The 57,671-nt window shown below is 39.3% G+C and carries 50 protein-coding genes (1 of these 50 running past the window's edge); 39 read left to right on the top strand and 11 right to left on the bottom strand.

The features are described 5' to 3' along the window. The 3 genes from IEV74_RS13180 to IEV74_RS13170 all read left to right on the top strand — a co-directional run. A protein-coding gene (locus tag IEV74_RS13180) for a glycoside hydrolase family 2 protein (RefSeq protein ID WP_229683183.1) crosses the window boundary here: on the top strand, nt 1-257 show its 3' end. It extends 1,519 nt beyond the left edge of the window; 257 of the gene's 1,776 nt are visible here — the last part of the coding sequence; its start codon lies beyond the left edge, outside the window; it ends in the stop codon at nt 255-257. An 80-nt stretch (nt 258-337) separates the two neighbouring features. Further along, nucleotides 338-2,836 (top strand): family 43 glycosylhydrolase, encoded by a 2,499-nt coding sequence (locus tag IEV74_RS13175; RefSeq protein WP_188455837.1) that lies wholly within the window; start codon nt 338-340, stop codon nt 2,834-2,836. Between the two features lie 265 nt (nt 2,837-3,101). Then, nucleotides 3,102-4,685: an arylsulfatase gene (locus IEV74_RS13170; protein WP_188455836.1), complete on the top strand. Its 1,584-nt coding sequence runs from the start codon at nt 3,102-3,104 to the stop codon at nt 4,683-4,685. A 110-nt stretch (nt 4,686-4,795) separates the two neighbouring features. On the opposite strand, the gene IEV74_RS13165 is transcribed toward IEV74_RS13170, so the two are convergent. The 7 genes from IEV74_RS13165 to IEV74_RS13135 all read right to left on the bottom strand — a co-directional run bounded on the left by IEV74_RS13165 (nt 4,796) and on the right by IEV74_RS13135 (nt 12,476). After that, nucleotides 4,796-5,710 (bottom strand): aminopeptidase, encoded by a 915-nt coding sequence (locus IEV74_RS13165; RefSeq protein WP_188455835.1) that lies wholly within the window; start codon nt 5,708-5,710, stop codon nt 4,796-4,798. 153 nt (nt 5,711-5,863) lie between these two features. Next, the gene (locus IEV74_RS13160) at nt 5,864-6,529 is read right to left on the bottom strand and encodes an AroM family protein (protein WP_188455834.1); all 666 of its coding nucleotides are present in this window, start codon (nt 6,527-6,529) and stop codon (nt 5,864-5,866) included. A 2-nt stretch (nt 6,530-6,531) separates the two neighbouring features. Continuing rightward, entirely contained in the window at nt 6,532-7,467 is a 936-nt protein-coding gene (locus IEV74_RS13155; RefSeq protein WP_188455833.1) for a DUF1177 domain-containing protein, read from the bottom strand. A gap of 13 nt (nt 7,468-7,480) precedes the next feature. Continuing rightward, nucleotides 7,481-8,530 carry an S-methyl thiohydantoin desulfurase domain-containing protein gene (locus IEV74_RS13150; protein ID WP_188455832.1) on the bottom strand — a complete coding sequence of 350 codons (1,050 nt, stop codon included), beginning with the start codon at nt 8,528-8,530 and terminating at the stop codon, nt 7,481-7,483. A gap of 15 nt (nt 8,531-8,545) precedes the next feature. Further along, nucleotides 8,546-10,111, bottom strand: coding sequence for an OPT/YSL family transporter (locus IEV74_RS13145; protein ID WP_188455831.1), 1,566 nt, complete (start codon nt 10,109-10,111; stop codon nt 8,546-8,548). After that, on the bottom strand, nt 10,101-10,754 hold the full coding sequence (locus IEV74_RS13140) for an aspartate/glutamate racemase family protein (protein WP_188455830.1): 654 nt from the start codon (nt 10,752-10,754) through the stop codon (nt 10,101-10,103). Before IEV74_RS13140 ends, IEV74_RS13145 begins: the two co-directional genes overlap by 11 nt. 129 nt (nt 10,755-10,883) lie before the next feature. Beyond that, nucleotides 10,884-12,476, bottom strand: coding sequence for a PucR family transcriptional regulator (locus IEV74_RS13135; RefSeq protein WP_188455829.1), 1,593 nt, complete (start codon nt 12,474-12,476; stop codon nt 10,884-10,886). Nucleotides 12,477-13,009: 533 nt separating this feature from the next. Here IEV74_RS13135 and IEV74_RS13130 point away from each other — a divergent pair. The 21 genes from IEV74_RS13130 to IEV74_RS13030 all read left to right on the top strand — a co-directional run bounded on the left by IEV74_RS13130 (nt 13,010) and on the right by IEV74_RS13030 (nt 35,507). After that, nucleotides 13,010-13,495: a PTS sugar transporter subunit IIA gene (locus IEV74_RS13130; protein WP_188455828.1), complete on the top strand. Its 486-nt coding sequence runs from the start codon at nt 13,010-13,012 to the stop codon at nt 13,493-13,495. Between the two features lie 69 nt (nt 13,496-13,564). After that, a complete protein-coding gene (locus IEV74_RS13125) occupies nt 13,565-14,386 on the top strand; it encodes a PRD domain-containing protein (protein ID WP_188455827.1) in 822 nt (273 codons plus the stop codon). Between the two features lie 141 nt (nt 14,387-14,527). Next, the gene (gene nagE / locus IEV74_RS13120; protein ID WP_188455826.1) at nt 14,528-15,973 is read left to right on the top strand and encodes an N-acetylglucosamine-specific PTS transporter subunit IIBC; all 1,446 of its coding nucleotides are present in this window, start codon (nt 14,528-14,530) and stop codon (nt 15,971-15,973) included. A 294-nt stretch (nt 15,974-16,267) separates the two neighbouring features. Further along, nucleotides 16,268-17,878 carry an ATP-binding protein gene (locus IEV74_RS13115; RefSeq protein ID WP_308418997.1) on the top strand — a complete coding sequence of 537 codons (1,611 nt, stop codon included), beginning with the start codon at nt 16,268-16,270 and terminating at the stop codon, nt 17,876-17,878. A gap of 20 nt (nt 17,879-17,898) precedes the next feature. Beyond that, on the top strand, nt 17,899-18,585 hold the full coding sequence (locus IEV74_RS13110; RefSeq protein ID WP_188455824.1) for a response regulator: 687 nt from the start codon (nt 17,899-17,901) through the stop codon (nt 18,583-18,585). A gap of 269 nt (nt 18,586-18,854) precedes the next feature. Further along, nucleotides 18,855-19,874 (top strand): tripartite tricarboxylate transporter substrate binding protein, encoded by a 1,020-nt coding sequence (locus tag IEV74_RS13105; RefSeq protein ID WP_188455823.1) that lies wholly within the window; start codon nt 18,855-18,857, stop codon nt 19,872-19,874. Between the two features lie 57 nt (nt 19,875-19,931). Then, the gene (locus tag IEV74_RS13100) at nt 19,932-20,384 is read left to right on the top strand and encodes a tripartite tricarboxylate transporter TctB family protein (protein ID WP_188455822.1); all 453 of its coding nucleotides are present in this window, start codon (nt 19,932-19,934) and stop codon (nt 20,382-20,384) included. A 15-nt stretch (nt 20,385-20,399) separates the two neighbouring features. Further along, a complete protein-coding gene (locus IEV74_RS13095) occupies nt 20,400-21,905 on the top strand; it encodes a tripartite tricarboxylate transporter permease (RefSeq protein WP_188455821.1) in 1,506 nt (501 codons plus the stop codon). Nucleotides 21,906-21,923: 18 nt separating this feature from the next. Continuing rightward, nucleotides 21,924-23,303, top strand: coding sequence for an SLC13 family permease (locus tag IEV74_RS13090; protein WP_188455820.1), 1,380 nt, complete (start codon nt 21,924-21,926; stop codon nt 23,301-23,303). A 15-nt stretch (nt 23,304-23,318) separates the two neighbouring features. Beyond that, the gene (locus tag IEV74_RS13085) at nt 23,319-24,761 is read left to right on the top strand and encodes a bifunctional 2-methylcitrate dehydratase/aconitate hydratase (RefSeq protein ID WP_188455819.1); all 1,443 of its coding nucleotides are present in this window, start codon (nt 23,319-23,321) and stop codon (nt 24,759-24,761) included. 126 nt (nt 24,762-24,887) lie between these two features. After that, on the top strand, nt 24,888-25,787 hold the full coding sequence (gene prpB, locus IEV74_RS13080; protein WP_188455818.1) for a methylisocitrate lyase: 900 nt from the start codon (nt 24,888-24,890) through the stop codon (nt 25,785-25,787). After that, complete coding sequence (locus IEV74_RS13075; protein ID WP_188455817.1) at nt 25,784-25,984, top strand: hypothetical protein; 201 nt, start codon at nt 25,784-25,786, stop codon at nt 25,982-25,984. The genes prpB and IEV74_RS13075 overlap by 4 nt, the downstream gene beginning before the upstream one ends. 388 nt (nt 25,985-26,372) lie before the next feature. Further along, a complete protein-coding gene (locus IEV74_RS13070; protein WP_188455816.1) occupies nt 26,373-27,275 on the top strand; it encodes a DMT family transporter in 903 nt (300 codons plus the stop codon). 403 nt (nt 27,276-27,678) lie between these two features. Continuing rightward, nucleotides 27,679-29,316, top strand: coding sequence for a sodium:solute symporter family protein (locus IEV74_RS13065; RefSeq protein WP_229683182.1), 1,638 nt, complete (start codon nt 27,679-27,681; stop codon nt 29,314-29,316). Between the two features lie 6 nt (nt 29,317-29,322). Further along, nucleotides 29,323-30,183 carry an alpha/beta fold hydrolase gene (locus IEV74_RS13060; protein WP_188455814.1) on the top strand — a complete coding sequence of 287 codons (861 nt, stop codon included), beginning with the start codon at nt 29,323-29,325 and terminating at the stop codon, nt 30,181-30,183. A gap of 156 nt (nt 30,184-30,339) precedes the next feature. After that, the gene (locus IEV74_RS13055) at nt 30,340-31,008 is read left to right on the top strand and encodes a GntR family transcriptional regulator (protein ID WP_188455813.1); all 669 of its coding nucleotides are present in this window, start codon (nt 30,340-30,342) and stop codon (nt 31,006-31,008) included. A 49-nt stretch (nt 31,009-31,057) separates the two neighbouring features. Beyond that, nucleotides 31,058-31,750 carry a DUF2848 family protein gene (locus IEV74_RS13050; protein WP_229683181.1) on the top strand — a complete coding sequence of 231 codons (693 nt, stop codon included), beginning with the start codon at nt 31,058-31,060 and terminating at the stop codon, nt 31,748-31,750. A gap of 11 nt (nt 31,751-31,761) precedes the next feature. Continuing rightward, entirely contained in the window at nt 31,762-32,559 is a 798-nt protein-coding gene (locus IEV74_RS13045) for a carbon-nitrogen family hydrolase (protein ID WP_188455812.1), read from the top strand. A gap of 15 nt (nt 32,560-32,574) precedes the next feature. Further along, entirely contained in the window at nt 32,575-33,573 is a 999-nt protein-coding gene (locus IEV74_RS13040) for a TRAP transporter substrate-binding protein (RefSeq protein ID WP_188455811.1), read from the top strand. 204 nt (nt 33,574-33,777) lie between these two features. Then, on the top strand, nt 33,778-34,236 hold the full coding sequence (locus IEV74_RS13035; protein ID WP_188455810.1) for a TRAP transporter small permease: 459 nt from the start codon (nt 33,778-33,780) through the stop codon (nt 34,234-34,236). Continuing rightward, complete coding sequence (locus IEV74_RS13030; RefSeq protein WP_188455809.1) at nt 34,233-35,507, top strand: TRAP transporter large permease; 1,275 nt, start codon at nt 34,233-34,235, stop codon at nt 35,505-35,507. The genes IEV74_RS13035 and IEV74_RS13030 overlap by 4 nt, the downstream gene beginning before the upstream one ends. A 117-nt stretch (nt 35,508-35,624) precedes the next feature. Here IEV74_RS13030 and IEV74_RS20030 read toward each other — a convergent pair whose 3' ends face one another. After that, the gene (locus tag IEV74_RS20030) at nt 35,625-35,717 is read right to left on the bottom strand and encodes an IS3 family transposase (RefSeq protein WP_188455904.1); all 93 of its coding nucleotides are present in this window, start codon (nt 35,715-35,717) and stop codon (nt 35,625-35,627) included. A gap of 379 nt (nt 35,718-36,096) precedes the next feature. Between IEV74_RS20030 and IEV74_RS13020 the strand changes: the two genes are divergently transcribed. From IEV74_RS13020 to IEV74_RS12975, 10 genes are all read left to right on the top strand, one after another. Further along, on the top strand, nt 36,097-37,107 hold the full coding sequence (locus IEV74_RS13020; protein ID WP_373284352.1) for an asparaginase: 1,011 nt from the start codon (nt 36,097-36,099) through the stop codon (nt 37,105-37,107). A gap of 30 nt (nt 37,108-37,137) precedes the next feature. Beyond that, nucleotides 37,138-38,733: a glutathione ABC transporter substrate-binding protein gene (locus IEV74_RS13015; protein ID WP_188455807.1), complete on the top strand. Its 1,596-nt coding sequence runs from the start codon at nt 37,138-37,140 to the stop codon at nt 38,731-38,733. A 71-nt stretch (nt 38,734-38,804) separates the two neighbouring features. Continuing rightward, nucleotides 38,805-39,725, top strand: coding sequence for a glutathione ABC transporter permease GsiC (gsiC, locus tag IEV74_RS13010; protein WP_188455806.1), 921 nt, complete (start codon nt 38,805-38,807; stop codon nt 39,723-39,725). 20 nt (nt 39,726-39,745) lie between these two features. After that, nucleotides 39,746-40,651 carry an ABC transporter permease subunit gene (locus tag IEV74_RS13005; protein ID WP_188455805.1) on the top strand — a complete coding sequence of 302 codons (906 nt, stop codon included), beginning with the start codon at nt 39,746-39,748 and terminating at the stop codon, nt 40,649-40,651. Between the two features lie 24 nt (nt 40,652-40,675). After that, nucleotides 40,676-41,668: an ABC transporter ATP-binding protein gene (locus tag IEV74_RS13000; RefSeq protein WP_308418996.1), complete on the top strand. Its 993-nt coding sequence runs from the start codon at nt 40,676-40,678 to the stop codon at nt 41,666-41,668. Nucleotides 41,669-41,670: 2 nt separating this feature from the next. Then, nucleotides 41,671-42,633, top strand: a complete 963-nt coding sequence (locus IEV74_RS12995; protein WP_188455804.1) for an ABC transporter ATP-binding protein — start codon at nt 41,671-41,673, stop codon at nt 42,631-42,633. A gap of 41 nt (nt 42,634-42,674) precedes the next feature. Beyond that, a complete protein-coding gene (locus IEV74_RS12990) occupies nt 42,675-44,393 on the top strand; it encodes a sigma 54-interacting transcriptional regulator (protein WP_188455803.1) in 1,719 nt (572 codons plus the stop codon). 30 nt (nt 44,394-44,423) lie between these two features. Further along, entirely contained in the window at nt 44,424-45,242 is an 819-nt protein-coding gene (locus IEV74_RS12985) for a M55 family metallopeptidase (RefSeq protein WP_188455902.1), read from the top strand. Between the two features lie 486 nt (nt 45,243-45,728). Continuing rightward, entirely contained in the window at nt 45,729-47,036 is a 1,308-nt protein-coding gene (locus tag IEV74_RS12980) for a WD40/YVTN/BNR-like repeat-containing protein (protein WP_188455802.1), read from the top strand. Between the two features lie 201 nt (nt 47,037-47,237). Continuing rightward, nucleotides 47,238-48,164: an LCP family glycopolymer transferase gene (locus tag IEV74_RS12975; RefSeq protein ID WP_188455801.1), complete on the top strand. Its 927-nt coding sequence runs from the start codon at nt 47,238-47,240 to the stop codon at nt 48,162-48,164. Between the two features lie 77 nt (nt 48,165-48,241). On the opposite strand, the gene IEV74_RS12970 is transcribed toward IEV74_RS12975, so the two are convergent. Beyond that, nucleotides 48,242-49,375: a M20 peptidase aminoacylase family protein gene (locus IEV74_RS12970; protein ID WP_188455800.1), complete on the bottom strand. Its 1,134-nt coding sequence runs from the start codon at nt 49,373-49,375 to the stop codon at nt 48,242-48,244. Next, a complete protein-coding gene (locus IEV74_RS12965; protein ID WP_188455799.1) occupies nt 49,375-50,202 on the bottom strand; it encodes a MurR/RpiR family transcriptional regulator in 828 nt (275 codons plus the stop codon). The genes IEV74_RS12970 and IEV74_RS12965 overlap by 1 nt, the downstream gene beginning before the upstream one ends. A 116-nt stretch (nt 50,203-50,318) precedes the next feature. Between IEV74_RS12965 and IEV74_RS12960 the strand changes: the two genes are divergently transcribed. After that, entirely contained in the window at nt 50,319-51,734 is a 1,416-nt protein-coding gene (locus IEV74_RS12960) for a YfcC family protein (RefSeq protein ID WP_188455798.1), read from the top strand. A gap of 18 nt (nt 51,735-51,752) precedes the next feature. After that, on the top strand, nt 51,753-52,859 hold the full coding sequence (menC, locus tag IEV74_RS12955) for an o-succinylbenzoate synthase (RefSeq protein WP_188455797.1): 1,107 nt from the start codon (nt 51,753-51,755) through the stop codon (nt 52,857-52,859). A 71-nt stretch (nt 52,860-52,930) separates the two neighbouring features. On the opposite strand, the gene IEV74_RS12950 is transcribed toward menC, so the two are convergent. Continuing rightward, nucleotides 52,931-53,320 (bottom strand): ribonuclease HI family protein, encoded by a 390-nt coding sequence (locus IEV74_RS12950; protein WP_188455796.1) that lies wholly within the window; start codon nt 53,318-53,320, stop codon nt 52,931-52,933. Between the two features lie 301 nt (nt 53,321-53,621). On the opposite strand from IEV74_RS12950, the gene IEV74_RS12945 reads away from it, so the two are divergent. From IEV74_RS12945 to ulaA, 3 genes are read left to right on the top strand one after another with little or no spacing between them, the layout of a single operon-like run. After that, a complete protein-coding gene (locus IEV74_RS12945) occupies nt 53,622-55,724 on the top strand; it encodes a BglG family transcription antiterminator (RefSeq protein WP_188455795.1) in 2,103 nt (700 codons plus the stop codon). A 23-nt stretch (nt 55,725-55,747) separates the two neighbouring features. After that, nucleotides 55,748-56,014 (top strand): PTS sugar transporter subunit IIB, encoded by a 267-nt coding sequence (locus IEV74_RS12940; RefSeq protein ID WP_188455794.1) that lies wholly within the window; start codon nt 55,748-55,750, stop codon nt 56,012-56,014. Nucleotides 56,015-56,041: 27 nt separating this feature from the next. Next, complete coding sequence (ulaA, locus tag IEV74_RS12935) at nt 56,042-57,409, top strand: PTS ascorbate transporter subunit IIC (protein ID WP_188455793.1); 1,368 nt, start codon at nt 56,042-56,044, stop codon at nt 57,407-57,409. Nucleotides 57,410-57,671 lie beyond the last annotated feature (262 nt).

Below are 57,671 nucleotides of genomic sequence, written 5' to 3'. Positions count from 1 at the left end.
AGCCGGTCATCATTACGGAGTACGGCGGCATTGCCTTTAAGGATGAAAGCGGATGGGGCTATGGCAATCAGGTAAATAAGGAAGAGGAGTTCTTGCATCGCTATCGCAGTATAACGGATGCAATCAAAGCAATACCGTATATTACTGGCTATGTCTATACACAAATTACCGATGTTCAGCAGGAAGTAAATGGCCTGCTTAAGGAAGATCGGACACCAAAAATTGCGCTGGAAAAGATTAAGGAAATTAACCGTTAGAATCGTTTCGTAGTAGAGGACTGCCAGTTTTCATTGTGCAATCCTCTATTATTATGATGCAGTTCATGGAGGGGAGATATATGCGTATATTAGTTGCATTTGTCACTGCTTTCATCGTGATATTTCTTTTAGGCTCGTGCAATAAAATGGATGAAACGGAAGCAAAGAAATCAGGTTATAAAAATCCGATGACACTACAAGATGAGTGGGGTGAGTATGGATTAGGCGACCCTTATGTATTTAAATTTAATGGAATGTATTATTTGTATGTTAGTACGAGGGACACAGATGCTGGCGTGAAGGTGTGGAGTTCTGCAAATTTAACAGATTGGAAATATGAAGGGCTTTGCACGGAGGATCCCGTGACAAAGGCAGCCTACGCACCAGAAGTAATTTACTGGAATGGTTATTTTTATATGTACACCTCACCAGCCGGCAATGGTCATTACGTTTTAAAAAGCGAAAGTCCAACCGGGCCATTCGAGGTGGTAACGGACAATTTCGGCAAATCCATTGATGGAAACGTGTTTATTGATGATGATGGTTCGATGTATTTCTCTCATGCAGGAGCATCCGGGATTGAGGTGGCACCAATGGATGATCCCGTAACAATTGGAGACAGTGTAAATACCGATGCCTATATGAAAGGCTGGACAGAGGGATCTACCATTTTTAAACGCAATGGGAAATATTATATGACCTATACGGGTAATCATGTATTTAGTACTGGTTATCGGATTAATTATGCTGTCAGCGATGATCCGATTAAGGGCTATGTTCCCTCGAAGCAAAATCCAGTTATCCTTAACACAGAAGGGCCGATTGTAGGCTTAGGACACAACAGTATTGTAAAAGGTCCCAATCTGGATACCGATTATATGTTTTATCATAATTTGGAAGGTCCTGGTGTAGTAGGCCCATTGCGTCATATGAACATGGACAGGATTGCTTGGAACGGTGAGGAAATGTCAGTATTGGGACCGACTTTTACAGAACAGCAAGCTCCTGAACCACCGGAATTTCAAGATTATTTTAATAGCAAAAAAAATATAAGAGCTGATTGGGATAAAAGCATGGGTGGAGAGTGGAACATTTCAAAAGGCTTTTTAAGGCAAGGTAAGGCAGAGTCAGCTGATTGGTATAAACAGCTTGCCAAGAAAGAAACAGCTGCTGATTATACAGCGGAATTTCATGCAAAAATGAAAGATGCGAATGCGGGAAGCGATGATGCCTTATTCGGGGCAGTTTTTTCCTATCAGGATGAGGAAAATTACGCTGTGGCATTTTTGAATCCAACTGAAAATGTGGTCATGACAAGGTTTATTGTCAATGGTACTGAATCGGAATGGAACAAATCGGATTTGCCGCCGGAATTTGACTATACGAAACTGCATCAAATCCGTGTGGAAAAATCAGCTGAACATTTTAAAGTCTATGTGGATGGAATGCATAAACAAACCATTCAATCCGAGCTGAATGGCGGGAAAATTGGTTATATAACGGCTGATGCGAAGGCTGATTTCGGCTATATTGCCTTTAGCAATCATGTTAATGGCAGTGCTATATGGGATATCGCAAAACCTGTGCCAGGCACCATTCAAGCGGTTCATTATCGGAGCGGTGGTGAAGGTGTTGGATATGGTGGCATAGCTGTTGGGAATGAAAATCAAGCATATCGGCCAGACACGGTGGATATAGGCGGAAATAGTAAATTCGGCTATCACGTCAACCTGAATCAATCAGGAGAATGGCTTTCGTATAAGGTGAATGTTGCAAAAGATGGAACGTATAATGTGGATTTACGAATTGCAACGGAGGATGACAGTGCAAAGTTAAAACTAAAGCAGGGAAACAAGGATGTCTCTGGAGAAATCAGTCTGCCAAATACAGAAGGAGCACAGAACTGGAGAACCGTAACGATTAAAGGACTTGACCTATCAAAAGGAAAAGGAGAATTGAAAGTAGAAGTAATACAGGGAGAGGCTAGCCTATCCAAGCTGACCTTATATAAGGATGAAGAGGTCAAAGAACATGTAGATACCTTCACTGATGGAACAGAATTGGAATGGACCATGTATGAGAGCTACTGGACTGTAAATGAAGGTGTATTTGCCCCAAGTGACAGTATTTTTTCGAAAGCAATGGTAGGAAAAGACGGGTGGACAAATTATACGGTCGAGGCAGATATTCAATTGAATAAGGCAGAAGGAGATGCCGGTATCTTGGTAAATGGCGTGAATCCAGCCAATGGAATGGAACGAAATCAAAATAACGGAGACTTCCTTCAGGGATATTATGCCTTTATCAAACCGGATGGCGTTTATTTAGGGAAACAGAATTACAACTGGGAACTGCTGACAAGTGAACCTATGGAGCTGTCTATGGATGATGTTCATCATATGAAGGTTGAGGTTAATGGGGCTAACGTGAAAGTTTTTGTTGGGAATATGGAAACGCCGATTATTGACTATAAGGACACATCACAGCAGCCATTTACACACGGAAAAGCTGGAGTGCGGGTTCACAATAATGCCGGCAGTTTTGATAATTTTGAGGTGAGTGGTATTAGTGTTAAATAGGGATTCGGTTGAAAGTATGTGGTATTCCAAAATACAGTGGAAGAAATACATGGAGACTCCTGCGGGAAACAGAAGACGATGAGACCCTGCAGGAAGTGGGTTTCTTCTGTGGAGGGATATCGCTGGCCCGCGGAAAGCAGAAATGTATTTCCGAAACGGTAGCCCAAGCCCAAATTAACATCGCATTTAATGTTTTTTGGTAAAAATTTAAAGCAATTTTTTCAAAAGATGTAAAGAAAAACGAATATATGCTGGAGGGATAGGAATGGATAAAAAGCCTAATATACTATTGATACTTGCCGATGATCTTGGGTTTTCTGATTTGGGCTGCTTTGGCAGTGAAATCAATACCCCAAACATAGATCAGCTTGCAAATGGGGGCTTGAGGTTTACACAATTTTATAACTCCGCCCGCTGCTGCCCAAGCAGAGCCTCGTTGCTCAGTGGATTATATCCGCATCAGGCTGGTGTAGGGGAAATGACAGAGGATCTGGAAACCCCGGGATATCGAGGATATTTAAAGGATCAATGTGTCACACTTGCAGAAGTTTTAAAAGGCGGCGGCTACCATACGTATTTATCCGGGAAATGGCATGTTGGGGAGATAGGACCGATCGAAAGAGGCTTTGATGACTTTTACGGAATGTTAGGAGGATTTACAAGTTTTTGGGATAAAAGTGAATATACCAGGCTGCCAAAGGGTCGGGCTGAACGCAGTTATCAAGACGGAGAATTTTATGCAACCGATGCTATTACGGATCATGCCTTGGATTTCATTAAAGATTCACGCGAAGATAGCAATCCTTATTTCCTATACCTTGCCTATAATGCACCGCACTTCCCGTTACAAGCACCTAAGGAAGAAATTGCAAAATATGAAAAGGTATATGAAAAAGGATGGGATAAGATTCGTGAAGAGCGCCTGGAAAGAATGAAAAAACTGCAAATTGTTGATGAGGACACCCAACTGACACCTCGTTCGGAATATTGGGATCGGGACAGGAACATTCAGGGAACCAATCCTGCATGGGACTCCATTGACCCAGATCGGCAAAAAGACCTGATAAAAAGAATGGCGATTTATGCTGCGATGGTAGATCGTATGGATCAAAATATTGGAAGAGTAATCGAAAATTTACGTGAAAATGGGGAATTGGAGAACACACTTGTTTTATTCTGCTCGGACAATGGTGCCTGCGCTGAATGGGATCCGTGGGGATTTGATGACTGGATTACAACCTCAAATTTTCTGCATCGAAAAGGTGATCTGGAAAAGATGGGAGGTCCAGAATCCTACCATAGCTATGGCTCAGGCTGGGCAAATGCATGCAGTACACCACTTCGGCTATACAAGCACTATGGCCATGAGGGAGGGATTAGTACACCGTTAATAGCTCATTGGCCTGAAAGTATTGAGCGTGAGGGAGAAATCGATCATCGTCCTGGCCATTTCATCGACTTTATGGCTACGTTTGTAGATATTACAGGGGCGCCATATCCCGAAAATTACCGGGGCAGCAAAATCCTCCCAATGGAAGGTGAGAGTCTTATGCCAGCTTTTACAGGGGAAGAATCCGAGCCGCGAACCATTTGTTATGAACATGAACAGCATTGCGGGATCCGTCAAGGGAAATGGAAATTATCAAAGGTTAGAGAAATGGATTGGGAGCTTTACAATATCGATAATGATCGGACAGAATTGCATAACTTAAAGGATGACTATCCGGAACTTATTGAAAAAATGAAGAAAGACTGGGAGGAATGGGCTTGGCGGACGGATGTGTATCCGCGCAAGGTCAAAAGTAAAGTGGAAAAGAGCGCTTCTATTATTTTCACTATCAGTTACTGAAATTATCCATTTGACAAAATTACTAGTCTTATAAGAAAAATAGCGTAAAGTAGACACATCCGATGCTAGGTGTGGTCTATTTTACGCTTAACAAGTAATGTTAATAATTCTTAAAACTCCCATTCCATTTCAGGCTCTTTTGTCACACAGTCAATATGTACATTGGTTTTAATTGTACCTCCGAATGTATGATTAGAGCCAAATGCTACATGAATGGTATTATAAGCCTTTTCATCTTCTAAAATGTTTCCAGTTAATCTTGCTGCATGGTTCGTTCCAATGCCTAATTCACAAAGCATTCTTCCATCGTCCATTCCAAGCAATGATAAAAGCTGGTCACCTGATTCTCCGGATGCGCTGACTAACCTTCCTTTTTCAATTGATAAAACTACAGGAGAATCTAGTAAACCAATTCCAGCAATAGAACCATTAATTTCAATTTTTCCTTCAGCAATGCCTTCTATGGGTGCAATATATGCTTCTCCAGAGGGTAGGTTTCCAGAAGCAGCTTTTTCTTTAAAAACACCTGTACTTGGAACCCCCTTTCTTCCTTCAACAGGAATGGTTAATTTTAGTTCGTTTCCCGTAGAAATAATTACCTTCTTTGCATTAGTCAATTTAGTTGTCATTTCAAGTGTTTCTTTTTTAACCAGTGAATAGTCTGCACTCATCGCCCCTTCTAAAAACATGTCTTCTGTAATCCCTGGCATTGTAATTACACCTATCCCATTAGAATTTGCATTTTTTCTTGCCACGGTATGTGTTAATGAATGTTTTGTAAGGCAGAATACGAGCCCATAATTAAGCATTTTTTCGGCTGCTTCTTTCGGTGGTTCTTCACCTGATTTCGTTCGATCTTCCATTATAACTATATCTGCAAGGTATTCTTCTTTTACTAAGGCAGCTCTAAATTTTTGTCCCAATTTTACTGTACTTTTATCAGTGAGGACAAGAATTGCAGTAGATTTATCTAGGGAAAAATTATTGATCATTATCTTTGCGATAGTTTCCTGGAATTTATTCATTTTATGTTCACCCTTTCGTTGTGTTTTTGTTAAAACAAATAATCGTTCCTGCACTGTGAAATAGAAGGCAGTCCTCAAGGTGAGTCAAAACCAAGCAAGAACAGGCACGCTACTTCCCTTTCGTTCAAAACAGACGCGGAATCACCGAATCCATTATGATACATACTCTGCAGCAATACGGGCTACTAATGTTCTCGGAAGGATAACTGGTAATCCGCTTCCTTCTGCTGCATCCTGTTTATGAAGCATATTGTATCCCATGCAGTCCAATACAATTATTTCTGCACCTCTCATTTTTAATGCTTTTGCTGCTCCCTTTACGTCACTTTCTTCATAGGGCGATGCTACCTCAGTAATAATATGCAGATTATGCTGATTCCACTTCTTAACGAGAGAATTTCGCTGTTCCTCCAGTGGAATAATCAACCCTAAGGAACCAGAAGAAATTGCTTTAATGGTATGATTTAACACTTTATCGGGAAAGATTATTGGTTTACTGGTTTCCAGTGCAGGAAAATCTCCTGTGCATAGCATAATGATAATATCCGTCTTCTCTTCCAGCCGCCAAAGTTCTTTTTGCAGTAAAGGAAGCAATTTGTCTTTTCCGATTTTCACGGAACTCCCATTCCTGAGTCTTGATATATACGTAATTTCCGTCTCTCTGGGCGCAATTGAATGAATCGTTTCATCAGTAAGGCTATTTAACCCGCCACTCTCGGTAATTTGTATTTCTGATCCTAAAATGGACTGAATGGCGGGGGTTACATCCATTCGCGGAGATTGCCCAATTGTCAATACGCCTACGTGACCTTTTGGCATTGTTATACACTCCCTAATGTTTGCAGGTGTTTCATAGATCCATATAGTTTCTCAAGTCTATTAAATTCATCCGTATCATAGAATTCAAACTTACTTTGTGTATATTCCTTAGCGACCTCTATTGAAAATCGAACTGCTTGAGCTACATCAACCTCATGACTGGCTCCTGTACCACTGCCAGGAACCGCCGTTTTAGAAGTGATTGCTATGCCTATAACAGGTGCATCTGTTGCTACCGCTGGCTGAAGGATGCTATTAATGTGGTATACATCATTCCCATATGGTGTAATATCCTGCGTAGTTACCGAAAATGTGACAGGTAATTCTCCAGTTGTTGTTTCCATAATTCGAATTAAATCGGAATTAAATTTTAATATATAGCCGGATTTTACTGTCGGGGAGATGGCAATTCCACGATGATTAAATACTTTATTCCCCTTTGTTGTATCAATAGATAAAACTGCGTCCATTTGAGGGAATACTTCATATTTGTTCATTGTTAAAATATCAACGGGTGACCCCATGAAATCAACAGGTTCATGTGGCTGGGTTGGAGCTGTTGGACAAACATGTGTTGTCACATAAATATCACCTGGAAGCCTATCTCCCTTCTGAGACATTCGTGCTAATTTAAGTGCAATTGTTATTGCTGCCGCTGCACCATCACCATCGGAAACAAACCCAATACGATTTGGCCGCGCTCCTAATCCGCCAAGTCTGCCAACTATTCCAAGGGAGGGTGCCTGTCCACCACTAAGCTTACCATTTGTACCTTTAATGACAATCTGTACAAAATCAGTGGATCCCTGCTCACCTTTAACAGATTCATAGGATGCTTCACAATTTTCATTCCCTTTAAATAGGTCTGTGATACGTTTGCCATTTACATTTGCATCATCAAGCAGTTCCATAACTTCCATTGTATATTTTAAAGACATTTGTATTCATCTCCTATATTATTTTTTTCTGTATAATAGGTTCAATCGTTTTTAATAGTTTTTCATTGAACATCGTACTGCTTAACCTTAAATTTTCCTTGGGTACAGATATAACTGCTACCTTTAGACCTTTCCTGATTTCTGCACTAACAAGAGGCATTCCTGTTTCGGCATTAAATGTCATAATTAGATCAGGGAACGTTCCCTTTCTCTGCCCATACATTTCAACTGTCATATATTCATTCCAAAATGTTAATTCTAAGTCATCAATCTGTACGAAACCAACGTCAAATCCCCCTGTTTCATTTAATTCAAAATGACTAACTGCTCCGGAATGTATAACGCGGCCCTTTAAATAAGAGGCTACAGCTTCAATTCGTTCTGGACCTTTAGGAACAGAAAGGAATAATTCTCCCAATTCGATTGCCTGGGTGATTCCGCCAACCGCAGCATTTTCTTTAATATAGTTTACATTAACAGGATTTCTGCAGGCTCCAACCATTCCCCCAGCCTGAACGGATACAGATCTGACCGTGCTGGATGAAAGATCAAGTGAAGCAGATACAAAACCCTCAACCTTTCTATGGGCTTTTCCGCCAGCAAAGGTTTGAATAGATATATAATCATCGATTTCAGATAAATTCATTGATCCCATCGATCCTGTTGGATGTGCCCTTCCATTAGAAGGAGCATCCAGAACAGGTAAACCAGTTGCAGCGGATTGCAGCCACCCGTTTATTGTTGTAGAAGCACCATTTTCATTTGTCATTAATGCCTTAATCGGTTTATCGAATTCTTTGTGCATTCGTTTAACGGTATTAATTAATTGCTGTGAATCTACATGCGTTTCCTTAGATGACGGTGCCCCGACTAATGACACGCACGTTACATAGTCCTCTGCATATAGTTCATCAATAGAAATTAGTTCAGGTTTGCCAGATGAAAAGGCTAGTTTAGATTTTTCAAGACCATCTTCAATCCAGCCGCCACCGCCACCTCCTAATATGCATCCACCATATACTGCTTTTTTTGCATCATCTAAAGATAAGATTTTTCTTGTCATATAAATAACCCTCCGTTATTTAATTTTCCAAATGGATGAAAAGAAACTATATATTGCATCCCCTGCAATGAACCCTGCAGCTGTTGTATACATTGTATTTTCCGCATCCGGACCTTTAATTTTCAGAACGATTAACCGGATTAAAATACCAGTTAGAACAGCCCAACCGGCAATCGGATTGACAATCAATAGCCCGGTTGCAAAAAGGATACCCATTTGTCTTTTAGGTCCGCTAATTAACTGGATTAAAGCTCCGGGGATAGCCCACAACAGTATTAATAACCCAACATTTCCTGTTAGTCCCGATGCAATGGTAGTAGCGTAAACTTTATCAACTGGAGGTACTAAGTCTTGTTCGAAAAAGTTATTCGCGAATAGGAAGACCATAACAACCGCAACACTAAATCCAATCAATGCACTTTTTAATTGCTGCCTGCGCCCATATAATTCCTGTGCAACAGATGAGCCATTTCGCAGAATGACACCGGATTTAAAATCGTATCCTAAATCTGCAAAAGCTGGACCTGTTGCTGCTGTATAACCTGTCAATAGAGCAAGTGCAACTGGAGGAAAGCCAAGAATCATTCCAATTAATAGGGAAATCAGTGTTACCGCAAATGCCGGAAACCACCCTGAATGCATTGCTGCAATACCGACAATAATTTCACTTACCAGGGCAGCAAAGGCAGCAAACAGTACAAATACAGCTAATTGCCATATTGGCATGTCTCCCGTAATGCCTCCTAATACCGCCACAATTACCGCACCAATTACATAAAGAATAAATCCAAGGCCAAAGCCTTTAGAAATATCACTTTCGTTTCGAGTATATTCCCGTTCGGTAGATTCTGCCTTTTTTGCAGTCTCTTTTTTCTTCTTAGCGAGCGTTACTACAAACTGTAATAAAGCAACTGCTCCCGCTCCAATCATCATGCCATGCGGGACATAGTACTCATTTAAATCTACTCCAAATAATGGAACAGAATATCCTCTTAATAGCAAACCTGCTCCGAACATAGACAGAGCCCATATATTACCAATAAATGCTACTCCGAATGCTGACATGGAAACACCAAAGTGAGAACCGATCATTCCACCGAAAATTCCCAATCCCAAAAATTTAGCTTTAGAACCACCTTCGTCACCTGCTTTTAATGCCTCTGCAGTTGCTACACCGGGTGGCCATGTTTCGTCAGCACCAAAAAGCTTCGTATCAAATACTTTATATAGAATAAATACATCTATTATTAATGCTATACCGGCTCCAATTAACATTGGTACAATTAGTTCAGGCATTCCCATTACATAAGGTATCCCCACAGGAATCAGCAGGCTGTTTGCTGCCCCAAAGGTAGCGGCTGATATAGTTGTCTGTACTAAATTCTGATTTTCCAATGAACGGTATTTATAAAACATTTGCATTGGAATTCTGGCAATTAGAATTGCTATCAATGCACCAATAATTGATGTATTAGGTGTAATACCTAAAGTTGTAATAAGCTGCATTCCAATAATTGCACCAAATATAGCTATAAAAACGGAAAATAATATGAATGCTGGATCAAACGTTTTATTTTGCATCTTTTTTTCTCCTTTCAATCAGCTGGTATGCAATTGCCTGTGCTTCTACTAAGTCAATAATGGGAATATTTATTTTTTCTATTAAATAATTCTTAAGACCGATTGTTGAAAAACCAGTACATGCAAATAAAATTACATCAGACCCTGATTGAATTGCATGTTGAGCTAATTGAAGCAGCTCTTCCATTGCTCCTTTAGAAAATAAATCTGTCGTTTTCCTTAAGTTGGGAGAAAAAGTATAGGAATGAAATCGTTTGCCTAATTCGTTACGCAACCTGATAGGTGGTTGTTCGGTAATCCCAATAACTCCAACGTTGTTACCTGCCATACTCGCCGCATGTGCTCCTGAAACTCCCGCACCCAAAACCGGAACTTTAACGACTGAACGTGTTTCAATTAAGGCGGGATCAGCTGCGCAGCTAATTGAAATTGCATCGATGAATTCCTCTTTCTCCAATTCTTGTGCCAGCGATACAATTTTAGGGACCGCCAGTGCTTCAGAAGCGGCATCGTATATTCCGTTTGGCTGTGAAGGTATACATCTTGTTATAGAATCAACATGATAATATGATTTCATTTTCTTGCCATGTTCACCCAGAACTTCCTCATTGGCTGTAGTTAAGACACGAATAATTCCTATCATGGGGGTTTCACTCCTTTTATATGATTATAAATATTTACACAATTCTAGGAAATGTAAAAAGTGTGAAAGGATCAGCTTCTGAAATTTCCCACTTTATTATTCCGCAAAAAAAAAGACGGAATTCCGTCTTTAGGATAACTCTTTAAATTTCAAACAAAACCTTAAGATAAAACGATTATTCGGATCGTTTATATCCATGTTTAAGAGTTCTTGAATTTTTTGCAATCTATAGGTTAAGGTTCGCCTGTGAATAAATAATATCTCTGAGGCCTTGGTAATATTGCCATTTTCATCTAAATAGACCTGAAGTGTTTCCAGTAGATCATTGTTCTCATATTGCAACAACGAATTCAAAATACTATCGGTATATCTTTTGGCATATTCATCGGATGTTAAATTAATAAGGATTTCATAAATTCCTAACTGATCATAGGTATAGAAATTCTCACTTGGTTTGACCTTATTTCCTATTTCCATTGTTTTGGTGACAGATTGAACCCGTTCCTCAAAAAAGGTGCTGTCATTCATAATGGAGCTTATTGACAGTTTGAGAGGGTCCAAGTCATTACGTTGATTATAATTACTTAGCAGCTCTTTCCATTTATGTACCATAGTTGGATAGTTCTGTTTTTCACATGTAATTAGAGCATAGAACTTGTGATATCTTTCGAATATAAATAAATCATTCTCACGGAAGTGTTCAGCTAATTGAAGCAATTCCTTTCGAATTAAACACGAATGGTCAATTAAAAATTGGGATGGATAATGTGAATTCTTTAGCCAATCTGCATGAAAATGGATAATTGCCATCACTTCTGAAGTTTCGTTTGCTTTCATGTCGGCTAAATAGTGTTCTATTAATTCCATATCATTTAAACGCTTTTTTTGCAGATATAATTGATCACTCATGAATAGCTCACTTAACTTATTTCCTAATTTTTTTGCGTGTACGAAAGGGACTTCATCATATTTTGGATTCATATATTGAATATGGATAATTGCAAATACCTTATCGCTAGAAATAAGCGGGAGAACCAGGCGATTGCGGAATCCGGGTATTTTGAATAGGGTATAGGTTTGATTAAGAAATTCGACCCGCCAAATTTCCAGCATCTTTAAATAGGATTGGTAATCAGGTTTTGAGAATAGCGTTTTAGATTTCCGCCACCCGTCCGGACGGAAATTGTTTGAGATATATAACAGTCTTCCTTCTGTATCCTCAATGTAAATGGAAGAATTTACAATTTCACTAATTTTTTCAATTGCATCAGATAAAAACTTAGTATTAGCATGTTCCATTTCATGAAAGGGATTGTGTGACTTTTCTTGTTCCTGCTGTTTTTCTTCATATAGTTTTTCATATAAGGGGGTTAATATATTAATGTAAGAAACCTCTTTTGGTATAGAAATGATCGGAAATGCATTTTTATTTGCGAGCTCAATCATACTGTCAGGTAAGGAATTTATAAATCGTCCAAGCTTAATTACAATTCCAGCAGCACCTTTATTTATTAATGTCTGAAGAATTTCAATCTGCTTATCCGAATCATCTTTGATGGAATAAAATGCAGTCATGACTAAGATACCTGGTGTAACCCAACTTATTACTTCTGGCACCTCCATAACTTCAATTGATGCTATTTCCCGAGACAATCCCTTGTCCCCGGCTATAACAGTGCCTTCGGTTAAGTCGCCAATTAATAATGCATCCTCTATGTTCATGTGTATTTCTCCTTCCTGCCTAATTGCTTTTATTAAAGGTCCTTTCTATTATATTTATAATTTACTAAATTGCGGTGTTTAACAATGTGCAGATAATGTTATTTCATTGCAGTATACCATTTTTTTGTGTGAATATTCAGTTGTGTACTATATAGAAAAGGACTGCTAATGTTCCCTCGTTTCCGACGTAAAATTATAGCGTGCCATACACTGGTGTTATAAGGTACCGAAATTAGCTTGACACAAACTTTTAGTACATCCAAGTTGACTCCTATAATAGGATAATGTTACTATATGGTTACAATTAAAAATTGATCACATGTTACTGATTCGATTAGGCATGGTGGTACAGTGTAGAGGGGATCTTTCCCTCTTGGTACCCCATGCTTTTTTAATTGTTCAAAGTAATTTTTAAGGGGAAGTTCATAATAAAGTCTGTTTTGTTAAAAATAAGCATTAATGGCAACGTTTGTTTGACGATACTACCTTAAATCCAGTTTATTTCATCTTAGAATCAAAAAGGAGCTGCTAGAATGTTTAAAAATTTATTTAAAAAATCAAGTAATCATAAAATTTATTCACCAATAAACGGGAAGATTGTTCCGCTTGAAGAGGTTCCTGATCCGGTTTTTAGTCAAAAGATGATGGGGGAAGGGGTTGCTATCATTCCAAGCACAGGAAAAGTTGTGTCTCCAGCAGATGGAAAAATTGTACAGGTTCCTGAATCGAAGCATGCTGTTGGGATTCAAACCGATGATGGTTTGGAGCTATTAATTCATATTGGGTTGGAAACGGTTGCACTAAAAGGGGAAGGATTTACACCAAAAGTAACTGTGGGTGATCAGGTTTCTGTTGGGGATTCTCTGATGGAATTTGATTTGGCCTATATTGGTGAACATGCCAAAGATGTGATTACTCCAATTGTTATCACAAACAGTCAAACGAGTGGCAAGACATTTGAAATTACGGAACAGAAAGATGGGAAAGCAGGAGAAACGGAAATTATTACCGTTTATTAATTCTCCGCTTCCATTATTGATGACGTATGCCAAGTCATTAATAATGCCGGCTGAATGGGGGTGTGTACGGTGAAAATAACGAAAGTCTTAAATAATAATGCTGTCATTGTACTAGATAAGGAACAGCAGGAGCAAATCGCGATTGGCCCTGGTGTCGGTTTTGAAAAGGGGAAAAACGACATTGTCAATAGCAATAAAATTGAAAAGCTGTTTGTTTTAAAAGAAAATGAAAAACTCCAGCAGTTATTATTACAAATACCGGAAGAACATTTTACCCTTTCAAAGGAAATTATTATGTACGCAGAAAAACGGTTAGACACGAAGCTGAACGATCATTTACTCTTGGCGCTTACAGACCACATATCTTTTGCTATTGAACGTGAGAAGCAGGGTATTCATGTTAAAAATAAGTTGCTGCAGGAAATAAAAATCCTGTATAGTGCGGAATTTGATATCGGACTGTGGGCAATTCAGCACATAAAGGATCAAATTCATACGGAAATGCCAATTGATGAAGCTGCCTTTATTGCCCTGCATATTCACACAATGAAAATTAAGGGAGGTGATTTGCACGAAACCGTCAGGCAAACTGCAATTGTCAGGGACATGGTGGAAACAATCAAGGATCATTTGCAAATTAATCTTGAGGAAGACGACATATCCTATGAACGTCTGATTACCCATCTTCGTTTTGCTTTAACAAGGGTGAATCATTATGAGGTACATTCCATGGACGGCGAAATGCTTGAAATGATAAAACGCAAATTTAAGGTATCCTTTCAATGTGCCCTAGAGGTTTCAAAAAAATTGTCCCGGACTCATGGCGTCGAATTGCCAGAGGAAGAATTGGGTTATATAACACTTCACATTGAAAGGTTAAGACAACATTAGCTATCATAGTTTACTCTGAGATTTTGGCAGCGGATACAATTATTCGAAAGATTTGGAGTGTGAAGTAATCTTCCATGGGATTAAGGTGAATGAATTTAAGTTTTTAAAAAGGTTTAGTTAAACAAAAAGGGGGAAATTCAAATGATGAAAAAATTGCAAAACCTTGGCCGCGCTTTGATGCTGCCGGTCGCAGTCCTTCCTGCAGCAGCAATTTTAGCTGGTATTGGAAACTGGATTCTAGGTTTGACAGATGGGAATGTGGTCGGTACTTTTTTTCTGACCGCTGGAACATCAATCCTAAATAATTTAGGTATACTGTTCGCGGTCGGTATTGCCATTGGATTATCTAAGGATAAACATGGCGCCGCCGGACTGAGCGGGCTTGTTGGATTTTTAGTTGTAAGTACATTAATATCTACAGATTCAGTCGCTGGCTTGCAGGGGATCGATCCCGAAAGTGTCAACCCGGCCTTTGCACAAAATGAAAACGTATTTATCGGGATTATCTCGGGGATTATTTCCGCTATGATGTACAATCGTTTTAGTGGCGTAAAATTACCTGATGCACTTGCATTTTTTAGTGGTAAACGTCTTGCGCCGATTATGTCTGCAGCGGCAATGGTCGTTATGGCAGGTGTTCTGTATTTGGTATGGCCGATTGTATATTCATGGCTTGTATCGTTTGGTACAGCGATAAGTAACCTGGAAGCCTTTGGTGCGGGATTGTATGGTTTCTTTAACCGGCTCCTAATTCCAACAGGATTGCACCATGCACTAAACTCAGTATTCTGGTTTGATGTAGCAGGAATTAATGATATTGGTAAATTCTTAGCTGGTGAGGGAACAAAAGGGATTACCGGTATGTATCAGGCAGGATTTTTCCCAATTATGATGTTTGGCTTGCCTGCAGCTGCTTTAGCTATGTACCATACGGCAAAAACAAAGCGTAAAAAACAAGCTGCATCCTTGATGTTGGCGGCTGCATTTGCTGCTTTCTTTACTGGTGTAACAGAACCACTTGAATTCTCATTCATGTTCTTGGCACCAGCATTGTATGTGGTACATGCCCTGCTAACAGGTTTGTCCTTGTTCATAGCTGCTTTATTTCACTGGACGTCTGGTTTCGGGTTCAGTGCAGGATTTGTTGATTATACATTGAGCTTTACAAATCCAATCGCTAACCAGCCATACATGCTCATTGTTCAGGGACTTGTATTTGCGGTTATTTATTACTTCTTGTTCCGATTCCTTATCGTTAAATTTAATTTGAAAACACCAGGACGTGAGGATGAAACAGAAGAAGAAGCTTCAGATAATGACCAAGCTAGCGGTGATGATAAATTCACTGTCATGGCAGCTAAAATTTATGAAGGACTCGGAGGCGATGAAAATGTCGACTCTGTTGATTATTGTACGACCCGGTTAAGAGTGGAAGTAAATGATATGGACAAAGTAGACCAAGATAAAATCAAATCTACAGGTGTCCCGGGGATTAATATTGTAGGAAAACAAAGCATTCAAGTTATCGTCGGAACAAGCGTACAGTTCGTTGCAGACGAAGTCAATAAAATTCGCGGAAAAAAATAAGCATAGCGCAGGGAAGCAAAGGGAAGCAAAGGGACGGTCCTTTTGCTTCCTTTTTTCATGTTCTGAGTGGGACGAGGGGTCAGACCCCTCGTCCCGGCCCGCATCCTGGTCACACAGCCCCCTTTGTACCGGGACAGTGGACCTGACCCCCTGTCCCAAACCTGACCCCCTGTCCCACCACCACCCCCCCGTCCCAGACCTGATTCCTTGCCCTATTGCTGTAAAACTTTAAATATACTAAATATTATGCTAGATTTATAGGGGAAGCGGTGTCAATTGTGTGAAGAAGGGGTTATGACAGCCATGAAAAACATCTCATTGCAGACGAAGATTTTAACGTTAATTATATCCTTAATCCTTTTTGTGACGATTTCATTTACATGTATTATTGCGTTTATGGAAACAAAACAAACGGAAGAGAATATGGGGCAGCGGGCACTTCAAGCGGCAGCGACAATCTCATTTATGCCGACAATTATTGATGCTTTTAAATTAGATAATCCTTCAAAGGTCATCCAGCCGATTGTACAAAGAATCAAAAAGCGGGTTGGGGCGGAATTTATTGTGATCGGGAATGCGGACAGTATTCGGTATGCCCATCCGGACGAGGAAAAACTAGGAAAACATATGGTTGGCGGTGATAATGGAAAGGCGCTAATTCACGGTGAGTATTATACATCGAAGGCAGTTGGCAGCCTTGGTCCATCGTTGCGAGGGAAGGCACCGATTTTTAATGAAGCAGGTGATATAATCGGAATCGTGTCGGTTGGCTTTATGATTGAGGATATTAAGACGGTAATTTTTAATAAATTAATTAAGGTTAGTGGTTTTGCATTTATTGTCATATTGATGGGGGTAGCCGGCGGTGTTATGCTATCGAGAAACATCCGCAAAGACATCCTTGGACTGGAGCCGCATCAAATCGCCTCCCTGTATCGAGAACGTCAGGCTATTTTGTTTTCCATTACAGAGGGAATTATTGCAATCGATCAAGATGGGAAAATTACGATGATGAATTATTCTGCGCAGCGAATTCTTGGACTTGCAGAAGACTGCACGAATAGAAAAGTTGAGGATGTTTTACCAAATACAAGGATGTATCATGTATTACAATCTGGTAAGAAAGAGAAAAACAAAGAGATGATCTTGCAGGATAAGCATATCATTGTTAACCGTACGCCAATTGTAGAAAATGGCCGTGTTGCAGGTGTTGTTGCCAGTTTTAGGGACAAAACCGAACTAAATGAAATGCTGGATACTTTATCAGAGGTGAAACGGTATTCTGAGGACTTGCGGGCACAGACACATGAGTTCACGAACAAATTGTATGTATTGTCTGGTTTGCTTCAGCTTGGACATTATAACGAAGCGATTCAGCTGATCCAGACGGAATCAGATATACATAACCATCAAAATAAGGTGTTGCTTGGACAAATAACAGACAGAACGGTACAAGCTATTTTGCTTGGTAAAATTGGAAAGGCATCGGAGAAAAAGGTGGAATTTTCGATTGATCCGAATAGTGCACTGCAGGGTGTGCCGAAGCATATCGATATGTCGAAGCTAATCATGATCCTGGGAAATCTGATCGATAATGCGATTGAAGCGGTCGAGGGTCAGGCATCTAAACGTGTCGTGTTTTTCGTGACGGATGTTGGTGAAGATATTGTATTCGATATTTCCGACAATGGAAACGGGATTAAGGATGATACGATTCATCAGATATTTAATAGAGGATTTTCCACAAAAGAACAGGCGGATCGGGGCTATGGATTGTCTACGGTTAAAGAAATTGTGGATGAGCTCCATGGAAGTATTGAGGTGCATAATCAAAAAAATGGCGGGGCGGTATTTTCTGTATTTTTACCAAAACAGCTTTTGAAAAATAAAAGTAAGCACGCGTGAAATAGCTGGGGGGATGGACGATGATTCATGTTGTTATTGCTGAGGATGATTTTCGAGTGGCCGGCATTCATGAAAAGTTTCTAACCGATATTTCTGAAATTAATATCGTTGGCAAAGCACTGAATGGAAAGGATACATTAAAGCTTATTCAGGAGGAACCTGTGGACTTGGTCCTGCTGGATATCTACATGCCTGATGTACTTGGAACGGAACTCATTTCGGATATTCGGAAAGTAAATGCGCGTACAGACATAATTATGATTTCAGCTGCCACCGAAAAAGAAATGATTGAGCAATCTATTCGAAACGGCATTTTTGATTATATTATTAAGCCTGTGGAAATGAAGCGATTCATTGCAACGATTGAAAAATATAAACAAACGAAGAGGTCATTTGATGGAAAGCAAGAGATTGACCAGTCATTTCTGGATGCATATTTTGGCTATTCCAATGCAGGCATGGCTAGTGTGAAGCAGACTCCAAAGGGAATTGACCCATTAACACTGGAAAAAGTGAGGGGATACCTTGCTTCAGGGGAAGGCGGCATTACAGCAGAAGAAATGGGAACAAGAATCGGCGCTTCCAGAACAACCGCGAGAAGGTATTTAGAATATTTGATTTCTGTTGGAGAAGGAACTGCAGAGCTCGAATACGGGATAGTCGGAAGACCCGAACGACGCTATCGAATACGTGTGAAAACATCCTAACGTTATGTTGGGGTGTTTTTTTGGAGAGAGCTTGACTGCGAGAACATTGGCAGGAGAGCAGGAACATCGGCAGGAGAGCAGAAGCCTAACCAAAAGCACACCATTAACAGTCAAAATCATTGCATCCATGAACAAAATGAACAAAATACACAGAATAAACTTTTTGCTCATTATTTTGAAAACGGTTACAAAACTGGGTATATACTTTAAAGTCTTACCAAGGGATGGATTTGTCCCACATTAATAAAGGTGAAGGGGGAATTTTTTTCATGAAGAAATTATTATCAGTTTCTGTACTAATCTTTCTTATGGTGTTTGCTGCTGCATGTTCATCGGGCGGCGATAAGGAAGCGAGTGGATCAGGTGACGAGGGAGAGGGCAGTTCTTGGACACCGGAAAATTCAATTGAAATTGTCGCGCCATCGGGAGCTGGCGGCGGCTGGGATACGACAGCTCGCATGGCTGCCAAAATGTTCGGGGAAACAGGAATCATTGAACAGGACATTGGGGTAGTGAACAAGCCTGGCGGTGGTGGAGCAGTTGGCTGGGCTTATATTAAAGAACGAAATAGTCCATACAATTTGTTCGTATCTTCTCCACCAATTTTGTTAGTGCCATTGAACGGACAATCCCAATATGGGCATGAAGATTTTACACCGATCTCTAATTTGATTGCAGATTATGGTGCATTTGCTGTAAAGGCAGATGCTAAATGGGACAATTTGAATGAATTATTCGAGGACATGAAAAAGGATCCATCCAGCATTACGGTAGTAGGCGCATCTTCTCCAGGCAGCATGGATCATATTCAATTTGTCAAAATCGCTAAGGCTGCAGGTGTGGATATTACAAAAATAAAATATGTTTCTGACCAGGATGGCGGGGCATTGACATCGTTGCTGAACGGAAGTGTTGATGTATATTCTACAGGCATTGCCGAGACGGTCGAACAGGTTAAAGCGGGAAAAATTAAAGTGTTAGGGATTACTGCGGAAGAACGGTTAGAGGGTGATGTTATTTCTGACTTCCAAACAGCTAAAGAACAAGGAATTGATGCATCATTTGTTAACTGGCGTGGATTCTTTGGGCCACCGGACATGGATGAAGCCGCATTGAAATTTTATGAGGAAAAGTTTAAAGCGTTAAGTGAATCGTCGGAGTTTGCTGAGATCAGAAATAAGTACGGATGGAACGAGATGTATATGAACAGCCAGGAATATAAGGAATTTCTGGACAAGGAAAAAGCAGATATAAAGGGACTTTTAGAAGAATTAGGACTTGCAAAATAAAGGAATTCAGCGGAGCCAGTGCATCCCATTGGCTCCTTTCTACAAGGTGGTGTATTCATGTTTGGTACGACGAATAGAAAGATTTCCATTTGTTTAATAGCAGTTGGTATCTTTTATTTAATTCTAAGTTTCCGGCTTCCAGCGTATGCTTATGTTCCAATTGATTCAGATATGATACCAATCGGCTTGGGATTCTTATTACTGATCTTAGCAGTGTTTCTCTTTTTTACAAACGATCAGAAAACGAACGATAATGATGAGCGTATTCCGAAAAAAGAATTGCCAATTGTATTGGGTGTTGTTGGCTTTATTGTTTGCTATATCTTCTTTTTGGAAATCCTCGGTTTTATTTTAGTGACGGTCTTATTTCTGTTCTTTTGTTCCATGTTTCTTGGGTACAAAAAGCATGTGGTCAATGGAATCGTTTCGCTTGCTGTACCTATATTAATTTATTTGCTTTTTGATTCATTTCTGCAAGTACAACTACCAACGGGAATATTGCCGTTTTAAGAAGGAGGCTGCACAATGGATGTTTTTCAAGGATTAGCACAAGGGTTTCAGGTTGCCCTAAGCCTAGATGGCATATTATTTGTTTTAATAGGGGTTTCGGTTGGAACCGTGATTGGGATGATCCCGGGACTTGGCCCAATTACAGCAATTGCCGTGATGATCCCCATCACATATGGAATGGACCCTGCAATTGCCCTGCTATTGATGGCGGGAGTTTATTATGGTGCGGCATATGGCGGGGCTGCTTCATCAATTTTGTTAAATGCTCCAGGCGTATCCGAAGCAGTTGCCACAACATTTGACGGGTATCCGATGGCAAAGCAAGGAAAGGCGGGGAAAGCACTTGCTGTCGCCGCAATTGGATCGTTTGTTGGCGGGACGATCAGTGTTGTATTTCTTACTTTCTTTGCTCCGCTGCTCTCCAAGGTTGCCGTGTCATTTGGCCCGCCGGAATACTTTGCCCTGATGCTTCTGGGGTTGACGGCCATTGCGAGTCTATCAGAGGGATCGACTATTAAGGCACTTATTTCCGGCGTGATCGGGCTAATGATTGCAACGATCGGGATCGATGCGCAAACAGGGACACTCCGATTTACGTTTGGCAGTCCGCATTTAATGGAAGGAATCGATTTTCTAGTTATCGCGCTCGGACTGTTTGCGCTCGCTGAAGTGACTTCTCTTATATTGGGCAGAAAAAATAAGATGGATGATATGCACAATGTAGGAAGTCTCAGGCTGACAAAAGAAGAGTATAAAGAAATGGGTCCGACAATGGGAAGACAGTCCGTTCTTGGCTTTCTTGTCGGTGTTTTACCAGGGGCAGGCGGGACAATTTCTTCTTTTTTAGGCTATATTTCCGAAAAAAAGCTGTCTAAAAAGCCGGAGGAGTTTGGGAAAGGATCAATAAAAGGGGTTGCCGCACCTGAAACAGCGAATAACGCTGCAAACAACGGTGCATTTGTCCCGTTGTTAAGTTTAGGAATTCCAGGTTCCGGAACCACTGCTGTCATGCTTGGCGCTCTAATCGTTCTAGGCATTCAACCTGGTCCATTATTAATGACAGATCATCCGGACGTATTCTGGGGTGTTATTGCAAGTATGTATATCGGCAATGTTTTCCTATTAATTTTGAACCTGCCGCTGATTCCGTACTTGTCGAGAATATTGCTCGTCCCAAGACCGCTGCTAATATCTCTAGTTATCGTTTTTTGTGTCATTGGTGTTTATGCCATCAGCTTCAGCACGTTTGATTTGTATCTGCTTCTGGCATTTGGAATTATTGGCTATCTAATGAGGCTGTTAAACTTCCCTGCCGCACCTCTGCTATTGGCGTTTATTTTAGGAGGCATGATGGAACAGGCATTTCGTCAGTCATTAACCATTTCAAACGGAAGCTTATCTATTTTTGTAACTAGCCCAATTGCTGGCACTATGCTGTTATTGGCCATCTTATCCTTTATCGTTCCGCTTATTAAAAATCGAAAGGCAGCTGGTAAGGAAAATATAGATAAAAGTGCTTAAACCCGGCATGGTGATGACATGAAATGGAAACTATCGATTTTGATTATGGTGATTGCCTTTGCGATTGCAGCGAAGGAGACGATGCTGGCTGATTTTTCAACAGAGCAGCAGCTGACATTGGCACTGTTGGCGTTTGCAGTTTATTTATGGATTCGGGCTCCGCTTCCAACTGGGGCTGCAAGTATTCTGCTTTTGGCCTGCATGATTTTGCTTGGGCTTGTTGATGGAATAGAAGAGGCTGTGGTTGGATTTTTGTCACCAGCCCTGTATTTCATTATCATGCTTTCCTTTATAAGTCACGCACTAGTTAAAGTCAGGATAGATCGGATCATTGCCCGGTTTTTGATTAAAATCAGTAAAGGTGGTCCACGCTTGATTGTTTACGGACTGCCCATATTTATGCTGCTTTTGCCGATCTTGCTGCCTTCCGCGGTTGCCCGTTTTAAGGTGCTTCTGCCGATCATTACACGGCTAAACAACTATTATGGTTTTGAGGAAAAAAGCCTATTTAGGAAATTCTGCTTGTATGTAATCGGCATGCTAAACCAAAATTCGACAATGATTATTTTCACAGGTGGCGGTTTTCCGATATTAGCTTCACAGCTTTTAAGTGATTATCACATCGCTGAAATAGGGTGGATGGACTGGTTTATGCGGATTGCGCCCCCGCTTTGGATCGGGATGCTGCTTGTAAGTATTTTTGTTTGGCAGCTGTTAAAAATCACATCCCCTGAAGCTGATTGGAAGAAACCGGAGCAATTCGTACCGCCGACTGAACATTCATCTGCTTCGATGCCACCGGTTTTTTGGGTTGTTGTTGGCAGTTTCCTTTTGATGATTACGATATGGATTGCAACTGATCAGGAACAAGTGCCATTAGTGCTTCCGCCAATGCTGCTTGTCGTTTTATACGCACTGCCTAAGATCGGTCTGATTGATAATGTCGTTATCCGTAATTATGATTGGGAAAATTTTTTACTGTTAGGTTCTTCCTTTTCCCTGGGGATGCTGCTCGAGGAAAATGGTACTGCAAAACAGCTGGCAAATGAATTGCTGGGAATTGTCCCGCAAGATGCGAGTATTGCAATAAAGGTAATCATTATCGCATTGGTTATATTTCTGCTGCGGTTTTTGTTTGTCGTTCCGTCATCAGCTGTTATTGTCATTTTCCCGATTGTTATTTCGTATGCAGAGCTGATTGGCATAGCACCCATTGGATTAGCCTTTCTTGTCGTTATGATTGTTGGAGGGGTGATGGTTCTGCCAATTCATTCGCCAACAGCGTTTTACGCATATGATACAGGTGTATTTAAGGAAAAGGAACAATATGCGATAGGAATTTTTTCAAGCTTCACCGTATTGGTTATGGCTATTTTGGCGGCACTATATTATTGGTAAACGGGGAGGATTAAGATGAGGGATGTTGCAGAAAATCAAGCATTAAAAGTTGATCCGCTATTAGAGGAAATTGCGGATTATGTCGTGGATATGGAAAATTTTAGTGACGAGGCAATGGAGACGGCAAGATATGTGGTAGCTGATTCATTAGGATGTGGTTTTTTAGCAATGCGGTACCCAGCATGCACCAAGCATTTGGGTCCAATCGTTCCAGGGACAAGTGTGCCAAATGGAAGCAGAGTACCCGGAACTTCGTTTGAACTAGATCCCGTTCAGGCGGCATTCAACATTGGTACGGTGAATCGCTGGCTAGATTATAACGATACATGGCTTGCCGCTGAGTGGGGGCATCCATCTGATAATCTTGGCGGAATTCTGGCTGTGGCAGATTACATAAGCCGGAAAAATTTAGTTCTTGGAAATGCACCGCTGACAATGGAAAAGGTACTTATTGCTTCCATAAAAGCACACGAAATCCAAGGTATTCTGGCATTAACAAACAGTTTAAACAGGCAAGGACTTGATCATGTTCTATATGTCAAAGTTGCAACAGCAGCAGTGGTTACGGGGATGCTTGGGGGAACGAAAGAAGAAATCATCAGTGCGGTCTCAAATGCATGGATCGATAATTCGAGTCTTAGAACATATCGGCATTTTCCTAATGCAGGATCGCGCAAGTCATGGGCAGCAGGGGATGCAACCAGTCGTGGTGTACGCTTGGCGATGATGGCTGTTAACGGCGAAATGGGGTATAAAACAGCATTATCCGCGCCGAAATGGGGTTTTCAGGATGTTCTGTTTAATGGAAAAGAGCTGACACTCGCAAGGCCATTTGGTTCGTATGTGATGGAGAACATTCTATTCAAAATTTCGTATCCAGCAGAATTTCACGCCCAAACAGCAGCCGAATGTGCGGTAGAGCTACATCCATTTGTTGCGGATCGGCTAGATGAGATTGCGAAGATCACGATCACAACACATGAATCGGCCATCCGAATTATTGATAAAACAGGGCCATTGCATAATCCCGCGGACAGAGATCACTGTATCCAATATATTACCGCCATTGGGTTACTTTTCGGGACGGTAACAGCCGATCATTATGAAGATGAGGCAGCAAGCGATCCGAGAATCGATGTGCTGCGAAGTAAGATGGAGGTAGTGGAGAACAAGCAGTATAGCACCGATTATCTTGACCCGGATAAACGGTCTATTGCAAATGCAGTTCAGGTTCATTTTAATGATGGAACAGCTACAGAAAAAGTTGTACAGGAATATCCCCTTGGACACCGCTTCCGCCGGGATGAAGGAATACCAAAGCTGTTAAAAAAATTCAGCAGCAACTTGCAGACACGCTTTCCAAGCAAACAAGCAGCAGCCATATACGCCAGCTTAGAAGATTTACAACAACTAAGAAAAATGCCAGTTCATGAATTTATCGGAAGAATGGTGAATTGAGAGGAAAAGGGTCAGCGTGACAAGTGGTCAGCGGGACATGGGGTCACAGCGGGACAAGGGGTCAGACCCCTTGTCCCACGGAAGGAACGGGACGGGGCAACTGTCCCGATTGAGGGGTGATGGGAATTGAGTTGGTTAATTAGTGAGCAGTCATCACAGAAGGAATTGTCGGACGAATTTCGCAACCTGATGTTGGCGGAATCGATTTACAAGCTTCCTGGTACACATGATGCAATGGCAGCACTAATAGCAAAGCGTGTTGGCTTTAAAGGGCTATATTTATCCGGTGGAGCGTATACCGCAAGTCAAGGACTTCCGGATCTAGGAATACTGACATCATCGGAGGTAGCAGATCGTGCCCGGGAGTTGGTCAGAGCTACAAACTCACCACTTCTAGTCGATATTGATACCGGATTTGGTGGTGTGCTAAATGTTGCGAGAACAGCAAAGGAGATGGTAGAAGCAAGAGTTGCTGCCGTTCAGATAGAGGATCAGGATCTGCCGAAAAAGTGTGGGCACTTAAATGGAAAAAGGCTCGTCACGACAGAAGAAATGGCACAAAAAATTCGTACGATAAAGGAAGTCGCTCCTAGCTTGGTCGTTGTTGCGCGGACAGATGCCAATGCAGTTGAAGGACTGGAATCAGCTGTTAAGCGGGCGAATGCATACATCGAAGCGGGAGCCGATGCCATATTTCCAGAGGCGCTCACAGACAGTATGGAATTTGAGCGATTTAAACAGGCTGTTGCTGCACCATTGCTGGCAAACATGACGGAATTTGGAAAGACACCTTATTACACAGCGGAACAATTTTCCCAGTTTGGTTACAGTATGGTCATTTACCCTGTTACATCATTGCGTGCAGCGGCAAAGGCTTATGAACGTGTTTTTAAAGAAATTATGGAAAAAGGTACACAGGAAGGCATTCTTGACGATATGCAGACACGTAAAGAGCTCTATGAAATGATTGGTTATTATGATTATGAGGCGTTGGATGGCAAGATTGCCAGAACGATATTGGAATGATACGGGAGCAGGAGAGTCGAAATTCTGCCGGAAAAGGGGTTGGATCGTATTTTGGTGATTTCCGCTCGTATTTTCTTAATTTGGATCGTATTTTCCCGATTCGGATCGTATTTTTTAAAATCGGCTCGTATTTGCAGAAAAATGGATCGTATTTCCAAAAATTAGGTGGGGATATGGGTGGTAAAGTATTAGATTGAAAAGAAGTGATAAGTTATATTTTCCGAAAAGTTCCTTGTTTTAAAGGAAAACCTGCTTTTTTGTCGAATGTTTAGAATGTAAAAGGGATATATACGAAAATGGTATATATCTTTTCGTGTTGAAATAAGTAATTGCCTTGAACATCGAAGGGTATCAATTGGTATAACAGCAATAATTTTATTAATCCTTCTGCTGTCTGTGGAAGGATTTTAAAAGTTTACATACATGCAGATGCAAACGAAAATACGGATCACGAGTATACGTAATGATACTAGTAAGTTGGAATAAAGGCAGCTGATTTCACTGACTATTTCAAAGAGGAAACGTTGGAAAATGAAGCGGAACTCGTTTATTAACTACCAGAATAATTAATAGGGGAATGCGCTTATGATGAAAATTTACATTCTATTGCTATTGGTTATGATCATGTGGGGATTTAATGTATCTGCGCTAAAGGTGCTCGTTGATGCTGTTGATCCAATGCTTCTGACAGCGTTTCGGATACTGACTGCTGGTATTGCTGTACTGGTAATTTGTTTTGTGATGGGTATATTCAGACTACCGCAAAAACACGAATGGCTCGTCATTTTATACATAGCTGTGTTCAATGTGATTTTGCATCATTCACTTGTTGCAATCGGGATAGATAGAACAACGGGGCTGAACGCAGGATTAATACTTGGGATGATGCCGCTTGTTAACATGATGATGGCGGCAATCTTTTTGCGGCAGCGTGTGCAATTGTTAAGGTTTGCAGGTTTTGTTTTAGGTTTTATCGGAATTGTTATTACCACGCTGACCGGGACCGATGGATTGGCGGCCGTATCATTAGGTGACTTAATTGTATTCTTAGGTGTTGTCGTACAAGGCTTTAGTTTCGTGTTAATCAGTAAATTAAAACCAACATTTGATCCACGTTTGGCAACCGGTTACATGCTTGTGCTTGGATCGATTTTTATCTTTTTGTTCAGTCTTGCCTTTGGATCGCCAATAAAGGAAATTACCAATTTGTTTGATTGGAAGCTGGGATCAATCTTTTTATTCAGTGCAGTGTTAGCATCGGCATTTGGCCACATGACCTATAATTACGCCATTAAAAAGGCTGGGGCAGCTGAATCAGCGATATTTATTAATTTGAATACCCTTTTTGCAATTATTGGAGCTTCCTTTTTTTTAAATGAAGAGATTGCAGTGAATCATGTGATTGGGTTTATATTTATTTTGTGTGGGGTATTTTTGGGTGCGGGGACTGCGGAACATTTCATGCGGAAGGGGAGGAACTTAGACTAAAATCAGTGTGAAAAGAGACTATTTTTTTAACGATTTTATATGTCAGGTAGTTTGTTGAAGGGAATACCTAAATATTAAATAGCTCCTATCATTGGATCAATAGCCGCAGATCTTATTGTTGATGGAAAAACAGATCATGGGATTGACCATTTAGATGTGGGGAGGAACTTAATGTTTTAGTGGTGGTCGAAACAAACTGTGTAAACTGAGCTGTGAAAATGAGAGGGCTACTCTCATTTCACAGTTTAGTTTTTTTCGTGAATAGTTTCTTATAGTAATAACGGAATATTAACAAAAACCGATAAATTTAAACAATATCTTGATAAATTCGACCTTCAATAATATAATCGTTGTTATTATATTTTTTAACAAGACGAATTTTTCAAATAATGGAGGGATGAAATTGGAATGGAATAATTACTACATTATACCGATTGTTTATTTAATTTTAATGGTTCTTGTAGGGGTTATGGTGTCTAAAAAGCAGCAAACTAGAGCGGATTTTTATGTTGCAGGAGGTAAAATGAATTCTGGACTGCTTTTTAGTACAATTTTTTCTACAGTAGTCGGTGCCAACACATATATGGGATTTAGTGGAATGGTCTATGCTGATGGATTTTCCATGATATGGCTGCTCGTTGCAGCGGGTTCTGCTTACTTTGTACTATTCTTTATTTCGGGTAAAATCCGTAAAATTTCACAGCATTATGAAGTTTTTACGTTACCTGATTTGATGGCATTGCGTTATTCAAACATAGTAGCAGTTATGACGACGTTATTCTCGCTTGTGGCACTAATTGGCGGTGCAGGAGGAAGTATTCTGGGAATTGGTGTTATCCTAAATTCGATTTTGGGAATTGATACTAATTTAGCAATCATCATAACGTCGGTAGTGACAATTGTTTATACAACCTTTGGAGGGTTGATGGGTGTTGCAATTACAGATTGGATACAATCAATTATTATGGTGTTAGGACTCGTTTTAGTAATTGTTTTTGGGTTACAAGCTTTATCTCCGGATAGTTCTTTGATTGACGCAACACTAAATGGACACGAAGCAATGCGGAATGTACTTGGGGATGGGTTTATGAGTGTGACAGAAAGCGTTACGTTTATCATGGTCCTGGCTTGGGTTATTACCTTTTTACCGTTAAATACAATCAGTCAAACACAAATTCAGCGTGTGTATTCTGCTAAAAGTGTCAGTGCGATTCAACGAACAAGCCTATTGATGGTTTGGTTTGTGGCATTATTTATGGCGTTTGGATTAGCTTTAGTTGGCGGAATTGGTAAGGCACTTATTCCAGGTATGGAAAATGCAGAAACTGTTTTTCCAATGCTGGCAATGGAAATAATCAATCCGTGGATAGGCATTTTTATTGTTACTGGGATTCTTGGGGCATGTATGTCTACGGTTGACTCTAATTTACTCGGTGCTGGAATCCATGTTACCAGAGATTTATATGAACAAAACAATAAGCGCAGGGGAAAACCTATTAATGAAAAGCATACCATTTTAATAACAAGGTGGACGCTTGTTGTAATAGGTGTATTTTCAACGATTGCAGCAATCCTAACACCATCTATTATGGATCTCTTACTCTTCACCCAGAAAATATTTGCTGGAGCTACTTTTATTCCGATCATACTAGGATTGTTATGGAGCAAAGCGAATTCAAATGGAGCTATTGCTGGTATGGTGCTTGGAGGAGGAGCGACAATATGGTGTCAGGTGATGGGTACCACGGTTGATCCTGTTATTATTGGTATCCTATTTTCCTTAGCAGGAACTGTAATCGGCAGCCTTGCATTAAAAGAAGACAATGAAAAAGGTCAATTATTTAGATTTAATACGATCACGCAAAAGGATATGGGTTTTTTAACGGTAATATTGGTAGGTTATATTTCATTTTTGGTTGGTGCTAATTTCCTAAATATATGGCCGGTATTAATCGTTGCAACGATAATTGGCTTACTTATAGGTATCGTTCTGCTGATTGTATATTTGTTGCCAAGTCAAAAATCACAAAGTAAAGGATGATCACGTATGTATGCAGCTGTAAATCAAACGAAGTTATTTTTTGATGTTAATGGAGATGGTGTAACAATTAGGAACGGAGATATTATCCAAAAGCCGGTTGTGTTTGTTTTACACGGAGGGCCAGGTGGATCCCATTTAAACTTTAAACCGCATCTTGATGCATTAACGGAACAGGCGCAGCTCGTTTATATAGATATGCGGGGCTGCGGGTATTCTGCAGAAGGTGATCCGGAAACATATACATTGAAACAAAATGTTGCGGATATTGAGGCACTGCGAGAATATCTTGGACTGGAAAAAGTTTGGATTCTAGGGCATTCCTATGGTGGCATGGTTGCGCTGCAATATGCCTTGCAATACCAAGAGAAACTTTCTGGTCTTGTACTATGTACGACATCTTCTTCCTATCGTTTTATTGAAAAAGCAAAAAAGTTTGTAGAAGAAAATGGTAATAAAGAACAAAAGAAGTATGCCAATAAATTGTGGAGTGGTGATTTTCAGTCAGAGGAAGAACTGCAGGAATACTACCATGTTATGGATTCACTTTATGCCATAACATCTGCTAAGCCTTCTTCAAAGAAAAAGGCGAAAGTTAAACGATCGTATCAGGCGTTGAATCAGGGATTTGGCGGTTTTTTGCGATCATTTGATATTACGGATCAATTAAAGAATATTAAAGTTCCGACACTAATCCTTGCCGGAAGATATGATTGGATTACACCTGTTAGTGAAAATGAAGCGATCCATCAGCAGATTCCAAATAGTTCGTTTCATGTTTTAGAGAAGAGCAGTCATAGTTTGTTTGTAGATCAGAATGAAGAAAGTCTGTCTTTGATTGCACAGTTTTTAAGGAAAGAGCATATTTAAATAAAATACTAGTTTTAAAGCGGGACGCGGGGACTGTAACCCCCTTGTCCCGCTTTTTTTTGGGACAAAGGGTCTGACCCTTTGTTCCATTGTTATTGACAATTCTAATAATTATGCTGTATGATGTATACATTATACAATGTAGTGAGGTATGAGATGGAAAAAATAAATATGAAACCGATTGCAAGAAAGAAAACAACAAAAGAAATTGTGTACGATGAATTGAAAAAGGCTATTTTGACTGGATCGATAAGTAATAAGGAAATACTTACTGAAACCATGTTATCTGAGACCCTAGAAACCTCTCGTACACCGATTAGAGAAGCGGTGGCTGATCTAATCAAAGAGGGGTTATTAGTACAAATCCCTAGAAAAGGTTTCCATGTTCGGGAGATTACAGAAAATGAAAAGGAACAAATTATTTTCCTGCGCTTATCGATTGAAACAGAAGGTCTTAGAAAACTTGCAACAACAATAACTAGGGGGCAGCTTCAGGAGCTTCAAGCGATTGTTTCCGAACAAGAACAGGAAATGAAGAAGGATGACAGGGTGAGATACATTGAACTGGACCAGATATTCCACCGTCAAATCCTGAAATTCTCGAACCAGAATCTTTTAGAACAAATTTTACAAGAAATGTACAACCTTACCAGGCTAGTAGGTCATAGCGCTCTTATGAAAGAGGGAAGAATGATTGAGGTAATTCAGGAGCATAAAGAAATATTGACCGCACTAGAAAATAATAATGGTAAGGAAGCAGTAGATTTAATGAGGAAACATCTGGAGATAACAAAAGCGAATGTAAACGCAGTAAAAGACGAATAGAAACTTTTCATTTAACTTTAGTAAGCGTTATCACATAGGAGGTTCTATCATGACAACAAAACAAAATAATTTAACCTTTCAAATGGATGTTGAGGGGGAGGCAAAGGATTTAAAAATCAATAAAGCATTCTGTATAGGGTACACAGGCAGGGATAAAGAGCAAACATGGATGCATATTAAGGAGCTTGCAGAAATTGGTGTACCAGAACCGAATGAAGTACCTGCACTTTACCCAGTAGGTGTAAGCACCTTGAGTCAAGCTGGAAATATTGAGGTTGTTGGGGATCAAACTAGTGGGGAGGCTGAGATTGTTTTAATTTTTGGAGATTCACCAGAGGAATGTTATTTAAGTGTTGGAAGTGACCATACAGATCGTTCATTAGAAACAGTCGATATTAATAAATCGAAGCAAGTATGTGACAAGCCTTTTGCCGCCAAAGCATGGAAGATTGATAAAGTTATCAAACATTGGGACCAATTAGTGCTGTCTTCAGAAATCCTGGTAAATGGAAAATGGGAGGCATATCAAGAAAATCCTATTTCAGCGATTATCACACTGGAGGAAATAAAAGGATACCTTGAAAAGAAAAATGTTCCGTTTACAAATAGTATCGTATTTTCAGGAACTGTCCCATTACTTGACGGTTTTAAATATGGTGCAACATTTCGAATGACCTTATCTGACCCTATCTTAGATGATTCTATTACAACAGAATATGAGATTGTAAATATAGCGGAATAGGAGGAATTTGAATGAAATATTCAATTTATCAGATGGATATTTTTCCTGGCGATCCAGAAAAAAATAGACAAAAAGTTCAGGAGTGGATGGAAAAAGAAATTGAGATAAACAATCCTGACACAGTGGTTTTGCCTGAAATGTGGACAACCGCTTACACACTTGATGAATTAGATAAATATGCGGACACGGATGGGGAGCCTACTAAAAGCTTTTTAAAAGATTTAGCCAAGAAATTAAATGTAAACATCATCGGTGGCTCTGTTGCAAATAAGGTTAATGGTAAGTTTTATAATTCGTCGTTTGTGTTTAATCGTTCAGGGGATCTAGTTTATGAATATGACAAGGTCCATCTTGTGCCAATGCTGAATGAACATAAATATCTCTCAGGTGGACAACGAGTGCCGGAAGTATTTGAGCTTGAGGGTGTAAAAATGGGATTAATCATTTGTTACGACCTTCGTTTTCCTGAAATTATCAGAACATTGGCACTCGAAGGGGCGCAGGTATTACACATTGTTGCCGAATGGCCTGATGCAAGAACAAATCATTGGATAAATCTTCAGTTAGCAAGGGCAATTGAGAATCAAATGTATGTGATTTCATCTAATAGAGTTGGAGATTACGACAAGGTTCGCTTCTGCGGGAATTCAATGGTGATTGACCCTTGGGGAGATGTGTTAACGCAAGGGTCAGAGGACAAGGAAGAAACGTTAGCCATCCAGCTTGATCTAGAGAAAGTTAAGCAAGTTAGAAAAGATGTACCAATTTTTACAAGTAGAGTGCCGCATTTATATAAAAAGGAATTATAGAGAGGGGTAATTTTTATGAGAATGAAAAAGACATTATTGTTTAGCATATTTACAGTTTTACTTTTATTGTTAGCAGCCTGTGGATCTGATTCAAGCAATGGCGATGGTGGAACAACACTTAAATTAGCTCATTCGGGTTCTGAAACACATCAGTATCATATTGCAGCTAAAAAGTTTAAAGAATTGGTTGAAGAGAAGACAAATGGTGAAGTAAAGATTGAAATTCATCCAAACGCAACACTAGGAAGTGAAGGTGACGTTATTGAGCAGGTTATGGGTGGCTCAGTTGATATGACTACTGTTGCTGCAGATAGTGCACTAGCAAATACAATCCCGGAAATGAATGTATTTGGAATTCCATATTTATTTAAAGATAGAGAACATGTTTATAGTGTGCTTGATGGGGAAATTGGTGATGACCTGTTAGCTCTTGCGAAAGATCAGAGCATGCAAGGATTAGGATATTGGGAAGTTGGTTTTAGACACTTAACGAATAACAAAAAAGAAATTATGACTCCTGAAGATGTTGAAGGGTTAAAAGTTCGTGTACAACCAGCACCGGTTTGGGAAACACATATGAAAGCTCTTGGTGCAAGTCCAACGCCTGTTGCTTTTAATGAGTTATATTCAGCCCTAGACCAGGGTGTGGTAGATGGACAGGAAAATCCGCTCCCGACTATAAATTCAATGAAATTTTATGAAGTACAAAAATATGTTGCGTTAACAGCACATACGTATACCCCAGCCGTTGTGTTGATGAACAATGGGGTTTGGGAAGGTTTAAGTAAAGAGAACCAAGAAGCAATTCAAAGTGCTGTTGAAGAAACAGAAAAATATCAACGTGACTACCTTGCTGATAAGGAACAAGAAATTATTGAAGCGTTGAAAGATAATGGGGTAACGATTACAGAGCCAGATCGGGAAGCTTTCCGTGAAGCAACAAAAGATGTTAAAGAAGCGGTAAGTGAGGAAGTTCCGGCTGACTTAGTTAATAGAATTAAAGAAGCAGAATAATAGGAGGTTGTCCCATAAGGGTTCTGCCCTATGGGACAATTTTTATCCCGTCTTAACGTGCGGTGAAATTCCCACCTTAAAAATAGGAGGATAAAAGGAACTTTCATGATGCCCTTAATGGTCTGATTCGTTCAATTAACATTTGGTGAGGGAGGAAAGCCCCATTAAATGAGGTTTCACTTTATTTGGAAAGGGTGAGTATAGATGGTTTTAAGTAAAGTAGATTCTCTTCTTGGGAAATTGTTAGAAATCATAACGACAATTTGCTTATCTGTTACAGTTGTCGTCACATTGCTTCAGGTTGTTTTTCGCTATGTCATACAACAACCGCTTAGTTGGTCACAAGAAGTATTAATGGTTAGTTTCGTATATAGTATTCTATTTGGTTCTGCACTTGCTATCAAAAATAGTGAACACTTAACAGTAGATTTGTACGATAATATTTCAAAGTCATTCTCCGTCATACTGAAAACACTAGAATTCATCGTGGTCGGAGTTATGATCGCTGCACTCGTATATTATGGATTTATTCTTGTGATGGATAACTTCGAGTCCGGGCAAATATTAGGTATTTTACCAGTTAAAAAAGCCTATGTTTACCTTGCTTTGCCTGTAAGTGGACTTTTCATGCTGTATTTCCATATTAAGAAGGTGTTCTCATGATTTGGTTAGTTGTTTTATTATTTGTATTAATTGTATTTCGAGTACCGATTGCCTTTGGATTGGGTTTTGTATCGATTATTGGAATTATGTTAACGGACCCAGGTTTATTAATAAATGTTCCAAGAAAGGTATTTAGCGGTATTGATAATTTTACTTTGGTTGCAGTGCCACTGTTTATATTAGCTGGTGAAATTATGACAAAAGGTGGTATCTCAAAAAGGCTTATTGATTTTTCCAAGACCATTGTTGGGCCTCTTCCAGGTGGACTTGCTATGGTTGTGGTACTTGCGAGTGTATTTTTCTCTGCATTAACTGGTACAGCAATCGCTGCTGCAGCTGCAATTGGAGGTATGATGATTCCAGCAATGAACCGTGAAGGCTATGATGTACGATTTTCAGCCAGTCTTGTTGCGACTGCTGCTACGATCGGTCCGATTATTCCTCCAAGTATTGTCCTGATTTTATTTGGTGTAATTGCTAGTGTATCTATTGGCGATTTATTTATTGCAGGTGTAATACCCGGTCTGCTTATGGGGATTGGACTAATGGGCTACAGTTATTATGTTGGGAAAAAGAATAACTATCGTTCGAGTGATAGACGAGCAACTTTTAAAGAAATAGTTGTAGGTGCAAAAGATGCAATCTTGGCGTTAATTATGCCTGTTATCATTATTGGTGGTATTGTTTCAGGTATTTTTACAGCAACAGAATCTGGTGTAGTCGCTGTTGTGTATGCATTAATTATAGGAATGTTTGTTTACCGGGAAATTTCTATAAAAGATTTGTGGCCGATTATGTTAGGTACAGCAAAAACAACTGCTGCAATTGTATTCTTAATCGGGACCGCATCCTTATTTATCTGGTTCTTGTCTTATAATCAGATTCCTAACCAGCTTATCGACATGATGGGGGGCATTTCAGATAATCCGATTCTATTATTGCTCATTATTAATATTATCTTGTTAATTGCGGGAACATTTATCGATACCATTAGTGCCGTTTCAATTTTCACACCATTGTTCCTGCCATTGGTTTTAGCAGCAGGTATTGATCCGGTACATTTTGGGGTTGTGATGGCTGTGAACTTAACAATTGGTATGGTTACACCACCACTTGGAGTGTGTTTGTTTGTAACTTCATCCATTGCGAAAATCAAAGTACCAAAAATGTTCAAATACCTATTCCCGCAAATAATTATTTTGATTGTTATTTTATTACTAATTTCGTATATACCTGAGCTTGTACTGTTTCCTGTTGGATTTTTAGAATAGGGAGTGTAGACATGACTACTAAACATGGAAGCTACCTTCAAAAAGACTTGTAAATGAAACTGTGTGAGTAAGAGGATACTCTTACGGTGGTACCCCTAAAAAAGTTAAAGTTTCTTATTATGCAGCTGATTGGCTGGATTTAGTTCGGTATTCGACTGGACTCAATCCAGCCAATTTTTCTTTTGAACGTTCAAGATTGTACCAGTGGATCTATTCTACAATCCTACTTTTTGGTTTTTCGTAGTTTACTAATTCTTCTCCATAATAAATTTCCTGTTTCAAGATGCCAAAGAAATTCTCCATCAAGGCATTGTCTGCACAGGTTACTTTACGTCACAAGCTTTGGAATATTATGTTTCGACCTTTCCCTTTCAGTATGTATTAAAACGCGAACTTATGCATTTTCAGTAAATAAATTCTTTAAAACCTTAAAAATAGGTTTAAATAGTATTCAAATGGTCTTTAATTTAGCAAAAATTTGCAAAAAAATATAATTTTTTTAAATAAATAGGTTGCAAATGGTTGAAACGTGGTTTAATATGTATCTAAATTATCTAAATATTTGAAAGGGGGAGAATTGGTGGAAGATATTAATCTAGTTAAAGTACAAAGAGGTAAGCGGGTAGAAAGCTGTCATCAAATTAACGCAGCAGTTGTAAATTCTGAAGGAGATCTTTTGTATCAAGTAGGAAATATTCAAGAAAAGGTTTACGCTAGATCCTCTATGAAGCCATTTCAAGCTATACCGATAGTGGAAACTGGAGCAGTTGATTATTATCACCTTAGTGATGCGGATTTATCACTTTGTACTGCCTCGCATAATGGAGAAAGCATGCACACCAACAGGGTTTTATCAATTTTGGAAAAGATAGGACTTGATGATAGCTATTTAGGATGTGGAACCCATATACCCCGATGGCAGGATACTTATAAAAGCCTTATTCTTCAAGGGGAGGAAGTTACGCCATTATATAATAACTGTTCTGGTAAACACGCAGGGATGCTAGCAACTGCCCAATTCATGGGTGAAGCAACGGATAATTACTATGAATTGGATCATCCAGTTCAGCAAAGAATTCTTAAGGTTATTAGTGAGATGTGCAGCTATCCTATTGATGAAATAGAAATGGGTATAGATGGCTGCGGGGTACCAGTTCATGCTTTGCCATTAGACCGCATTGCTTATGGATATGCAAAGATGGCCAATCCAAAGTCTCTTAACGAAGAAAGGAGAATTGCAGTTGAACGAATAACAAAGGCGATGACAGCCGCTCCTGAAATGGTTGGAGGAACAAATCGTTTTTGTACCGACTTCATGCTAGCCGGGAAAGGAAGATTTATTGGTAAGGCTGGTGCTGAAGGTGTCTATTGTATTGGTGATAAAGAGACTGGCTTAGGAATTGCAATTAAAGTTGCAGATGGTAATGGCAGGGCAGTCTATCCTGCAGCAATGGAGGTGTTGATACAACTTGGATTGTTAAGTGATGACCAAATTGTACGTTTAAAAGACTATCATCATCCGAAACTATACAACGCTAGAAAAGAAGAAATAGGTGAATTAATTCCATCATTTCATTTGAAGAAAGCATTAGCATTTTAATATCTTTATTCATTTAGAGGAGGAATAATAGTGAGAAAAAGTCAGTTGGTTCCACTATTTATAGTTTTAATCATTGCGTTAATAGGATGCTCCAGCACGACGAATAACTCTGATTCTAATAGTGATGGTGATGCAGAACAAGAAATTGTCAAAAAAGAAGGCAAAGATATAACCATTGCTGTTGCGGCAAATTTTATCAGTATGGATCCTCATGATACGAATGACACACTTTCTTATTCTGCACAAAAAACGATGATGCAGGGCCTTGTAGGGTTTGATAAGGATATGAATGTAGTTCCAGTCCTCGCAAAAGAATATTCAGCTAATAAAGATGCTACAGAATTTACATTTAAATTACAGGAAGGGGTAACATTTCACGATGGTACACCTTTTAATGCTGAGGCTGTTAAAGTTAACCTTGATCGTTTAACAGATCCAGATAGTACGCTTATACGCTCTAGTTTGTTTGAAGTTATAGAGGAAACAGTGGTCGTAGATGAGTATACAGTGAAAGTAAAACTATCTGAACCTTTTGGTGCTATGATCAATACGTTTGCACATCCAGCAGGAATGATGTTGAGTCCGAAAGCTCTAGAAGAGTATGGAGATGAAGTTTCACAGCATCCAGTTGGTACAGGCCCTTATGTATTTAAGGATTGGCAGCCGGGTGATCATTTAACGGTGACAAAAAATGAAGATTATTGGAATGCAACAGAAAATGAAGTAGACTCTATTACATTTAAACCAACACCAGAAAATGGAACTCGTATTGCCATGCTGCAAACAGGTGAAGCGGATTTCATATATCCAGTTCCAGCAGAACAAGCGGAAAGTGTTAAAGGTAAAGACGGTATTATAGTAGAAAATGCTCCATCTATTATTGTTCGGTACCTAGCTATGAATAATATGAAAGAACCTTTTAATGACGTCAAAGTTCGTAAAGCAATAAATTATGCGATTAATAAGGAAGCATTTATTGGAGTCGTGATGAAAGGTTTTGCTACTCCAATGGATTCAATCATTGCTCCCAACACGCAATTTTATTCAAAACAAGAACCTTATAAATACAACATTGAAAAGGCAAAAGAATTACTGGCAGAAGCGGGTTATGAAGATGGATTTAAAACAACTATATGGGGATCAAATAGTTCTTCTACCTTGAAGGGAATGGAATTTATTCAGCAGCAGCTTGCACAAATTAATGTGGAAGCGGAAGTTGTTCCTATGGAAACAGGTACACTTTCAGATAGTATTTGGTCCGTACAGAACCCGGAGGATGCTGAGATTGAGATGTACTATGGTGGCTGGTCACCATCTACTGGAGATGCGGACTGGGGAATTCGCCCGCTTGTAGGAGGCGAAAATGCTTTTCCTCCAAAATCATATAACACAGCTTATTACAATAATGAGGAAGTAAATAGTTTGATTGCCGATGGTTTAGCAACTGCCGATTTAGAAGCAAGAGAGCAGGCATACGCTGAAGCTCAAAAGATTATTTGGGAGGAAACACCATGGGCTTTCTTATCCGTTGACGATACAATTTATGGAAAGAAAAATTATCTGGAAGGAATATATTTATTGCCTGATGGGTCGTTAAGTGCTGAAAATATAGAAATTGTTCAATAAATAAAAATAGGCGCTGGGCGTAGTTATAGTGTTCTGCGCTCAGCCCTTTTTTTAAATAAAGGAGGGGTTAGATGCTTCGGTATGTTATTAAAAGATTAATTGGGATTATTCCAATTTTATTTTTTGTATCTATTTTTATATTTTTATTTGTACATCTTATACCGGGTGATCCAGCAAGATTGGTTGCCGGCCAGGATGCGACTTTACAGGATGTTGAAGTAGTACGCCAAGAGCTAGGACTCAATCAGCCCATACATATTCAATATTTCAACTTTATTTCTGGAATTTTTCAAGGGGATGTTGGATCCTCTATTAAAACAGGCAGACCGGTATTTGATGAGATTGCGTCCCGGTTCATGCCAACTTTCTGGTTAACATTTTGGAGCATGATATGGGCAGTAATGGTAGGTTTATTGATTGGGGTGATATCCGCAACTAAACGTAACAAGTGGCAAGATTATTTAGGGATGTTTGGAGCGGTTTCGGGTATTTCAATGCCTTCTTTCTGGATGGGGTTGTTACTTATTCAAGTGTTTGCCGTTCAACTTGGTTGGCTGCCTGTAGGGGGATTAGAATCCTGGCAAAGTTATATTCTTCCTTCGATTACATTAGGATCAGGAGTTGCTGCTGTAGTGGCAAGGTTTTCCAGGTCATCCCTTATGGATATTCTCAAAGACGACTACATCAGGACTGGACGTGCAAAGGGATTAAATGAACATAAAGTTGTGTGGGGACATGGGTTAAAGAATGCAATGATACCAGTTGTAACGATGACAGGATTGCAATTTGGTTTCTTATTAGGGGGTTCTATCGTCATTGAAACTGTATTTAGCTGGCCCGGTCTTGGAAGATTGTTGATTGATTCTGTTGCCTTTCGTGATTATCCAGTTATTCAGGCAGAAATGCTTTTATTTGCACTGGAATTTATCCTGATAAATCTAATTGTAGATTTAATTTATGGCTTTCTTAATCCACAAATTAGATATGACTAAGAAAAGGAGGTTTTATCAATATGGCTAATCCTGAAACCGCGGAAGTAGCAGCTAAAGTGACGTTAAGTTCAGAAAGTGTAGAAAAAAGTTCGCCAATCAAGGAGTTTTGGAAGAAGTTTAAAAAACAACGCCTTGCAATGGTGTCGGGTATTTTCGTATTTCTATTGATAATTATTGCGATATTTGGTCCTGCTATTGCACCATATTCATCTGAAGAACCCGATTATGTAAATGTATTGCAGGGATCCTCATGGGAGCATTTAGCAGGAACAGATGCTTTTGGAAGAGATATTTTTAGCAGAATCATAGTAGGTACTAGAATTTCATTGTTTGTAGGTACAATTTCCGTTCTGTTAGGTGCTGTTGTAGGTACTGTCCTGGGATTAATCAGTGCATTTTATGGGAGATGGGTAGATAGTATCATCATGCGAATTTGTGATGTATTGTTTGCTTTTCCTGGAATATTATTAGCTATTGGAATTATTGCGATATTAGGTCCAGGTCTTGGAAATGTAATCATCGCAATTTCCATTTTTAATATACCCAACTTTGCCAGAATCGTTCGCGGCAGTGCTCTTTCTGTTAAATCAACCGTTTACGTAGAAGCAACAAAATCGATCGGTGCGAAAAATGGAAGACTCATTTGGAAGCATATCTTTCCAGGAACAGCATCTAGTATTATTGTTAATTTTACGATGAGAATAGGGACTGCGATATTAACTGCTGCTAGTTTGAGTTTTCTTGGTTTAGGTGCTCAACCGCCAACTCCGGAATGGGGCGCCATGTTAAGTAATGGAAGGGATTATCTAAGTACAAGTCCCCATGTTACATTTTATCCAGGACTTGCAATCTTTTTGACGGTGCTTGCTTTTAACCTTCTAGGTGACGGATTACGAGATACACTAGATCCGAAAATAAAAGATTAGATTTCTAAGAAGGGAGATTTCGATGTGACTGAAAAAATGCTGGAAATTACAAATTTGAAAACATATTTTCATGGTGATGATGGTGTTGTAAAAGCTGTTGATGGTGTTACGATAACGGTTAATAAAGGAGAGACTGTAGGTGTTGTTGGAGAATCAGGCTGTGGGAAGAGTGTTACCTCATTATCCGTAATGCGTCTATTACATGACACTCCAGGTGAAATCGTTGATGGTTCAATCACGTTTGAAGGTAAAAGTCTATTAGACCTGAGTGAAAAAGAAATGCGAATGATTCGGGGTAATGAAATAGCGATGATTTTCCAAGAACCAATGACATCGTTAAATCCAGTGTACAAAATTGGAAAGCAACTGGAAGAAGTAATTAAATTGCACCTGCATTATGATAAAAAAGAAGCACGTAATCATGCGGTCAATATGTTAAAGCTGGTCGGACTTCCGCGTGCAGAGGATGTTGTTAATGAATATCCCCATCAATTGTCAGGCGGGATGCGCCAGCGTGTGATGATTGCAATGGCAATGGCTTGCAACCCTAAACTGTTAATTGCCGATGAACCCACTACTGCATTAGATGTAACCATACAAGCTCAAATTCTTGATCTCATGCGAAAGTTACGTGATGAAAGTGAAAGATCAATTATGCTTATTACACATGACCTTGGTGTTGTTGCAGAAATGTGTGATCGGGTGGTAGTTATGTATGCGGGTGAGGTTGTAGAGGAAGCAGATGTGCTATCCATATTTGAAAATCCAAAACACCCTTATACAAAAGGATTATTAGGTTCTGTACCGAAGCTTGGCCAAGATCTGGAAAAATTGGACTCTATTCCAGGGAATGTACCAACACCTGCTAATATGCCTAAAGGATGTAAATTCGCCCCTCGCTGTGAATTTGCCATGGATGTCTGTTGGAAAAAGGATCCAAGCTTGCTTGCAACTAACGGAAACCACACTTGCAGATGCTGGCTATATCAAGATCAAGAGAAAATATTGGAGGTGTAAGTATGGCAGCACCCTTAGTTGAAGTAAAAAATATAAAAAAATATTTCCCGGTTAAAAAAGGGGTACTTGGAAGAAAGCGCTCTTTTATTAAGGCGGTTGATGATGTATCATTTACAATAAATAAAGGTGAGACTTTAGGCCTTGTTGGGGAGAGTGGATGCGGAAAATCTACTACAGGTCGTTTAATTATGAGTTTGCTGGAACTGACTGAGGGACAGATTTATTTTGAAGGTAACCAAATTAGTAATTTAACTAATAACCAAATACGTAACACACGCGAAAACTTTCAGATGATTTTCCAGGATCCTTATGCTTCATTGAACCCTAGAATGAAAATAAGAGATATTATTAATGAACCGCTAATCATACATGGTTATAATAAAGGGGACCGAATGAATCGAATTACAGAGTTATTGGAAATCGTAGGTCTAAGTGCTTATCATGCCGATCGGTATCCACATCAATTCAGCGGGGGACAAAGGCAGCGAATTGGAATTGCACGGGCGTTGGCAATTAATCCGAAATTAATTATTGCCGATGAGCCTGTTTCGGCTCTTGATGTTTCCATCCAATCACAAATTTTGAATTTACTAAAGGATCTGCAGAAATCGTTTAATTTAACATATCTTTTTATAGCACATGACTTAAGTGTAGTGGAACATATTAGCGATCGAGTCGGTGTTATGTATTTAGGGAAGATAGTAGAAATTGCTGATAAAGAAACGTTATACAAAAATGGACAGCATCCATATACAAAAGCATTACTGTCAGCAGTGCCGATTCCTGATCCTAAATTAAAACGTGAACGGATCATTTTAAATGGCGATATTCCAAGTCCAGCTAATCCGCCAAGTGGCTGTACGTTTCATACACGTTGTCCCCTTGCAACAGAAATCTGTAAACAGGAGGTGCCGAAATTACGTCAAATCGGTGAAGGACATTCTGTGTCTTGTCATCTCGTATAAGTCAGAAAATCAATCAACGATAGATTCAGGAGCTGTAGGAAATGAAAGCTAGAAATGTAAATATAATTGCCATTCAAGAAAGGTATTTAGACATCATCACAAAGCAAATAAAAGAAGTACTTGGTGATACAATAAATATTCATCCGATAACAGTGAAGGATCTGCAAAGTGATACTGTCAAAAGTGGTGATATGGTTGTTATTTCAAGTAGTCAAATCAAGGGTTTAGTTACGCAGCTAATTCCTAATGATTGTCCTTGTATTGTTGCAAAACGTGATATTAACTATATGAACACGAAAAAGTTATTAAATCTCCCGCCTGGCCAAGAACTTTTAGTAGTAAATGATAATAAAATGAACGCGGAAGAAACAGTTCAATCTCTCCGTGAAACGATCTTTGAACATAACTATGTAGCCTATACACCTGAAGATAATATACCTCAATCAATCAATTATATCGTTACACCTGGTGAGCGTCAGCTTTTGCCTAGGGGATTAACGAATGTAATTGACATAGGACCAAGATTATTAGACATTAGTACTTTTGAGAAAATCGTGAAGTTGCTGGATATAAATTATCCAATATCGCAAATTGTTAAACGTTATTTCAAAGCATGCGTTTCGCTATCGGGTCGTAATAAAGAAGAAATACAAAGCAATAAGGATATAAGAAATGTAGCTCAATATTATTTTGAAGATATCATTTCTGTCAGTAAATCAATGAAGGAAACAGTACAGCTTGCGAAATGCTATTCTGAGGATAGTCATGCTATACATATTCATATAGAAGGTGAACCGGGTACAGGAAAAAGTATGTTTGCACAAGCGATTCATAATTATTCCACTAATGCAGAACGGTCATTTATTTCTATTAATTGTTCTTCAAGCGATTTTAATACTATTGAAAAATTATTGTTTGGTTCGGAGGAGGGTGAGGAAATATCCTATGGCCTATTTGAACTTGCTGAAAATGGAACTGTTTGTATAGAAGAAATTGGAGAACTTCCTTTATCCATTCAGAAACAGCTTTTTCACGTTCTTGAAAAAGGAAAGTTTAGACGTTTATCAGGCAGTGAGTTACATTCTTTTCACTGCAGAGTGATTACAACAAGCTCCATAAGTTGTAAAAAACTTGTTGAAAAAGAATTGTTTCGTCGTGATCTTTATGAATTATTAGCTAAATACTCACTTAATATCCCGGCTTTATCCGAACGGAAGGACGATCTGCTGCCATTGATCCATAACGTCAAAAAGAGAATAAAACGAAATGATATTGAATTTACAAATGAGGTTATAGAATTCTTTAAGGAATACAATTGGGATAACAATGTAAAGCATCTTTATAATGTTATCACGTATTTAGCATTTTTGAATGGGGATCATATTGGCATTGAATCGTTACCTTTTCACCTCCGTTCTAACTATGATCAACAAAAATTTAATACTGTTTTTGAAGCTAATAATAACGTTAATAAAATTATTGCCGAGATTGAAAAACATGGGTTTCTAGATGAAAACATAAAAATACTTGATGCTTTTTATGAAGGCAAAAAAGAACGTATTTCTTATGGCAGAAAGGCATTAAAGGTATATTTAGAGAAAAAAGGATTAATTCTTTCGGAGCAGCAATTACGAATGAGGCTTGAGGTACTCCAAGATTTGGGCCTGATAATAGTAAGGCAGGGTAGAGCTGGTTCAACGATTTCACGACAGGGAGAAGAGTTTCTTAGAGAATTTTACAAAACTGGATTCAATGTTTAATAATTATCTTTTTATTCGGAGGGGTTTAGGCTGAAACTATATATTTCTGCTGATATTGAAGGGATTTCTGGGGTAATTCATTCAGAACATACTGCACGAGATGGGAAAGAACATGAAAAAGCCAGAATGTATATGACTCAAGAAATTAATGCTTGTATAGAAGGTGCTTTAGAAGTCGGTGCATCGGAAATTGTTGTGAATGACTCCCATGGGACAATGAGAAATGTTTTGCTTGAGCAACTTAATCCCAATGCAGATCTTATTTCGGGTTCACCGAAAAAGTATGCGATGGTGGAAGGGCTTAATGAAAAGTTCGATGCTGCTATTTTTGTTGGTTATCATACAAGAATGGGTACAAATGGAATATTAAATCATACATTTCATGGACGAGTTATACAAACTATAAGAGTTAATGGTAATGAATATGGAGAGTTTGGATTGAATGCGGCATTAGCAGGTTACTACGGTGTTCCTGTTGTAATGGCAAGTGGGTGTGATTTGTTAAGCAGGGAGGCAGCTGCATTAATCCCTTCTATAGAAACAGCTGTTGTAAAGCATACTATCAATAGGACAGCAGCTCAAAATGTAAGTATTCAAAGATCACACGAAACCATTAAATTAAAGACGATAGAAGGAATTAAAAATACTAATAAAATAAATCCTTTTATTATCGATGGCCCGTTTGAAGTAGAAATCTCATTTATACATTCAGGGCAAGCGGATGCTGCTGAAATTCTTCCAGTTGTAAAGAGAAATAATTTTACATCGATTACATTTGATGCAGAAACGATTCCTGACGTTTATCGGTACATACGGAGTCTGATAATGATGGTTGGCAGTGTTGTTTAATAGATATTAGTACCCTGCTTGTGAAATAGTATTATGTGCAAAGTGGGGAAAATTACAGAACTAACTAGTTTGTATTATATTGATGATGAAGTCAGATACAAGTTACGTGAAAAATTGTTTAAATGGTTTGGCGATGATGCCAGATACATCAGAGGTTGATGATAAGATAGATTATATTTTGTTTAGAATGTGCTAGATCATAGGATTATCGTACAAAAATCAAGAGAAGCCCATGGAGTTATAAATTCCCACGGGCTTCTTTTAAATTTTCCCCTTTTTACTGAACTGCTGAACTGAATCTCTTAATTACATTAGTTATCGAAGTCAGAAACTGTAGAATTATTGTCTGAATACATGCTAATTTTCTATTTATGGTGTTGCCTGATTCCTATTTTTTTGATCAGTTATTATGATAGAATTTAGTAGATGAAAGTTTGTATAAATTTTCTAAATCATTAAAGTGAATTTGAGAAAGGCGTATATATTATGAAAAACATTTTGTGGAGCCTAACTATATTATTTTGTCTGGTTTTAACAGCATGTGGTGGTCAAACAAATAAAGATTCTGCTGATTTGGACAGTAAGCAGGAGCACCCGACTGCTAAAAAGGAAAGTTCAGATGAGAAGCAGGCGGTGGAGCTGGACGTGGAAGAAATAAATAATAGTTTACCGATAACGACGGAAATAACGGAATATGATACGAAATTACAAACAATTGCTTATCGGTTATGGTTTGATTTGATGGGAGAACTTGAAGCAAATGGTCAAATAACCGATGCCTCTTATACTAGATTTCATGTACTGGAGGGAGATGAGAAGGAGTTTGTCGCTGCTGTAGTTTTCCAGATTCAGCTGGAGGAAGAGGCTGTTGACGGTATTGTCTGGAAGCTGCATGTAAAGAAGGAAGGCGAGCGGTTTTATAGACTTGAAAAAATTGAGCCATCTTCAGATATAAAAATTGGTCTGCCGCCTGTTCAAAGTATGGAAGAGTATCGAAAGGAAGCGGGGATTGAACAGCTGAATGATAATAACCGCTATAAAATTGTTGATAGTACATTAAAAGTGACGTATGACAATGGCACTGATTGGGTGAAGGTGCCGGTTTCGGTCGATGAATTATTCGGAGGAGAATATAACGGATCTGAACAATACCTAATTGAGGGAAGCTATGTCATTAGTCCGGAGAGAACAGCTTTCGTTACAGGTGGTAACCGGAATTTGCGGCTGCTGTTTTCAAATGATCAAGGGGAATCATGGGATGATGTAGTAGTAACTGACCAGATACAGGGTGTTCGAATGAGATTGTTAGGTTTTTCTTCTGAGAAGGATGGGTATCTTATCGTGTCAGGCGGCCGTACAATGTCCAGTGAAGGGAATTTTGTTTATAAAACGAATGATGGCGGTAAGTCATGGTACTTTGCAGGATCAGTTGAAGAGGAATATTCGTTAGTTACTGGTGGTGGATTCATTAATGATAAAATCGGATTTATTTCATTTGGCTCAGTTAATATAGAAGATCAGCCACCGCGACCGGAGATTTACCGAACTGGTGATGGCGGGGATAGCTGGGAAGAGATTGAAGTCCCAATTCCCGAGGAGTTCAAAGGAATTTTTACCGTGGCAGAGGCTCCTGTTTTTAACGAAGATTATGGAACAATGCTAGTCAATCAAGGAGAGAATGGGGACTATCTAGGAGGCAAAGTACTAGCGAAATTCACCTCCGAAGATGAAGGGAAGACATGGAAGTTCTCAAGCCTAGTTGACCCGGATAAAGTATTGCTTGAGGATTTTTAGCGGGATAAGGGGTGATGGCGGGACAAGGGGTCTGACCCCTTGTCCCGCCACGGCTCCCTGTCCCAGATACGAAGCCTGCCTCTAACTAGCAGTTTTCAATGTTGAGTGTTTCGTGTATACTAATATAGTAAATTAGTAATAGGCAACTAGACTAGACATGGGCTAAAGAATAGATATATATAAGTTATGAGGGGTCTTACAATGAAACGATCGGACAGGAAGAAAAAATCGAGAAAGCTTTGGCTGAAGATACCGCTTGCTATTATTCTGGTGCTTGCATTAGGTATTGGTGCATATGCTTTTTCCGTTTATAACAACGCAAAAGAGACAGTAAACAAAAAGATGCATGAACCTGTCGAATCCATTGACTATAATGCTACGAAGAAAAAAGTGAAAGCAACGGAGCCTCTGAATATACTGTTGTTAGGAGTCGACCAACGTGCCAATGATAGAGGGCGATCAGATGCATTAATGGTGCTGTCACTTGATCCGACTAAAGATAAAATGCAGCTTATCAGTATACCACGTGATACTAGAACAACCATTGTCGGAAGAGGGACTGCTGACAAGATCAATCATGCTTATGCATTTGGCGGAGCGGACATGTCTGTTGCTACGGTGGAGAACTTTTTGGATATTGAGCTTGATTATTATGTGCGTATGAATATGGAAGGGCTGCAGGAGCTAGTTGATGAGCTTGGTACGATTTCTGTCGATAATGAAATTGCCTGGAACGATGGAAAATATGATTTTAACATTGGACCTGTGGAAATGAATGGAGACAAAACGATGCATTTTGTCCGTATGCGCAAGCAGGATCCGAATGGCGATTTTGGCAGAACGAAGCGGCAGCGTCAAGTAATACAGGGAATTGTTAACCAAGGTGCTTCCATGGCATCCGTTACGAAAATTAATGGTTTGATTGATATTCTCGGGAATAACATGACAACAAATTTGGAATTCGATGATATGAAAAAATTGCTGACCGGCTATAAGGATACAAGGAAGAATTTTGTTAGCTATCAGGTGAAAGGATCCGGTACGAAGATTGATGGGATTTATTATCTGATCGTACCCGAAGAGGAAGTCACAAAAGTGCACGGGATGATCAGTGAGATGAAATCATAAAAAAGAAACTAGGATGCCCTAGTTTTTTTAATGACAAAAGCGGGACAAGGGGTCTGACCCCTTGTCCCGCACAACTCCTATTTAGTTTCGTTGATTTCATAGATGTTCAGAATGGCTTTGAACAATATTGTTACTCCATTCATTAATGCGTCTTTGTTAAATGTCATTTCCGGGTGATGCAGGCCGGGCTTTAAATTACATCCTAATCCGAGCATGGTAGCTTTTAGGTTTGGTCTTTTAATGGTGTAGAAATGGAAATCATCACCTCCTGGGGTAACCAAGGGCTGGTCGACTTTATCTGCACCTAACGTTTCCTCAATTGCTTTTTCCATAATACGGATAGCCTCTTTATTTGTCTTTGCTGCTGCTATACCGTGCATCGTTATTTGATATTCTACCTGATATAATTCCTTAATTGATTCCAAAATAGTTGTTACCGCATTTTCCAGTTCTTTCATTAGCTCATTATTTTGTGCCCTGAGATCTAATGAGAAGGAGGCATTGCCTGGAATAATGTTGGCGCTTTTGCCCCCAGCATGAAAGTATGTCATTTTAACAGAGTAAGGGACACGCGGATCCAGATGGATTTTGCTAAGCATATTTACAATTTCTGCACCTATTTCAATTGCATTATGATTTAAATGCGGTCTTGCTCCGTGTGCATCCTCTCCCTTTATCTCAACACGGACAGTTTTTGTGGCACCATGCACGATGACTGGTGTCGCGCGTCCCATTTTTGTTTCCTGATGGGGCCTTAAATGGACACCAAATAAATAATCAACATTATCCACTACTTTCTTTTCAACCATTTTTAAGGCACCAGAACCCTTTTCTTCGGCTGGCTGAAAAATAAACTTAATGGCTATTTTGTCTTTAATTTCAGGGTATTGCTCCAGCATCCATAGTACACCTAGAACCATGGACATGTGTGCATCATGGCCGCAAGAGTGATTAGCTTGAAATTTCCCATTTACCTCTTGCCACAGTGCGTCAATATCTGCTCGTATTCCTACAACTGGAAGGTTGCTGTTAAAATTTCCGTATTCACCTATAACTCCGGTGCAATCATTAAATGTTGTTACACTGCAGCCGGCATCCTCTAATATTTCTCGAATATAGGCAGTAGTTTCAACCTCTTCCCAGCTTATTTCCGCGTGCTCATGCAAGTACTGAAAGGTATCTTTTACTTTTTGTTCAATTGCATCGTTCATTATTCTTCGCCATCCTTTATGAAGTATTTGTATGTTGTATGGATTTTTTCTCTTTCTTCAACACGCTGAATAATTTCATGCAAAATAGCGTTGATAACGGACAATGTAACGGGTCCTTTGTCAAATAAACTTTTATTGACCATGTTTATCGGTACAACAATGTCGGCAAACTCTGTCACAGGTGCAACCCGCGAATCTGTAATCGTAACTACTTTTATCCCTTTGTTTTTTGCCTCTTCTGCTAGCCGCAATGTATCAAGTGCATAACGGTAAAAGGAAAAAACGATTATACTGGATTTTTCAGGCAGCAAATCGAGTAAGCCAGCATCGGTTTCCGGCCGGTACAAAGCGGCGTTACCTGTAATGTAGTTCAAATTAAAATAAAGCCAGTGTGCGAATGTAAAGGAGTGATAGTAGCCGGCAATCACGATTTTATCACTATTTGTTATGGTCTCTACAATAGCATCCATCGTTTTAGTGTCCGCTTTTTCGATATTGTGCTTAATCGTTGTAACATCGGTTATCATGCTTTCTGCGTAATGATTATCCCTGTAATTCTCTTTATTTAATTCTTCATTTGAATGCTGGGATAAGTCTAATAGATGCTTCCTCACTTCCTTTTGCAGTGGGCTATACCCGCTATAGCCAATCGTATTGCACAATCGAATGACCATTGTTTCGCTGACTCCTATGATTTTGCCTACCTTTTTCGCGGGATGTATCGCAAAAATTACAGGCTCATTCATTAAATGATCTGCAACTTTTTTCAGTCCCTTTGTTAATGTTGGAAAGTGCTCCTTTGTTTTTACTAAATAGTCCGGGGTCATTTTCTCACCTTTTTAAAGTTTTTGCATTATTTGTTCTTGAAATAAATTATATCCTTTATTATAATTGGACGCAAGTTATAAATCTTTAGAATTTTTAATCAAACAGGAGGGAAACTATGACCGAAGAACAGAAGCCGCAAAAGGGAAAAAAGAAGATAGGATTGCCGGACGCGTATGTAATTTTGTTTGCTATCTTGCTCCTGGCAGCAATTGCAACTTACTTTATCCCCGCTGGAAGCTTTGACAGGGAAACGATAGATGGCATTACAACAGTGGTTCCTGATAGCTATCATGCTACAGAACAGCAGCCATCAAGCTTTATCGAAATTTTCCGTGCGATACAGCAGGGAATGATTGATTCAGCTGGATTGATATTCCTTGTATTAATAATTGGCGGAGCATTTGCAGTCATTGAACACACTGGTGCGATTGATGCCCTAATAATGAAAACGATCAATAAGACAAAAAACAAGGAATATTTGCTGATCATTATTGTATGTACGTTATTTTCAATCTTTGGAGCATTAGGGATCATCGTAAATGCTGTTATCGCATTTATCCCGATTGGAATCATTTTAGCGCGTTCTATGAAGCTGGATGCAGTGGTCGGGGTATCCATTATTTATCTCGGTGCTTATGCAGGCTTTAATACTGCGTTTCTAGACCCATTGACAACCGGTATGGCACAGCAAATTGCACAGGTTCCTCTGTTCTCAGGGATTGGTTTTCGGATACTGATTTATATAACGGTGCTTATTTCGACTATTTTATATATATGGTGGTACTCCAACAAAATTAAGAAAAACCCGGAAAAAAGTGTTTTAGGTAATAATAGGTTTCCGAAGTATGATGAAAAAAGTGTGGAAGCTGCCCCAACAGAATTAACAGCTACACATAAATTGGTCATTGCCTGGTTAGCCGCTGGTATTGCGATTTACATTTTTGGTGTTTTTCAATTTGCATGGTCATTGAATGAAATGGCAGCCATGTTCATCGTAATTGCAATTGGAACAGCTATTATTGCTAAAATTACCCCGAATAAGCTGGTTGAGGAATTTTTCAATGGCTGTAAGGGGCTCGTTTATGGAGCATTAATTATCGGGATGGCTAGATCCATCGTCGTTATTTTAGAAGAAGGACAAATCCTTGATACAGTTGTTCAAGGCATGGCAGCAGTGATGGAGCCATTTTCAAGTGTCCTTGGTGCCATTGTAATGTTTGTGGCAAACGGTGTATTTAATCTAATTGTTTCATCGGGCAGTGGGCAAGCAGCTATTGTAATGCCAATCATGACCCCGCTTGCTGATATTATGGACATTACGCGTCAGGTAGCAGTACAGGCATACAAAATGGGGGATGGTTTTACGAATGTAGTGACACCAATTTCCGGTATTTTAATGGCAAACCTCGCCATAGCGGGGATACCATGGACGAAATGGATTAAATATGTTTTTCCATTAGTACTGATTTGGTTTGCAATTGGTTCGGTATATTTAGCGATAGCAGTGATGATGAATTGGGGTCCGATTTAAAAAGGAGGAAGCTAGTTTATGAAAATTGATCACGTAAAATTATACAAAATGAATATGCGGATGCGTAATCCGTTTACAACTAGTTTCGGGACAGAACAGGATCGATTATTTTTATTAGTGGAAGCAATAGATGAACATGGTCTCTCAGGCTGGGGGGAATGCGTAACCTCGGAAAGACCGTTGTACAGCGAAGAATTTACGGAGTCCAGCTGGTATATGCTAGAGAAATTTCTGATCCCTGCAGTTGTCAAAAGAGAAATTCAACATCCGAAAGATTTACAGGAATTGTTTGCAATGTATAAACGTAATAATATGGCTAAGTCAGCGCTTGAAGCGGCGGTATGGGATCTGTATGCTAAATCAAAGGGAGTGCCTCTAGCTAAGCTGCTTGGCGGTGTAAGGTCAAAAATTCAAGTTGGGATAAGTCTTGGAATTGAGGAAAATACGGACAGATTACTGGAGTCAATTCAGGAAAAGGTAGAAGAAGGCTATAAACGTATTAAAGTAAAGATAAAGCCCGGGAAGGATATTGATGTATTGCGGGAGATCCGCGCTAATTACCCAGATATTCCATTGATGGCTGATGCAAATTCTGCCTATACGTTAAACGATTTGGCAGTACTTAAAGCGATGGATGAATTTAACTTAATGATGATTGAACAGCCATTAACGGCAGGAGATTTAATAGACCACGCTAAATTACAGAAGCAACTTGAAACGCCTGTCTGTCTGGATGAAAGTATTCACTCGTATGAGGATGCCAGACAAGCGATTGAGTTAGGAAGTGCTAGAATAATTAATATGAAGGTTGGCAGAGTAGGCGGACTGACACAGGCGAAACGTATTCATGATTTGTGCGAGAAAGAAAATGTACCACTATGGTGTGGCGGGATGCTTGAATCAGGTATCGGCCGCGCGCATAATATTGCTATAACAACGCTTGAGAATTTTAACCTGCCCGGTGATACAGCATCCTCATCAAGATACTGGGAGAAGGATATTATTGAACCGGAAGTAATAGTTGAAAATGGCGAATTGCACGTACCAGAAAAACCCGGAATCGGATTTGATATTAATATGGAAGAAATCGAGAGGAATACAGTAAAAAATAAAGCATTTCAATAGGCGGGGTGGTGGGACATGGGGTCATGGGACATGGGGTCAGACCCCTTGTCCCACCCCATGCCTCTATCCCGCTACTGCATGCGAATTGCTTTTCTTGCCAGCTGGTCTGCATGATGGTTCTTCTTTTCTGGTATCCATTTGATAAAAAAGTGGGGGAAGTTGCTTGCTTCCTCCTTGATTTTTTCAAATAAGGGAAGAAAGGTTTGATTTTTTGTGAAGTCTTTATCGATTACATCAACCACAAGCTTAGAATCTGAACGAAATGACAGTATTTCTCCAGGAAAACTCTCCTTGCAAATTTCCAGTGCTTTTATAACAGCATGAAATTCAGCTTCATGATTGGAAAGCATCCCTAAAGGAAGTGCGTATTCAAATATTTTTCCGCTGGTTTTTATGTAAATTCCAGCGCCGCTAATGCCGGGATTGCCGCTTGATGCCCCATCTGTATAGACTTCAATCAATTTTTTATCTCCTTTATTTTCTAAAGTATTTTTTAATTCGATTATAACAGTGCGGTGTCAAAAGGAACAAGGTCAATGGCGGGACAAGGGGTCTGACCCCCTGTCCCGGGACAGGGGACCTGACCCCTTGTCCCGCAGTTACATCTGTGCAATTTTGCAAAAACCATTTATTACAAAATATGGCTAGAGAAACCCCTTACAATGTTGAGTTCAAAAGATTATACTAGGTCCATAGATGTTGTTTCATCATATAGAAGTATAGTTTTGCAAAAATCAATCTGCTTCCAGGGAGGATACTTCAGTGATTTTGGATAAAAGGCGTGCACACTTATTATCCGTTTTATTGCAATCATCTAAACCGATACATGCAAAACAGTTAACTGAAAACCTAGGCATTTCGAAGCGCACTATTTATTATGATCTGGACCAGATTAATGATTGGCTCGCTTCTCAGAGCTTTGATGCCATACAAAACATTCATGGTCAGGGCTTTTGGTTGCCGGAGTCATTAAAACAGCAAATTAATCTGCAGGAATATAATTTGACTGATGAATACGTATATCAATTTTCAGAAAGCGAACGTATTTTATTACTAATTGTAAGACTTTTGACTGAAGATACCATGTTAACAATGAATTCCTTCATAGCTAGCATACAGATGAGCAGGGGAACGATTGTGAAGGATTTGAAAAAAGTCAAAGAACAGCTGAAAGCCTATGAATTGCTCCTGGATTATTCCAGGTCTAAAGGCTATCGGGTTGTTGGGCAAGAGGAAGATAAGCGCAAACTGCTGTCCAACGCGTTTTCTACTATTATGCTTGATTCGGAATGGAAAACCATTCGTGAAAAAATCTATACGATGCTTGGACCAAAAGAATTCTTGAAAAATGGATACGTTCCGGATAAAGAGAAAATCATTCAATTCATTAATCAAGCGGAAAATGGTTTATTTCTAATGCTGACAGATGAAATGATTGAGATGTTGGCAATTGAATTGTTAATCATCATCAAACGGGTGGGGTCCGGGCAGTTTGTGACAATTGACCAGGAAGAAAAGAATGTTCTGAAGGAAACAGAACATCACAAAGCTGCCAATCTTATAATGAAGAGATTGTCTGAACATTTCCATGTGATGATACCGCCGGATGAAATTTGTTTTTTGACCATGAATCTACTTGGTTTAAAAGTACATCGTGATGATTTCAGCTATTATTCAAAACGCGAAAAGTCAGGCTTGCGAAAAGTGGCACAGCGTATGATTGCCGATTTTCAAACGTATGCCTGTGTCATTTTCGATGATAGAGGAGGGCTTGAAAATAATCTAATAGCACATATTAAGCCGACGTACTACCGTCTAAAATACAATGTGAAAACGTCTGGTAATTTAGTATCCAGCATTAAAGAAAATTATTCGGAAATCTATCATTTTACTAAGCGGGTAGTCGTGCATCTGGAATACTATGTAGGAAAGTCCATACCGGATGAAGAAACGGCTTATATTGCTTTACATTTTGGTGGCTGGCTTAAAAAGGAGAACAAGCAGGTTGACCTTAAGTATAAGGCCCTTATTGTTTGCGAGAATGGCATTGGAACTTCAAACATGCTAAAGACACAGCTTGAGGGGTTAATTGCTGGCCTGGATGTTGTTGCAATTCAATCAATGAGAGAATTTAATCTAAATCGTGTTAATGCCGATGTGATATTTTCCACCAATTATATAAAAGAAAACGAAATACCGGTTATTCATGTTCCGGCCATTTTATCAAATACGGATAAAGAACAAATCCTGCAAACGGTAAATGATTTATTCCAGAGTGATTATCAGGAATATGATGAAGCGGAACACATTATACGTGTGATTGAAAACTATGCAACGATTCATGACCGGCAAAATTTAATAGATGCCATTTCCAAAATGAATATAGAGCAAAGACATCAGATAAAGGAGCTAAAGAAACCAATGCTCAAAGAATTACTTACTGAAAGCACCATTCAACTAGAGGATCATGTATCAAATTGGGAGGAGGCAATAAAAGTAGCCGCCAAGCCTTTGGTGACACAGCTTAGCATTACCCAAGAATATGTACAAGCTATGATAGATAACGTGAAAGAGCTAGGTCCTTACGTTGTCATTGCACCAAATATTGCTCTTCCCCATGCACGGCCAGAAGCTGGTGTTCAACGGTTGGGAATGAGTTTATTACGATTAAAAGAATCTGTTAATTTCTCAGATGAAGAAAAACATCGTGCACAATTGATTATTGTACTTGCGGCAATTGATAATCAGACACATTTAAAGGCATTGTCACAGCTCACTGAAATGTTGTCCGATGAAGAAAATGTTCAACGATTAATCGATTCAGCCAATACAGATGAAGTGCTTGATTTAATAAATAACTATTAAATTATATTAGGAGGTTTTTTAAAATGAAAAAGGTCTTAGTAGTATGTGGGAATGGGTTAGGAAGCAGTATGATCGTAGAAATGAATGTGAATTCAATCTTAAAGGACTTAGGTAAAGAGGCAGATGTATCCCACACAGATTTATCTACTGCAAAAACGGAGCTTGCTGATTTGTATCTAGGGTCAGAGGATATTGTAGGTAATTTGGAAGATGGCAAGAAAAATATTGTTAAGCTTAAAAATTTGATGGATAAACAGGAATTGCGTGAAGCACTAGAGAAAAACATTTAATTTATTTGATGGGACGGAGGGGTACAGATGATTGATTTAATTATGAAAGATATTTTAGGGACTCCTGCAATTTTGGTAGGGCTATTTGCTTTAGTAGGTCTCCTTGTTCAGAAAAAGAGCCTTGCTGATGTAGTTTCTGGAACATTAAAGACGATTATGGGGTTTGTAATTTTAAATGCCGGGGCAGATGTAATTGTACTGGCACTTGGTCAATTTAGCAGCATGTTTAATGAGGCATTTGCTGTTGAAGGTGTTATCCCTAACAATGAAGCAATCGTTGCCTTAGCTCAGGAATCTTTTGGTACGGAAACAGCAATGATTATGCTGTTTGGTATGATTGTAAATATTATTTTAGCTAGGTTTACCCCATTTAAATACATCTTTTTAACTGGTCACCATACCATGTTTATGGCTTGTATGATCGCGGTAATTTTAACAACTGGAGGAATCACCGGAACATCATTAGTTATTATTGGTTCTATTATCCTTGGTTCTTTAATGGTATTATCTCCAGCGATGCTGCAGCCATTTACTAGAAAAGTGACAGGGTCTGATGATTTTGCTATTGGTCATTTTGGTTCTATCGGCTATTTCGTGTCAGCGGCGGTTGGAAAATTAGTAGGGAAAAATTCAAAATCAACGGAAGAGCTTAAGGTTCCGAAATCATTAGGTTTCTTACGTGATACTTCTGTAGCAGTTTCCCTAACGATGATTATTCTCTTTTTCGTAGTTGCTGGATTTGCTGGTCCTTCATTTATAGAGTCGGAATTAAGTGGTGGGCAAAACTTCCTTGTGTTTGCGTTTATGCAAGGTTTAACATTCGCGGCCGGGGTGTATATTATTTTAGCTGGTGTAAGAATGCTGCTCGGTGAAATTGTCCCGGCGTTTAAAGGTGTTGCGGATAAAATTGTTCCTAATGCGAAACCTGCATTAGATTGCCCGGCAATTTTCCCGTTTGCTGGAAATGCTGTCATCATTGGATTTTTATTTAGTTTTGTAGCAGGCTTGATTAGTATGCTTTTCTTACCTTTACTCGGACTTAAGGTAATCGTTCCTGGGTTAGTTCCACACTTCTTTACAGGTGCTGCAGCCGGTGTCTTTGGTAACGCTACCGGTGGGCGAAGAGGTGCGATACTAGGGTCAATGGCTAATGGTATTTTAATCAGCTTCTTACCAGCATTACTGTTACCAGTTCTAGGATCGTTAGGATTTGAAGGAACAACATTTGGAGATGCTGACTTTGGTTTAGTTGGAATCGTACTTGGAAACTTGGTACGTTTAATTGAATCGAATATCCTTTCATCTATCGTGACTCTAGTAATCTTGTTTGTTCTATTCCTGCTAGGTTGGAAAACCAGCGCAAATTCAAATAAAAATAACTCTGAAGCAGCTTGAGCGGGACAGGGGGGTCAGACCCTCTGTCCCGCTTATGCTGTTGGGACAAGGGGTCTGACCCACTAGCGTTGCACAGCTTACAGAAACTGTAAATTAGTAATTTGCATATGTAGACAAACATAAAAAAAGCTCCTATTGTAGAGATGAAGGTTTGTTCCCATTAACAAACTTTCTACAAAGGAGCGAAAACATAAATTAATATGGTACCTCATAATACTGTAATTAATCAATGTTTATCTTTATTACCTACTAAAAATTTATC

Source organism: Virgibacillus oceani (assembly GCF_014638995.1).
GTDB lineage: Bacteria > Bacillota > Bacilli > Bacillales > Amphibacillaceae > Virgibacillus_E > Virgibacillus_E oceani.
This window is presented reverse-complemented; position numbering and strand designations above follow the sequence as displayed.

Bases quoted from the DNA above. Each gene is read 5' to 3' on its own strand.
- IEV74_RS13175 (WP_188455837.1), top strand. From the start codon at position 338: ATGCGTATATTAGTTGCATTTGTCACTGCTTTCATCGTGATATTTCTT.
- IEV74_RS13170 (WP_188455836.1), top strand. From the start codon at position 3,102: ATGGATAAAAAGCCTAATATACTATTGATACTTGCCGATGATCTTGGG.
- IEV74_RS13165 (WP_188455835.1), bottom strand. From the start codon at position 5,710: ATGAATAAATTCCAGGAAACTATCGCAAAGATAATGATCAATAATTTT.
- IEV74_RS13160 (WP_188455834.1), bottom strand. From the start codon at position 6,529: ATGCCAAAAGGTCACGTAGGCGTATTGACAATTGGGCAATCTCCGCGA.
- IEV74_RS13155 (WP_188455833.1), bottom strand. From the start codon at position 7,467: ATGTCTTTAAAATATACAATGGAAGTTATGGAACTGCTTGATGATGCA.
- IEV74_RS13150 (WP_188455832.1), bottom strand. From the start codon at position 8,530: ATGACAAGAAAAATCTTATCTTTAGATGATGCAAAAAAAGCAGTATAT.
- IEV74_RS13145 (WP_188455831.1), bottom strand. From the start codon at position 10,111: ATGCAAAATAAAACGTTTGATCCAGCATTCATATTATTTTCCGTTTTT.
- IEV74_RS13140 (WP_188455830.1), bottom strand. From the start codon at position 10,754: ATGATAGGAATTATTCGTGTCTTAACTACAGCCAATGAGGAAGTTCTG.
- IEV74_RS13135 (WP_188455829.1), bottom strand. From the start codon at position 12,476: ATGAACATAGAGGATGCATTATTAATTGGCGACTTAACCGAAGGCACT.
- IEV74_RS13130 (WP_188455828.1), top strand. From the start codon at position 13,010: ATGTTTAAAAATTTATTTAAAAAATCAAGTAATCATAAAATTTATTCA.
- nagE (WP_188455826.1), top strand. From the start codon at position 14,528: ATGATGAAAAAATTGCAAAACCTTGGCCGCGCTTTGATGCTGCCGGTC.
- IEV74_RS13115 (WP_308418997.1), top strand. From the start codon at position 16,268: ATGACAGCCATGAAAAACATCTCATTGCAGACGAAGATTTTAACGTTA.
- IEV74_RS13110 (WP_188455824.1), top strand. From the start codon at position 17,899: ATGATTCATGTTGTTATTGCTGAGGATGATTTTCGAGTGGCCGGCATT.
- IEV74_RS13105 (WP_188455823.1), top strand. From the start codon at position 18,855: ATGAAGAAATTATTATCAGTTTCTGTACTAATCTTTCTTATGGTGTTT.
- IEV74_RS13100 (WP_188455822.1), top strand. From the start codon at position 19,932: ATGTTTGGTACGACGAATAGAAAGATTTCCATTTGTTTAATAGCAGTT.
- IEV74_RS13095 (WP_188455821.1), top strand. From the start codon at position 20,400: ATGGATGTTTTTCAAGGATTAGCACAAGGGTTTCAGGTTGCCCTAAGC.
- IEV74_RS13090 (WP_188455820.1), top strand. From the start codon at position 21,924: ATGAAATGGAAACTATCGATTTTGATTATGGTGATTGCCTTTGCGATT.
- IEV74_RS13085 (WP_188455819.1), top strand. From the start codon at position 23,319: ATGAGGGATGTTGCAGAAAATCAAGCATTAAAAGTTGATCCGCTATTA.
- IEV74_RS13075 (WP_188455817.1), top strand. From the start codon at position 25,784: ATGATACGGGAGCAGGAGAGTCGAAATTCTGCCGGAAAAGGGGTTGGA.
- IEV74_RS13070 (WP_188455816.1), top strand. From the start codon at position 26,373: ATGATGAAAATTTACATTCTATTGCTATTGGTTATGATCATGTGGGGA.
- IEV74_RS13060 (WP_188455814.1), top strand. From the start codon at position 29,323: ATGTATGCAGCTGTAAATCAAACGAAGTTATTTTTTGATGTTAATGGA.
- IEV74_RS13055 (WP_188455813.1), top strand. From the start codon at position 30,340: ATGGAAAAAATAAATATGAAACCGATTGCAAGAAAGAAAACAACAAAA.
- IEV74_RS13050 (WP_229683181.1), top strand. From the start codon at position 31,058: ATGACAACAAAACAAAATAATTTAACCTTTCAAATGGATGTTGAGGGG.
- IEV74_RS13045 (WP_188455812.1), top strand. From the start codon at position 31,762: ATGAAATATTCAATTTATCAGATGGATATTTTTCCTGGCGATCCAGAA.
- IEV74_RS13040 (WP_188455811.1), top strand. From the start codon at position 32,575: ATGAGAATGAAAAAGACATTATTGTTTAGCATATTTACAGTTTTACTT.
- IEV74_RS13035 (WP_188455810.1), top strand. From the start codon at position 33,778: ATGGTTTTAAGTAAAGTAGATTCTCTTCTTGGGAAATTGTTAGAAATC.
- IEV74_RS13030 (WP_188455809.1), top strand. From the start codon at position 34,233: ATGATTTGGTTAGTTGTTTTATTATTTGTATTAATTGTATTTCGAGTA.
- gsiC (WP_188455806.1), top strand. From the start codon at position 38,805: ATGCTTCGGTATGTTATTAAAAGATTAATTGGGATTATTCCAATTTTA.
- IEV74_RS13005 (WP_188455805.1), top strand. From the start codon at position 39,746: ATGGCTAATCCTGAAACCGCGGAAGTAGCAGCTAAAGTGACGTTAAGT.
- IEV74_RS12995 (WP_188455804.1), top strand. From the start codon at position 41,671: ATGGCAGCACCCTTAGTTGAAGTAAAAAATATAAAAAAATATTTCCCG.
- IEV74_RS12990 (WP_188455803.1), top strand. From the start codon at position 42,675: ATGAAAGCTAGAAATGTAAATATAATTGCCATTCAAGAAAGGTATTTA.
- IEV74_RS12980 (WP_188455802.1), top strand. From the start codon at position 45,729: ATGAAAAACATTTTGTGGAGCCTAACTATATTATTTTGTCTGGTTTTA.
- IEV74_RS12975 (WP_188455801.1), top strand. From the start codon at position 47,238: ATGAAACGATCGGACAGGAAGAAAAAATCGAGAAAGCTTTGGCTGAAG.
- IEV74_RS12970 (WP_188455800.1), bottom strand. From the start codon at position 49,375: ATGAACGATGCAATTGAACAAAAAGTAAAAGATACCTTTCAGTACTTG.
- IEV74_RS12965 (WP_188455799.1), bottom strand. From the start codon at position 50,202: ATGACCCCGGACTATTTAGTAAAAACAAAGGAGCACTTTCCAACATTA.
- IEV74_RS12960 (WP_188455798.1), top strand. From the start codon at position 50,319: ATGACCGAAGAACAGAAGCCGCAAAAGGGAAAAAAGAAGATAGGATTG.
- menC (WP_188455797.1), top strand. From the start codon at position 51,753: ATGAAAATTGATCACGTAAAATTATACAAAATGAATATGCGGATGCGT.
- IEV74_RS12940 (WP_188455794.1), top strand. From the start codon at position 55,748: ATGAAAAAGGTCTTAGTAGTATGTGGGAATGGGTTAGGAAGCAGTATG.
- ulaA (WP_188455793.1), top strand. From the start codon at position 56,042: ATGATTGATTTAATTATGAAAGATATTTTAGGGACTCCTGCAATTTTG.